Here is a 54,563-nt window from a genome sequence, read left to right on the forward strand (position 1 = left end):
ATGATCTCGCTGGAAAGATCGTCGAAGAAGATGCCCGCTTCCTGCTCATAGACATCGAGCGCGACACCGCCCAGCCGGCGCGCCTTGAGCGCCTCGATCAGCGCGGCACTGTCGATAAGCGCGCCGCGACTGGTATTGACCAGAACCAGATCGGGCCGCGCTGCCGCCAGGACGCGGCCATCGATCAGATGGCGGGTCTCGGGCGTGAGCGGGCAGTGCAAGGTGATAATATCCGCTTCGCGAAGCAGGTCCTCGCGCTCGACATAGCGCACGCCGATCGCGACGAGCGCTTCGTCAACGACAGGATCGCTGGCCAGGACCTCACACCCGAAGCCAGCCCGCAAGGCGCGAGCGACAAGCCCGCCAATCTGTCCCGTTCCCACGACGCCCGCGACACGTCCGTGCAGGTTACGGCCGACAAGGCCATCGAGCGCGAAATTGTTCTCACGAACCCGGGACCATGCGCGGTGGATCTTGCGATCGAGCGCCAGCAGGAGACCGATCGTGAATTCGGAAACCGCGTGCGGCGAGTAGGCCGGCACCCGCACGACGGCGAGACCGAGCGTCTCGGCCGCGACGAGATCGACATTGTTATAGCCTGCGCAGCGCAACGCGACGAGACCCACCCCAGCTTCGGCCAACACCTCGAGCACCTGCCGGTTGGCGATATCGTTCACGAAGATACAGGCGACGTCAAAACCGCGCGCGAGCCGCGCCGATGTGGGCGAGAGGGCAACGTCAAGGAAATCGAGATCGAACCCATAGGCCACGTTCGCCTGGGTCAGGAACTGCCGGTCGTACTTTCGCGTACCAAAGATCGCGATGCGCATGTCCGCCTCCGAGCGCGGACTCGTCCGCGAGAGCAATAAGGATGAGCGACCGCACTGCCGGCGGAAAGCCCTTCGCGCGCGCGTCGTTCAGATTTTACGCAATTTGTCGCGAAGGGCCGAACTCCGTTAATCACTTTGTGAAATGGGGAAGGTTCAAATTCCTTCGGTCTCAATTGGCGATGTTTCCCTTTCTCTTTTGCCTGCGCGATCAACATGACGCGCCCTTGGTCATCCTCGCGGCTATAGTCTGTCTCCTGACGGCGGCAGCAACCGTTCGCCTCTGTCGGCAGGCGGCCTGGACAGACACGGGTTCGCGCAGCTTGTGGCTGACGATGGCGGGGCTGACTGCCGGTCTTGGCATCTGGGCCACGCACTTCATCGCGATGCTGGGCTACGATCCCGGCATCGTCATGGGCTATCATGTCCAGCAGACCGTGGTCTCGCTCCTGGTCGTGCTGGCAGGCGCGACAGCGGGCCTCTTCATTGCGACACGCGCGCCGCACTGGCTCGGCGCGCTTCTTGCCGCTTCGGTTATGGGCGGGGGCGTCACGGCCATGCACTATCTTGGCATGGCGGCGCTCGAAATGCCTGCGCTCATTCGTTGGAAGGCCGATTATGTCGTGGCCTCGGCCGTGTTCGCAATCGTCCCGCTAGTCTGGGCGCTGCCCCTTGCGCTGCGCGGCAGATCGCTCGCCAAAGGCGCGGCGGCCGCAGGTCTGATCACCGCCGCCGTGGTCCTGCTACACTTTACGGGCATGACCGCGATCACGCTGATTCCGTCGCGAAGCGATTTCTCACCCCTCAGCATGATGTCTCCCCGCGCCATATCGCTCTGGATTTTTCTCGCGGTCTCCTGCACGATCGCTCTCACTGCGGCGGCGGCGATCACGAGCCGGCGGACGGGCATCAAATTGCGCCGACAGGAACGCGAGAATCAGCTTCGCGTCCAGGGCATGAAGGCCCAACTCGACCTGGCCCTTGAGAATATGCACCAGGGCCTTTGCCTATACGACGGCGACGGTCGGCTTTTGCTCTGGAACCAGCGTTTCCTGGATCTGTACGGGCTTGGGCGCGATGCGCTCCAATGCGGCATGACGGTGGGACAAGTGATCCGCACCGGCATTGCCAACCATCTTCCCGTTGCCGAGGTCGAGCAGCGCGCAGCAGAAATCGAGCGTAACCTCGCCCAGGCACTGAGCGCTTCAGGAGACGCGCCTGCTATCTCGGAATATCCCGGCGTCGTGGTGAGCGTACGTTCGCGCGCGCTTCCCGACGGCGGATGGGTGAGCACCTTTGACGATATTACCCAGCAGCGCCGTTCGGAAGAACGAATCCGGCACCTGGCGCTGCATGACGGCCTGACCGGCCTGCCCAACCGGCGCAGGTTCAACGATGTCGTCGACCGCGATCTCGACGTTGCGGCGCGGGCCGGTTCGCGCCTGGGACTGGTCGTTGTCGACCTCGACAATTTCAAGGATATCAACGACAGCCGCGGCCATTCAGCCGGTGACGAAGCATTGAAGATGGTCGCCGCAGCGCTCAAGGACGCGGTTCGCGAGAATGAACATGTCGCCCGGCTGGGTGGCGACGAATTCGCCGCGGCAATTCTGTACCGCGAAGACTATGAGCTTGCCGACTTTGTGACGCGCCTGAGCACTGGGCTGGCGGCGATCAATGCCGGCAATGCGCACGATCTGAGCGTCCATGCGAGCCTTGGCATCGCAACCTATCCGGCCGACAGCCAGGATCGCGAGCAGCTGTGCAATCATGCTGATCTGGCCATGTACCGGGCAAAAGGGACGGTAGGCGAACGGATCTGCTATTACGAAAAAGGTATGGACGAGCAGGCGCGCGAACGCCGGCAACTCGCGGCCGACCTTCGGGGCGCCGCGGCGCGCGGTGAGATGACGATCCTCTACCAGCCACAGCGTTCGCTCAGGGACGACAGGGTAAACGGCTATGAAGCTCTGCTGCGCTGGACCCACCCCAAGCGCGGCCTGGTCCCCCCTGACATCTTCATTCCTGTTGCCGAAGAAACCGGCGAGATCCTGGCGCTGGGCGAGTGGGTGCTGCGGCAAGCCTGTGAGGAGGCGGCCCGCTGGGATGACGGACTGACCGTGGCCATCAACCTCTCCGCCGTGCAGTTGAGCCAGGCGAGCCTGCCCGAGAGCGTGGCCCAGACGCTTCTGGAGACCGGACTCGCACCAAGGCGTCTCGAACTGGAGATCACTGAAACCGCGATCATCGCCGACAAGCCGCGCGCCTTGCATATTTTGCGTAAACTCAAGGCGATGGGGATCGCCATTGCCATCGACGATTTCGGCACCGGCTATTCCTCGCTCGACACGCTCAACTCGTTCCCCTTCGACAAGATCAAGATCGACAAATCATTCGTCATCGGGTCCGAAGAGCGGCCGCAGGCCAGAGCAATCATCAGGGCAGTGCTCGCGCTGGGCCACAGCCTTGGCGTCCCTGTGCTCGCTGAAGGGGTGGAGAACAGCGGGCACGTCGACCTGCTGGTGGCGGAAGGGTGCGACCAGGTCCAGGGCTACCTCTTTGGGCGCCCCGGCCATGCGCCCAGTCTTCTTTCCCGGGAGCAGGCCCGACTGGCCACCGGTTGATGCGCGGGTGCTTCGCGTAGCGACGCGGCAGCACCGGGCAAGCTATCATGTGAGGAAGCGCCGCAGGCAGAAACGGCAGCCCGTTGCGAAGCTGCCGTCCCATAGCGCGACCCGAGGCTACCCTGGAAATCTTATACCCTTCTGCCGATGTATCACCTCATTTCTCAGTTTGAAATGAGTGTTTTGATGTATAAAGCATCACCTCCCTCGATGCTTTCATCTTGGGGGTGGATGGCCTGCGTATGCGGATGACATCTCCTTCTTCCATCCTACATCACGTCCAAATCCAACTAGCAACTGGATAGAGCTCTTGAATTCATGGAAGAACAGCTTGCTCAGACATTCCTTCTGATCGCGGCTGCATTTGTGGCCGTTGCCATCCTGGGTTAGCGTCCGCGCTCGTGGTGTAATTTCTGGTGTAGATTGAGATGATCGCATGGGGTGGGGCATGCCCCACCCCATGCGATTTCGATCTCGGTGGCCACCGGGCTCATCGGTAAGGTGGAGTTACCACACTTCACACGCCCACCGAGGAGTTGATCCCGATGACCAACGACAGACTACCGCTTGCCGAGCTGATGGCGAAGACTGGAGATGGAGATTTCCTGCGCACGATCGCCGAGAGCGTATTACAGATCATCATGGAGGCCGACGTCGATGGCCTGGTCGGCGCTAGCCGACACGAGCGCTCCGGCGACCGGACGACCTGGCGGAACGGCTACCGCGACCGCAGCCTCGATACCCGGCTCGGCACGCTCAACCTGAGGATTCCCAAGCTACGGACCGGCGCCTACTTCCCTGGCTTCCTGGAACCCAGGAAGACCGTCGAGAAGGCGCTGGTCGCGGTGATCCAGGAGGCGTGGATCGCCGGCGTCAGCACCCGGCGTGTCGACGAGCTGGTGCAGGCCATGGGCATGACCGGCATCTCCAAATCCTCGGTGTCCAAGCTGTGCAAGGATATCGACGAACGTGTCCATGCCTTCCTTAAGCGGCCGCTCACCGGCGACTGGCCCTACCTCTGGCTCGATGCTACCTACCTCAAGGTGCGCGAGGGCGGGCGGATCGTCAGTGTCGCCGCGATAATAGCCGTTGCCGTCAACACCGAGGGCAAGCGCGAAATCGTTGGCCTTCACATTGGACCCTCCGAAGCCGAGCCATTCTGGTCGAGCTTCCTCAAGGACCTCGCACGCCGCGGACTGACCGGCGTGAAGCTGGTCATCTCCGATGCCCACGAGGGCCTCAAGGCAGCGATCACTCGCGTGCTCAGCGCCACCTGGCAGCGGTGCCGCGTCCACTTCATGCGCAATGCCCTGGCCTACGTGCCCAAGGGCCAGAACACCGTCGTCGCCGCTGCCATCCGCCAGGTCTTCCTCCAGCCCGACCATGCCGCCGCGACACAGGTCTGGCGCCAGGTCGCCGACCAGTTGCGTACCCGCTGGCCAAAGCTCGGCGCCTGCATGGACGATGCCGAGCACGACGTGCTGGCCTACATGACCTTCCCCGAGCAGCACCGCGTCAAATTACATTCCACCAATCCACTGGAACGCCTGAACAAGGAAGTGAAGCGCCGCGCCGATGTCGTCGGCATCTTCCCGAACGAGGATAGCATCATCCGCCTCGTCGGCGCCGTCCTGCTGGAGCAGAATGACGAATACCAGCTCCAGCACCGCTACATGCAGATCGAGGGCATGGCCGCCCTTGCTACACCAATGATCGAGGAGGCACAGCCGCTACAGATTACACCCAAGGCCGCCTGAAAATGCAGCCCGCTGGCCACACCCAATTCTACACCACATTGACGGACGCGACCCATCCTGGCGAGGCTGCGCTTGTCACCGGTCTTGGGCTATCTCGCCGCCGGCCTGCTCCTGGGCCCCCATGGCATGGGCGCAGTAACCGACAGCGAAGGCACCCATTTTTTCGGCGAGCTCGGCATCGCTCTCCTCATGTTCGTGATTGGCCTTGAATTTTCCGTGCCTCGGCTGCTGTCCAGCGGGGGCGCCATGATCGGGCTCGGGTTCGGAACCGTGGCAGGCGCAACACTGCTGGCGGGAGCTGCGAGCCATTTCGTCGTAGGATTGCCGCTTCTGCCTGCGGCCCTCCTGGGCGGCGCCATCGCCATGTCATCGACCGCCATCATCCAAAAGCATCTCGTCGACACCGACGCGGTATCGAGCCGCCACGGCGTGGCTGCGACCGGCATAGTCCTGTTTGAGGACCTGGTCGCTTTGATCCTGCTGTCGCTCATTGCTGCCCTCCCAGACGCGGCCAACGAGGTCGAGATGGAAAAGGTGCTGCTGCGCATGGGGGTCAGCTTCGTGGCATTGGCGGGCGTGGCTCTTCTGGCTCGGCGGACTCTGGGCCGTCTGCTCGGGTGGGTCGCGAGATCGGGCCCGGACGAGACTTTCCTGCTGGCCGTCCTGACGCTTGTGGTGGGCGCGTCGCTCGCAGCCGAAGAGATCGGACTGTCGCTTCCTATCGGCGCCTTTGTGGTCGGGATGATGGTCGGCGAAAGTGACTTCAGGCACCAGCTCGAAGAGGAAATCCGGCCATTTCGCGATCTGCTGCTGGGCATCTTCTTCGTGACGATCGGCATGTCGGTCGACTGGTCGCAGATCCTGGCCCAGCCGGCTGTCACCTTTCTCGTTCTGGCCGCGATCCTCGTCGTCAAGTTCCTGGTCGTCTTTGGGGTCACCCGTCTCTCGGGCCTTCCGGCAAGCAGCGCGGTCAAGACCGGCTTGCTTCTGGCGCATTCAGGTGAGCTTGGGCTACTCATCGTGGGCAGGTCGCTCGACAGCGCCCTTCTGTCGCCCGCGATCGGCCAGCCCGTCCTGGGCGCGATCGCAGCGAGCATGCTCGTCGGACCGATCCTGGCGCAGTGGAGCGACCGGGCCGGAGATCTCATGGTGCGGAGCCGGGATCCGCGCGGCGCTGAGATCGAAACAGCGGTGCGCACAACATCTCAGGAGCTCAAGGGTCACGTCGTGCTTGCCGGCTGCGGCCCCGTGGGCCGTCTGGTGGCGCTCACACTCGAGGCGAGCGAAATTCCATACCTGGCGATCGAGCGAAACGTGGAGCGCCTTCGCCGCGCCCAACAGGAAGGTCATAAAGCGGTTTTCGGCGACGCCAGCCGAGCGGGAATACTCAAGGCAGCCGGCGTCGATCGCGCCGCGGCCATCATCGTGCTTGTCAACAACTGGCATCGGTCGGTGCGCATCATTCGCGAAGCCAAGCGCCTGAACCCCGCAATCCAGGTGATCGCCAGCCTTCGCGACGATGCGCATCTGGGTGAGCTGGCGCAGGCGGGCGCGGCACATGTCTTTCCCGAAAACTATGCTGCGGGGCTTGGGCTCGGTGCCCAGGCCCTGATGACGCTCGGCATGACGGCGGACGATGCGACCGACAGGATCCGGGCCATGCGGGCGCAGCTCAGTCCGGACCTTCAAATCGTGCCGCGGTGAGTTGCCCACCCGACCAACCACCCCTCCAACTAAATCATTACGGCACCACCATAAAATGTGGAGATAGGCGCGCGGATGACTTATCTTGGATGTAGTGACAAACCAGTGAAGCAGGCTTCAGCCATGGTGCGATCTGAACTCGTGGCCCTCCTGGCCAAGGAAAACCCGGAACTCTCCGCGCAGGAGATTGAAAAGATCGTCGATCTCTTCTTCGAGGCGGTCGTCGACCAGCTAGCCGCTGGCGGGCGTGTCGAGCTGCGCGGGTTCGGTGCCTTTTCGACGCGGCTACACGAGGCTCGCACCGGGCGGAATCCGCGCAGCGGCGCGGCCGTGCCGGTCCCGGCCAAGCGATCCGTGCATTTCAAGCCAGGCAAGGCGATGCGAGAGCGGCTGATCGCCGCGGCGGCTGGCACGACCAAGGCAGCCCCCTCTCCCGCCGCAGCTTCCTCCACCGCGTCGGCCGAAGCGCGCGCGGCCTGAAATCCCTCTGGAGCGCCGCGGCCCTGCGACGCCCTTCGGTGTAAGGTTGCGCGCCTGTCAGCCGATTGCGCGATGTTCGGGGTCCGCCAGACGAAAGCAGGTAGCAAAACGGCCCTGGTCGGCGACGTTGACCCCTGCCTCTTCGAAACAGGCACGCCACCGCGCATGAACCTTGTCGGCCATGGCGATGACGATCGCGCGCGCGTCCTCGTCTCCCAGGTCGAACTGCGCGACCTGGGAGAGCGCGTTGGCAAGGCTGGCCTGGCGACCCTCGGCACCCACGCCCAGCACGAGCCGGCGATCCAGGCCCACCTGCGGCTTGGGAACGACGTCATAGAGCGGCGACAGCCGCCACCCCTTCCCGTCCCACAGGAAACCATGATTGCGCAGGTGATCGTCGTCATTGGTGACGAGGATGTTGAAGACCATGCGCCTGAAGAGTTCCTCAAGATCCCGCCGGACCGCGGTGCCGTGCTGGCGCAGCGTCGCCCCGAGATCGGCATAGGCATAGCGGCTGACCTCGCTCTCATGCGCGCCCAGCATCGTAAGCCCCGATGCGAAGGAGGCGCGCAGCATCCGGTTGCCGTCCAGCCTGCGATCGAAACGTTCGATCAGATAGATGTCGCGGCCGAGCAGTTGCTCGAAGCGAAGCGACGGAACGTCGAGCCCGCATTCAGCGGCGAGCCGCATGGTAGCTAGCTCGACCCGGCATTCGGGAAAGGTGTCGTTGCGTGCTGGAAACTTGGCGATCCAGGATTGGCCCTCGATCGTCGTCGCCGCCTTGGGACGCGCGCCGCCCAGCGACGAGCCGGCGGTCAGGAGGGGACGCAGATTTTCGCTGAGCTGGTCGACCTCCTGCGCTTCTTCGGCGGCGGCGGCCAGTTCTGCCAGGGTGAACTGTTCGCCGGGCGCGTCGGCTTCGCCCCAGGGCGCGAGGCGCCTTGGCGCGTCTAGCGTGGGACCGAACGCCAGCGCGCCGACGCGGTGGTCGCCCGAAGCAAGCAGGAGATCCGCCTCGCTTGGCGTTCGCTCGCCCATCGCCTTGTACATGAGATACTGACCCCACCCGTCGGGCGCGGCGTCGCGGATCCCATTGAAGACGGCAAAGCCTTCCTCGGTCCGGAATTCCTGGCGCGTGCCGGCTGGCGGCAGCGGCAGGGTCACAGGATCGATCGCGACGCGGTCGGGTCGCTCGAGATAGCGATTGCCGTATGCGAAGGTCGCGTAGCTGGCGCGCGGCTCGCTGTGGAGGCGCAAAAGGCCCGCGGGGACGGCAACGCCGTCCAGATAGACGAAGACGAAGGTTTCGATGTCGGCCATGGCTTAGAAATCCAGCGGATCGTCGCGCCGCGGCGTGTGGATGCTGTGCGGCAGGCGGCCTATTTCCTCGCTGGTCCCGACCCTGTCGGTCTCAGGGGCGACGAGCGATTCCAGGCGAGCCGTCATACCCAGCACGAAGAGAGCGCTCGCGAGCGCTGCGAGGCCTACGGTCGGATCGCCGGCCTCGAGACGCTGCAGCGTCTGCACCGACACCAGCATACGCTCGGCCATCAGTTTCTGCGGGATGCGTCGCCGCTTGCGTGCGGTGCGCAAGTCTTCGCCCAACTGGCGAATGGCACGCTGGCTTTGGGGCGGCAGACCGCTAGAGGCTCGAGAAGCGCGGGGCATGGAAAGTGCATGACATATCATGTGCAAATGAGCAATTAAAATGATATGTCATTCCTAATGGAACCAGTTCCTGCCCTGCCGTCCTGCTCAGGCGCGCAACGCGCGCGCAGCCGCATCGGTGATCGTGTAAACCGCTTCGCGCTGCGCACCGCGATTATGATGATCGACGCGAAAGCCCTGATAATGCCTGCGCACAAGACCGGCTCTTACGAGGTCCGAAACAGCGCGGCTGACATTGCAACGGCCCGAGCGCCGGATGCGCACTTTCACCTCCTCCTGGACCACACGGGCCGCCTCCTGCGGATCGTCAGGAAGTGCCTTTTGCGCCTCAAGGCCCGACCGCACCTCGTCGACGATGGCGAGACGGCGCGCATCGCGCTGCGCAATGGGGACAAGAGAGTCGCAGAGCCAATCGCGCAAGGGAATGCGCTCGCCATCCACCAGGACATAAGGACCTGCACTGCCGCTGTTCCGCCCCGCCGCCTTGGCGATCAGGTTGAGCACCATGAAGGCATAGCGCGGCCGCCGCGAAACATCGGCGATGCGCTCGATGAGGGCAGGCAAATTCAGGTCGTCGGACGGCGGCTGCCTGACCGGATCGACGGAGGCGAAGAGGTCGGGTTGCTGGAACATAAGATGAATCTATCACGCGCGCGCGCAATGTGAATCCCCAGCGGACAGCAACATCCAAGTTTTTCCACCCGTGACATTTTACCGAGCCGGAACCGCCAAGGGTCCCACTCAAGCGGGTTCGGTGATCCGTGCCAGATCAGCCCGAAGCCGCCAGACGACACCGGTCGGCTGATAGTCGATGACTCCCTTGCCGCCGAGATCGCTGGCAAGGCTGGCCATCAACCGGGTGCCGAACCCGCCGCGCTCGGGCGCGCATACGGTTGGTCCGCCTCGCTCCTCCCAACAGATCGTGAGGAATGACTTTCCCTGTTCCTCCTCGATGGTCCAGGTGAGGTCGACGTGCCCGCCCGGCACCGACAGCGCGCCATATTTCACCGCATTGGTGGAAAGCTCGTGCAGGGACATGGACAGAGCCAGCGAGGCCCGTGCCGATAGAAGAAGATCAGGCCCCGCAATCCGGATCGCGCCTGTGCGAGCGCCATGAAGCGCCGTTGTTCCTTCGGCAACAGCGCCGATCGGCGCCACCGTCCAGTCGGTGCGGGTGAGCAACTCGTAAGCGGCGCCCAGGGTCTGGAGGCGCTGCCCGATCGCGGTACTCGCCTCCTCCATCGAGGGCGCGCTGCGGAGCGACTGGTGGACGATGGCATTTACCACAGCGAGCGTATTCTTGACCCGGTGCTGGAGCTCGCCGGTCAGGAGCCGCCGATGCATCTCGGCATCCTTTTCCGCGGTGATGTCCCGCACCGTGCCGACGAACTTCTGTTCGCCGCCCAGACCTACGGCAAGCGCGCCCTTGGCGTGGATCCAGCGCTCACGGCCATCACGAGGATTGACCGTGCGATATTCGACGCTGACCGTGCCTGCGCCCCCAGGGGCCAGCGCCTCGGCGATAAGGGCAGCGACCCGCTCGCGATCCTCGGCATGAACCCGCGCGAGAAACGAGGTTTCATAGTCGAGCGCTTCGTCAGGTTCGTGGCCAAGCAACTCCCGGGTGCGCGCGTCCCATTTGAGCGAACGCAGCGCCGGGGTCGATTCCCAGGCGCCGAGTTCGCCTGCGTCGAGGGCAAGGCGGGTCCGCTCCTCGCTCGCAGCGAGCTGCGCGAGCGTTTCCTGCTGCTGGCTGAGCGACCTGCGCAATTCCAGCTGCGTCATGACCTGGCGCGCCAGCACTTCGAGGGTGAGCCGTTGAAAGGGCGTGATGCCCTCCGGGCGAGGCTGCCGATCAAGAACGCACAGCGTGCCGATGGGCAGACCGTCGGGTGTCTTGAGAAGCGCCCCGGCATAGAAGCGAAGTCCATCTTCGGCCGCCACCAGGGGATTGCAATCGACCCGCGGATCCAGCCGTGTGTCGGGGATCACCATCATGTCCTCCTCGAGCAGCGCATGCGCGCAGATCGAGACTTCCAGAGGGAGTTCGCGCGCGCCGATGCCGATTTCGGCCTTGAACCACTGCCGCGCGGCCGCGATAAGGTTGACCACGGCGATCGGCGCCCCAAGCGCCTCGGAGGCCAGACGGGCGATGTCGTCGAAGATCGGCTCGGTCGGCGTATCGAGAATGTCATAGCGGTCCAGCGCGGCAACGCGCTCGTCCTCGCTCCAATTTCGGCCGGACGTGCTAGGGACCCTGGAGATGTTCGTTTGTACCATCCCGACTGACTAGCAGCTTTAGGCGGTAAAGTGCGGCAATTCGCCGCCGCCAGAGCATTTCTGAGAGAGCCACAAAGCTTTATAGCCAACATCCGCGCACAACTCCCGTGCGTCGAGGCTTCCAGGGGATATTGCCTCGCCCGCTCCGCCTCACATCTGATACCATCCGTGACACTTTACCCCGACCTCTGGGTAAAGTGTCACACGCGACATCAGGATTGCAGGAAGACAGCACGCAGGCCCGCAGCCGACTGACCCCGAGAGGTGGCCCAGGGAGCCGCCTCACGCCGTCGATCGACCTGGCCATTCGGGAATCCCGAGGTCACGCAGCCTCTTTCTGATGGAATCGCTTGATCCTTGCGACCGAACCGTCACGATGCAGGATCCTTTGTAGCGGTGCGGGGAGCGACATATGGGCAGATGGACAGGCATCGGCGCACTCGCGGCAGTTGTATGGGCGCCGCCGCTCATGGCCCAATCGGCAGGCATGACCCGCGAACAGGCGAAAGCCCTCTATGGCGCGGGCGGCTTTCCCGTCGTCACCGACGCCGTCGGGCCGACGAACCGCTGCGGCAAACCGGCAAGGCCGCGCATTACCTTCGTCGATATGAACGGCGATGGACGCAAGGAAGCCCTCTTTATCGACAGCGGAGATTGCTACCAGCAGGAGAAGCGCTGGTATGCCGTCGCCACCCAGGGCCCGGATGGCCGCTGGCGCCGCATTCTTGAAGGCGAAGGATCGGTCGCTGCATCGGGTACGGCAGTCAACGGCTGGTTCGTTCTTAACGCGACGCGCGGCGGCGTGACGACGCGACTCGCTTATGATGGCAATGTTTACACGGACGCACGTACGGCTTCGGCGGCCGCCCGGCCAGGCCCATCTACAGCCCGGAATGCTACCCCGGGTCCGGCCCCAGCCGCCGCGCCCGCTGGCGATGCCGCGATCTTCCTTGCCGCCGGCTTCCGCATGAAAAAGGGCCGGTGGGAAAGTGGTTGCTATGACGACGGCGTCGACGGTGGACCCGGGGCCTACGAACCCGGCAGGATCGAGGAGCGGCGGGACCTCAATGGCGACGGCAAGCCCGAGGCTATCATCACAGAGGGCGGTACCTATTGTTACGGCAATACAGGCGCCGCCTTCTGGGTGATGAGCCAGCAGGCCGACGGCCGCTGGAAGCGCATTTATAATTCGGTCGGTATCGCCGATATTCGTCGCACCAAGGGCGCGGACGGTTGGCCGGATATCGGCATCGGCGGCCCCGGCCTTTGCATGCCGGTCGTGCGATGGAACGGCCGGGCCTATGTCGACCTGCGGGTCGAGGGCAAGGGATGCGCCCGTTAAGCCGACAGGGGGTTGCCGAAGCGATTGGCGCTCCGCGAGCCGGGCTCGATGCAAAGCCATAGCTGGATGATGATCCCAAAGGCCGCGATGGCCATGGTCAAAGGCGCGTCGGTCGCCAGCGGGTCGCCGCGCAGCGTCGCCCAGACCAATCCGACCGTATTGAACCCCGATAATCCGACGTCGTGGAAACGCTTGACCGTAATGGCGATCCCCACCCAGACCGCCAGCGCGCTAATGACGACGACCGCGACGTTGATGGCGGCGGCATAGCGTAGCGCGAGCAGCGGGTTGAAAGGCAGGAGATCGAACGCGATTGCCCAGCCTGTGGCCACCACCGCCATGAACGGAGCGCGGCCCACTCGACCTTTCGGAGATAGCAGGATTTCGCCAATGTCCATGCTTTGTCCTTTCTCAGTCGAGCGCCGGTGGATCGGTGAGGTTCACGCGCGTGTGAAGCTTTCCGCCCGGACGCCGATGCAGATCGATCCCGTTTGAGGTGGTGGCAGTGAAGGTCATGGGTTTGACGACGGTCTCGTAGGTGGTCGAAGGTCCGAAAAATCTTCCACGCCCATGCCATTTGTCGCCCTCGATGATCCGCATGCGGTAGGTGCCAGGCGGCACCGGGACCTCCGCATGATCGTCGCGACGGACATAGACCGAGATCACATGACGATCGCTCGCACGCTCGAAGAGCTGCACCACGGCGTTGGCGTCAGCCGTGCTCACCCGTAGCTTTGAGGTCGCGTCCTTGCGCTCGATGCCGCGAGCCACGGTTACGCTGCCCGTCGCGGGAAACGGCAGGGACGGTCCTGCATCGGGAAGCCAGCCGGAGCGTTTCGCCTCCCGGTAGGCGGGATAAAGAAACGTGACGGTCGACAGCAGCACGATCCATTTCTGCATGGGATGGACGACGAGGCGCGGTTCGGGCGGGAGCTGGCCACGCCGCCTGCGCGCGCGCATATAATCGCGATCCGCGAGACCCACAGCGGTCAATTCCAGCCATCGCGGCGGCCTTCGCCGCCATCGCGCAGCGTACGCCCATCGAGTGCGGAACGCCGGATTTCAAGCTCGACGCTCTCGCCCTTTCGCCGGGTACGGAAGTCGCTGGGGTCGATGTTATTGGCCTTCGCGAAATCCTCGGCCGCCTTTTCGCTGCCGAACTTGCCGGCATCGTCATAATCCCATCCAGACATATCCTCGTCTCCTTGGTCATCAGCGGCAGAGGGCCGCTCGGCTTACAAATCGAGGCCCAGGCTGCGTTCGGGCAGCGGGGGCAGCAGATCGGCTTGTTCGGGCTTGAGGCGCGGCGCGCTCAGATCATCAGACTTCGTCCTGGCTGCCGCCTGCCCTTCGGCCGGGGGCACCGGCGGCAAGCCATCGACTCCTTCGGCCGCTTTGGGACCAGGTCCGCCTTCGACAGGTCCCGGATCGAATGGGCCGGATGCCTGCGCCCTTCCCGGACCGTCGATTTCGAGCCGACCCAGGGTCTCGAGCGCGGAGGTCTTGTTTCCGGGGTTGTGGTCGAGTTGCCTCTCGAGCTTCGCCTTGTCGTCGACCACCATAGTGAGGTCGTCGCGCACGCGCGTGACGCCGACGTTGAAGAGGCGCTGGTTCGACAGGTTGCGCTCATGGCTATCCATGACCGTGATCGCCTTGTCGGTGGTGATCCCCTGCGCCATGTGCATGTTGAGCGCATAGGCCAGGTCCACCCGGCTCAGCATGGGATCGCCAGACGCGAGCACGAGCCGGTCCCTCCCCGCCGTCTCGACTGTCACGCTGTCGCGATCGACGGCGACAACCCGGGCGAGGGAGGCGTTCGTAAGCCCGCGCGACTTGTCGTTGGCCGTCCAGCGTATGCGGTCGCCGGCCCGCAGGTGGAGATCCTTCTTCTCGGTCAGCTGAAGCCGGTCGCGCGTTTCAGTTGGCGAGAGCTTCTGCGGATCGAAGCGGATCCGGCGGCGCCCCTCGGCAAGCTCGACCTTGCCGTTCGCGTGAACCGCAAGCACATCATAGCGCCCGGCGCGGAGCCCTACGTCCTGGCCGCCGCCCCGACCGACCTCGAGCGTCATGCCGGCGCGGTAGGTGGCCGCGTAGCGCAGTTCCTCGCGCGTCGTGTTGACCCGCTCATAGACCGTGAGGTGCACGCCTTCCCCTTCCAGCGAGCCTTCGGCGGCAAGACCCGCCTGGATCCTCTCATTGATCGCCGCACGTGCCTCGCGGCCCGAGGCAAAGACCGCGGTCGCCTGGCGCTCCGCGGGATCGAGCGCCAGCCAGAGATCGGCGGCATGTTCCGCGGGCTGGGAGGCTTCGATGACCTTGTCGCCCAGCACCCGCATCGCCTCGCTTGCCTTGCCGATATTGGCAAGCGCGGCGACGGTGCGCAGGACGTCGGTCCGCTGGCGGATATTCTCGTCCATGCGCGCCAGCGTGCCGCCCGCCGCCTGGATCATGGCGAAGGATTTGCCCGCATCGATCGAGGAGAGCTGCTGCCGGTCACCGACCAGCACGAGCTTGTCGACGCCAAGCGTCTCGACGATGGCGTGGAGCTTGAGCATATCGTTCGACGACACCATCGAGGTCTCGTCGACGACCAGCATCGATCCGGCATGTGCCGCCCGCGCCGCATCATAGCCCGGCCCCTGCGGTTCGGCGACATACCGTTCATGGGCAAGCACGAAGGAAGCGATGGTTTGCGCAGGGACGCCTGCGCCTTCGGCCAGGTCGGCGACCATTTTGTTCTGGAAGGCAAGGCCCGTAATGGCGCGTCCTTCCGCCTCCGCCACGCGGGCGACGGCCTGGAGCATCGTCGACTTGCCGGCGCCGGCGATGCCCTGGATCGAGACCGTGCGGTCGGCCGAGCCGAGGATCAAGGTGGCGGCGGCGAGCTGGCCCGTATTGAGGGGCTGCGTCGCTGCTGCCTGCAGGCGGCCCGGCGCCTCCGACGCGTCGATGATTGGGTTCGCCTGTCCGCGGCCCGCCTCTACCTGGGTCAGGATCTGGGTTTCCGTGGCTAGTGCCTGCCGGGTGGTGACGAAGTCAGCTGCGCGCTCCTGTCCCCTGAGCAGCGTGCCGCGCGCGACGAGTTGCTGGATCCGCTGTTCGATCCGATCGATCGTCACGTCCTTGAGGCCAAGGTCGAGCGCGGTCTTGGCAAGGCGATGGATGGGAAAGGCCGCCTCGCGTTCGCTATGAATACGGACTGCCGAGGCGACCGCGAGCTGGGCCCGCGCGATGGCGGGCGACTGGGTGACGCGGGCAAGGCCGCGATCGACCAGAGGATCCGCGGGCCGGACAAGGTCGCCGAGCTTTTCGCGCCCGGCGGCGATCGCCTCGGTCACCGCCTTGTAGCCGCGTTCGAGCGGTCCGAGCGCCCCATGGCGATCGGACCGCGCCAGGGCGCCCTCGACGAGGGCCTTTCCGTCAAATCCGAGCGACGCCGCCTTGTCGATCCATTCCTGTTTGAGGGCGTCGCGATCCTTGACATTGAGCTTGGGATCGCGGGTATTGGTGGTGATCTGGTCGCGGCCCTTGTGCGAGACGATGCCAAGCGCCGCCGCCTTTTCGAGGATCGCTTCGCGGCGCTGGCTGTAGGCATCAATCACCTTGCGCGGTACGCCGGCGATCTCGAAGGTGCCGTGCTTGCCGAGCGCCTCGATCCTGAAACCGAGCTGCTCGATGCCTTCGCGCAGATAGGCGTGGTAGATCGAGCCGATGACGGTGTTGTGGCTCCAGATCTTGTCCGCGTGGAGCGCTTGCCATTTGCCGTCGGGCAGACGGGTCAGGTTGGCGATCACTGCATGGATATGCCCCTGGGGATCGAGGGCACGGCTCGTGTCGTGCTGGAAGAGGGCATAGACGAGGTTGCCGGTCGCGACAGGGACGGTTCGCCCGCCGATATCCTTGCGACCTTCGGCGAGGTTTTTCTCGACCCAGGCCATCGTCTTCTGGACCGCCGCCATGTTGGCGGCGAGAATGCGCTTGTCGCCCGCCACATAGGCCAGGATCGAGGCTGACTTGGGCATGGAGAAGGTGAGGTCGAGGCCGGCCCGGCGGTTCTCTACTTGAGCCACCCCTTCTCCCGAAGGCAGGATGCCGTTGAGCATGCCCTCGAACGCATCCTTACCCACTTCTCCCGACAGCCCGAGCGCCCCCGCGCCCTCCCCGCCCCAGGCGCTGATCTCGGAGGATCCTTCGACGGTGTAATAGTCGTCCTTCGCGAAATAATTCGCGGCGCCCGAAGCCGAGCGGACCGAGGCGACCGACAGCATGTCAGATCCCCATGTCCATGCCGTCGTCCTCGCGCCCGAACGCCTGCCTTAGCTCGACCAGCGTCTGATCCTCGACCTGGGGCACTGGCGCAGGTTGACCCCGCCCGTCGCGATCGCGCGGCACGGTCTGAGGATCCCCGGTCGCAGCGCGCGCCGCCTGTGCCCTGTCCGCGGCGTGCGTGGGGGTTGCTGGCCGCTCGTCGCTCTCGGCCGCACGCTGCGCCCGGCGGGCCGCTTCATCATGCTCATCCTCGACCTCGGCCGACAGGATATTGGCGGCAAGTTCCTTGGCCAGATTGACGGGATCGGCAACCTCCCCGATCACCTGCGCGGCGCCATCGCGCCCGCCCGCTTCGCCCCCATCGCTCCCCTCGAACGCCTCCTCTCCGCGCCTTGATCGCACCGGCTGGAGATTGGGACGGGCGATGAAGCCCTGGGCGACCTGGGGGTAGTCTTTCCACTGGAGCTGGATGCGCGCCGCGGGGAAGCCATCAGGGAATTTCACGAAACCATGCATCGAGGGCAGGTTGGTGATGTCGTCCGCGATGACGAGCGGCTCGACCTGCTTGCGGGGCGTCAGCGTCGAGGCGTCGCGCGTGTTGTTGTAGCCGTAGCTATAGGCTTCATCCATCTGCCGTACTTCGCGGTTGCCGATGTAGCGCGCGCATTGCTCGGCGGTGTCGAGGTCGGCGGTTGCGAGCATCAGCTTGGAGCGCGCGAGCGAGGCGAGATTGCGGGCACCCTGCTCGCCATAGACCTCGATCAGTTTTTCGAAGCTGTGGATCCCCAGGATCATCGCGCCGCCGAACGCGCGGGCGGTCTGGAGACCGTTCTCGATCGCGGGCAGACGATGGAGTGCGCCGAGTTCGTCGAACATGAACCAGGTGCGCAGATCGCGGGTGCGCGGCATGGTCATGAGGCGGTTGATGGCGATGTCCATCCACAGCGTCAGCAGCGCCCGGTTCATCGCCAGATCGACATAGTTCGAGGTGATGAACAGGATCGCGCCGGGCTTCTTCTCGGTCGTGATCCAGTCGCGGATCGAGAAGCGTGGCCCCTCGTCGGGAAGGAAGCGCAGCACCTGCGCATTGGTATTGAAGACCGCGCGGATCGATTCCGCCATGCGTGCCGCTTCCGGCGCGGTGAGCGGGTCCGCGATCGTGTTGGCAAGGAAGCGGTGAACCCGCTTCAGGTCGGCCGTCATCAGGTTCTCGGAAAGCGCGAGATTGGTCGTCGCGCCGCGCTCCTGGAGCCGGATGCACATCTCGATGAAGAGGGTGCGCGCCGCGAGCGCCCAGAAGGGTTCGGCAGAGCCGCCGTCCGAGGGAATGAGCGCCGCCGCTGCGGCAGTGAATTCGCTATGCGTGGTGCAGTCGTTGAAGATCGACCAGGCCGGGCAGCGCGCGTCCATCGGGTTGAGGATCGTATCGCGCGCGGAATCGTAGAAGGCTTCGACATAGGCGCCGGTGAGATCGAAGATGACGGCCGTGTCCTCGCGGGCTCGCACCTGCGAAACCAGGCTCCTGAGTTCGGTCGTCTTGCCCGATCCGGTCGTACCGATGAGCATGGTATGCGACTGCTCGGTGCGATGCGGATAAGGGATGCCCGCAAGCGTATAGGGGTGATGGATGCCCGCCGCCTTGCGTGCACGAAACGGCATGTCGAGAATCTTGGCCGGGGCGAGGCCGGGCAGGCGATCCTGCGCCTCCTCTTCGAACTTCGCGTAATTGTGCTGGCTGATCTCGTTGAGAAGCACGTGGCGGGCGACCAGCATGGCTCCGCGCTCGTGGCGTTCCTGAAGGATCGTCTTGCCCCGCTGGCGCGAAAGATCGACGAACCAGAGTGCGACCGGGATGGTGATGAAGATGGATACGAAGAAGGCCGCCAGAAGGCCTTTCATCGCGATCTTCCAGGCCTGGATGACCTCGGCGATATAAGGCACCGCGGGCATCACCGTACGCATGACCTCGCCGCTCGGCAGGGTGACGTTGACGCGCTTGTTGGGGTTGAGGTCGACCCAGTTCCAGAGCGCGGCATAAATCTTCATGCAGATGAGCTGGAAGCCGTGCTCGTCGAGCTTGATCGACATGATCACGAACCAGGCGGCCGCGAAGAGGAAGAACCACATCAGGATGGGCATTTTCGCACCCGAGAACCACATCAGAAGTTCGTGGGTGAGAAGCTGCGAGCCGCGGGTAAAATTGCCCGAATTGCGCTGCACCCGTCCGCGCGCGCTGTGATGGGTCAAGGGGATGGCCCGGCCGTCTGTGCGGATATCGTTTTTACGCGCCATGATACTGCTCCAGGCGCTTGTCGGTTTCCGCGACGATGCGGTCGCGGAATTCGGGAAATTGCTCACGGATGATGATGTCGAGGGCGAGCTGCTGGAACTCGCCGATGCGCGCGAGACGAAGCTGGCTGGCAGTCAGGACCGAAGCCCCGCCAAGATAGGCATCGATGGCGCTGCGGATGACGTCGGACGGCCGACAGTGACGCGCATCGGCGACCGCGACGAGACGGTCGAACCGGTCTCGCGCCATGCGCAGCGAGACGATCTTCGAACTGTGGGACAAGCCAGCCTCCTAGCAGAGAGGCTGGTGGAGCTTGAGAGCGCGATGACGCTTATAGAGGAGAGTGCACCCCTTCGCAAGAATAGGCGCAGGCGGGAAGGCCGCTGTAAACAGCGATGACAGCTAAGATATTGAATTAGAGCCCATTATTACTTCGGCCGCGCGCGTCATACAGTGTAAACATCCGCCCCTCTGCCGTAACCCGTTGGATTTCGGGCTTATTTCCTGCAGCTTGCTGCGTAGGGTGTGCTAAAATCCTGAGAGCTCGCCCCGTTGCCCTGGGACGTTCGGGTCGTCGTCTATGAGGGGATGGAACCGGCCTCCGGCGGGTACTGCTCCGCCCTTTGTGGCGGAACTAGCTTGGGTCAGGCCGGCAGGTGCGGCGCTTTGAGGCGCCAGTGCGGCATAAAGCGGCGCGGTGGTACGAGCGGTGACACGTCGTCGATCCCGATCGGCCCTTTGGGCGTCCGCCTCAAATCCGCAGGCGAGGTTCTTTTGCTCCGACGCAAGAGGAACCCGCAGGCCCGCCTGCGTGAGGTCTCCGTCGCTTTGGCAGCGGGGGCGAAACGCCCCCGCCCCAGGCGAGGATCGTCACCCGAATGGGCGGAGACGAGGCGTTCGCATCGGCTCCGTGCGCTTGGCCGGGGACAGGCCCGCAGGGGTCGGCGGCGGCCTAGTGAATAGAGCCGTCATCGGGCTCGTCCCGATGCGCCCAGCAACCCCTTTCCTGTCTTCCGCCGGGCCTCTCCATCGCTTATAGGAGAGGCGCGTTCACAGCCCGATCAGCTTGAACGAAAGGCCTTCCTATGGCGAAATCCCTGGACGATGAACGCGCGGCCATTGCCGCAGACGAAGAGCGGCTGGCCGATCGCCGCAAGCGGCTCGCGGAACGCGAGCGCGATGCGGCGCTGGCGGCCCTCGACAAGGCGGGGCTGTTCAAGCTCCCGCTCGATAGGATCGAGGCCTTCGCCGCGCAGGTGAAGAAGCTCGGTTTCGAGGAAGTCACCAAGCGCCTCGCCGCCTGAAACGACCCTGCCGCGCCGACCGGCGCGGTACGGACGCGGGGGGCTCGATGCCCCCCGCGTCCGTCTGTCCCGAGCAGCAAAAAAGGAGAGGCCTTGCGGCCCCTCCCCTCGGTTTCAATATTCGTCCGACAGACCGCCCGGCACTGTGTGCACCACCCGGTCGACGAGCGTCATCGGCAGCGCGTCATAGTCGCCTTCGTCGATGCTGATGTAGCGGCCCTCGCTCTCCTGGATGACATGCTGGTCGAAGAAGCTGTGGAGCGCGCGGCGCTGTGCGCAGGCGACGGCGGCGAAGAAGGCGGCGTTGTCGGCGGCGGCGCTGGTCATCTGGGTCTGCATCGTCTTTCTCCTCTTGTCTTGAAGGACAGGGGAGTGGCCGTCGGCCGTCCGGGATCGGGTCAAGGACCGCCGGCATCGCCGGCGGCCGCGAAGCGGGCGACGAGGGTACCGATTTTGTCCTGGTTGCCGTGGAGCGAAGCGGAGCGGTGGCCAGGGCAAAATTGGGGGGACCGTCGATCCTTGAGGCGGTCCCGGACGGCTGACATCATGGGAGGTCTGTGAGAGATATTTTCCTCTCGTGGGGGCGCCCCGGCCGAGGCGAGCGGCCCGCGGACCGAAGGGTCCGCTTGGGGGTCGCGAGCGAGCCGGGCGAAACAGCGCGGAAATGGCCGGTGAAGCGGGAATCCGCAGCAACGGGCGGCGGTTCAGAGCGGGTTCATGGGCATCCCGTCAAGAAAAAGGCGACCCCTGCTAATGCAGGGATCGCCTCAAGTTTGGGTTGCTCGCAACAAAAGCCGCGAGTCCCTCGGGTCGCACCGTGTCTTTAGCATCAAAGGATGCAAGAATAGTTGGCGAATTGCGTCGGCTTTGGCAGCTATTTGCCTAAAGCATCAGGCGGGCGGGATCGCGACTTGCCGCCGCCGCGTCGAAGCCCCGCTGCCAGGCTTGATCTCTCGCGCTGCCCCGCCGGTAGCTGCTCCCGCCATGACCCATGACGAAGGCGCGCCAGCCGGCCTTTTCCGCTTCCCACAAGGCATCGACTGGCGCGGGGCCGAGCAACGTCAAAAGGTCGAGGCGCGGCGCGCGTTCGGGCTGCAAAGGACGTGCCCGGCGTGTCATCGTGCCCCGCCCTGCTCTGCCGATTCCGGCGCGCTCATACCGGCGCCGCCCGCGCCCTGCCCGCCGATTTCGAGCACAATGTCGCCGCTCATCGGCAGGCGGCGGGTGCGGATCTGTGCGCGCGTGAACTGCGCTTCTTCGAGGACCGCGATCACATCGGCGTCATAGTCGAAGAGCTTGGCGAGGGCGGCCAGGGCCAGCGTGTCGACGCGGGCGCTCAGCGTATAGTCGAGCGCGTGCTCGTCGCCCTCTTTCTGCCGCAGGAGGTCCAGACCCTGCCGGACCGCTTCGGCTTCGAGATAGGTGCGCAGGCGGGCATAGTGTCGCGCGGTGATGCGGGCCACGAGCGGGCGATATTGGATCGTGGACGCGGCGGCAGCAGTGCGAAACGGGATCGACATGGGAGCTCTCCTTGTCTGTTGGCTCGCGCCTTTCCACCCCTCTTTCCTTTGGGCTTTGCGGGCCGGTCTCCAGAGCCCTCCGATAGAGGTTTCAGGGTCGCCTTCGGCGCGGCGCGACGGGGTTCGATGCCCCGGCGCGCCGCCCTGCCAGACGAAAAGACGGAGGAGAGGCCCCGGCCTGAGCCGGAACCTCTCCGATGGGCTCACGCCCGCTTGGCCGTCCGCTGGTGGGCGAGATTGACGACGTGGAGCGGAACCCCCGCCTGGCGCAGCTTCTGGGCGAGGTTCATCTGGATGCCCGAGCCCTCGCAGATGACCGCTTCGACGGGCTTGAGGTTCACCAGCCGGTCGTTGCGGACGAAGGCGGCGCGGTTGCCCTGGCTGCGGTCCAGGCGGAACTGGATGACCTTGACGCCGCGAGCGGCGGCCCAGGCGTGGGCAATGGCATCGCAGCCCTTGGCCTGCGCGGTCGTGGCGAGGATCATCTCGGGGATACGCGTCTTGATGCGGTCGAGGCCCTTGTAGAGCAGGTCATGATCTTCCCAGACCTGGCCGCCAGAGAAGATGACCACCGGACCATCGGGCGCGAACTGTTCGCGGCGCGTCCGGGCGCGTCCTGCGAGATAATCGCGCGCGTCGATCATCGAGGCGCTGAGCGCGGAGGATGCCCGGCTGCCCTTGACAGGCGAGAAGGGCTTGCCGGTCTCGACCCGGTAGACTTCGGCGGCATGGTCGCGCATGCATTCCATCGCTTCGCGGCATCCCTGCAGCGTCTGGCAGAGCAGCTGCGTGTCCTCCAGTTCCGTCGCGTAGATTTCCGAGGGGTCGTAGTGGCGCGCGAGCTCCCCGAGCGCCTTGGCGGCGTCATCCTCGCGGCCCTCGATGCGCTTGGCCACGACATGGAAGCTGTTGGCAAAGCCCCACGCGAGATCGGCGGCATAGGCCTCCATCCTGGTGTCGCGCAGGACGTCGAACATCGTCTGCATCATCATGTCGACCGCGGCGCGGACCTGCTCCGGGTCGGGCATGTCGAGCGCTTCAGGCGCCTCGACGATGGAGAGCTTGGCCATCTCGCTATGCTCGATGAAGGCGGCTCCATAATTGCGGCTGGCGTCGTCATTGTCGCGGCTTGCGGCGATGAAGCTGGCGAGATCGGCGAAGTTGGTGAAGTTGGTCATGAGTGCCTCCGTGTGAGTGTCTCATCCGTTCGATGAGGCCCTCCTCCGGGCGTGCGGCGGTCAAGCTGGTCAGGGACGGCGACCGGTCTCCGGTCGCCGCCGCTTTGCGGGGAGTGGGGGAACCGATTTTGTCGGGGTCGGCACGGCACGCGGCGGCGCCGTCAAAATTGGGGGGACCGCTCATCCTTGACGAGCGCCGATCCCCGCACGCCACACTTGGACGACTAGAGAGAGATAAATAGAAAACTGGGGGATCCGGTTGGCACCCCGCAAGGTAATCGTCACCCGGCAGGGCGGAGACGCGGCGCAGGCGCGGCTCCGGGAGCGCCAGCGACTAGAGCGCCGGTCCCGGCCGGCGGCCGGGATGCGCCGCCCCCCTCCCTTTTACCGCGCCCCGCCGCGCCGGCGACGGGATATCCAACCCAGCTCGGACTATCGAGGATCGCCCTGCCCGCGAGATCGCTGGCGCGGGCCAGACCCGAGGGCTATTTTCGAGACCGGACGCCAGGGACTCGGGCGTCAAATGCGGGACACGAAGATCATGGTCAAAGGCAAGGGCAGCGAGCGCGCCGCGCGGGCGCTGTGCGAGGCGGAGGGCCTGGCTTGCGACATCCGCTTCGAGGGCGCGCCAATGTGGCAAAGCTTCCTGCCGCAGGTCCAGACCGTCCTTGCCGCGATCGCGGACCCGGGCGTGGCCCATGGCGAGGAATGGACGCGGATCATCGCCCATCCGCGGGCGCAGGCCGGGCCGCGCTGAGCGGCCGGCCCGGTATCCGACCTAGCCGCCGGGCCTGGCCGCGCGGTCGGTGTTGCGCTTGTCCGCGACATAGGCCTGGCCGTTGTCGCCCTTCATGATGTCGAAGAGGCCGGTCGCCTCGAAGAGCCGGGGGAAATTCTTGACCCCATAGTTGCGCGGATCGATCGGCGCCTGGCGCTTTACCGCGCTGCCGGCCGCCGCCATGTGCGCCCAGCCATCGTCGCGGGCCGCGGCCTCCACCGCGCCGCGCAGGGTGGTGATGAGCTTGCTGTCCTGCGCGAGCGACTTGGCGACCGGCGTCGTCGGCGCTTCTGGCGGAGCGGCAGGCGCGGCGGCAGTGGCAGGCCCATTGGCAGGCGCCGTCTTGCGGCGACCGCGTGGCTTGGGCTGCGCAGCGGCCGGAGCCTCGACCTCCGCTTCGGCAGGCGGGGTGCTGTCCTCGAGGCCGTCAAGGAAGAGGAAAGTGGTGCAGGCGTTGACGAAAGGCGTCGGCGTCTTGCGCTCGCCGAACCCGTAGACCTCATGGCCATTGGCCTTGAGCTGCATGATCAGCGGCGTGAAGTCGGCATCGCTCGACGCGATCGCAAAAGCGTCCAGGTCCTGTGTATAGAGCAGTTCCATCGCATCGATGACGAGCGCGATATCGGTGGCGTTCTTGCCGGTGGAATAGCTGAACTGCTGGATCGGACGGATCGCGAAATCGTGGAGCTTTCCGGTCCAGCCCTTGAGCGTCGTCGCCGCCCAGTTGCCATAGGCGCGGCGGATATTGGCAGTGCCATATTTGCTGAGCTCGGCGAGGATGGCGCCGATCTTGGCATGGCTCACATTGTCGGCATCGATGAGCAGCGCGATGCGGCGGCTGGGTGTGGCGGCGAGGGGCGTGTCGGGTTCCAAGAGCGGTCCTTTGCGCAAGAGTGCCGCAGGCGCGCGGGGGATGCGCACCTGCGGCCAGCGAAGGGCGGCGCATGGGCGCCGCCCGGCGCCTGTCAGAAGAAGTGGAGCCGGTCGGCGATGACCTCGGCGCCGTAGCGGGCGTTGCCGTCGCGGTCTTCCCAGCTCGAATAGTGCAGATAGCCCGAAATGGCGACGACGTCGCCCTTCTTGCGCGTGGCCGCCGCCTTGCCCTGGCCGTTGAAGCAGGTAACCTTGTGGAACTCGGTGGTCTTGGCCGTGTAGCCGGTCGCCTCGTCGATATAGGTCTTGCCGTCCTTGAGCTTGACCCGGTCGGTCGCGACGATGAGGGTGACGGGACCGTTGCCCGAGGGGGTCTGCGGATCCTTGGCGACGCGGCCGGTGAGATTGACTTCGTTCATGATGAGCCTCCTTGGGTTGCCGGCGTTCCTTCCCGCCGGTGACACCGATTGGCGGCGTGGGGCCGGGACTTGCACCGACGCGCGCAGCGCGGGAGGGGAACCTCTGAAAGGCGCTGGCGCGGGCCGCCGCGCAGCGGCAACACGGGCGCCTGGAACGGGGTTGCCGGGCCCGGTCCCCTCGCCGCAGGTGTCACGTCAACGGCGCGGAAGGGACGCTGGCAGCCCAGGCCGGCGGTGAACGGACAATCGTCAGGCCGCCCCCAGGATCGGCTCCCCTTGCGGCAATGGCCCTGGCACCCGGCGCGGCGGGCGAGGCTCATGCGCCGGCAGACCGGCCGGACGCGGGCGCAGGGCGAGCGACCAATGGCGCGCCGACGGGTTCCCTTGAGATACGATGCGGCCCCGGGGGCCCGGCGACCTTGCGCGAAGCAGGCGGCCCTCGCCCGCCCGGGCTATCGGCTTGGGCGGGAGCTCCGCATCGACGCCCGTGCGCGGTCAGGGTTGGACGATAGCCTCCGCCCAGGTGCCGAGCACAGCCTCATCGGCGGGGTTCTCGATGCGCACCTCGTCGAGCGTGACGGCGAGCAGGCACACCGGGCGCTGACCCGGCCCGGCGGCCTGGGTGCAGCGCAGGCTGCCGCCATCCGGAAGGCGGGCGACCCGGCCGATGAGCCGGATACGGAGCCCCTTCGGCCCGGGCGCTGCGTCCGGCGCCAAGCGCTTGACCAAGTCATAGGCCCGCCCGGCCCGCGCTGTATCGGTCCGTCCTGCCTCGCTGCGCCATTGCGCAAGGGCCAGCGTCTGCTCAGGCGGGAATAGGGGCGCAGATGCACCCTCGCTTGCAGCCGGCCCGGGAGGAACGGGCGGACAGGTTTCGGCGCTAGACCAGGGCCGCTCGATCCAGAAGCCCTCGAGCCGGGCGTGCCCGGCCGCTTCCCCCGCCCTGGCGTCGACGCCCGTATCCCCTTCGCCGCTCGTCCCGTCCCCGCCCTTATCCGGAGCAAGCCCCCAGTCGGCCAGCGACCAGCCGGCGGGCGCGACATGAACGCGCAGGGTCTGCTGCGCGGCATCATAGCGCCAGCGCAAGGGCGCGGCGCTGTCGGCAGCGGCAGGCCCGGCACAGCCGAAGGGGAGAACGAGCTCGAACCGCTTGCCCTGCAGGCCGATCGGCAGCGCCTGCCCCGATGCGGCGGCATCGGCCGCCTTGGCGGCGAGCGCGAGGAGGTCCGCGCGGCCCAGAATATGCGGCGGTTCAGGCGGAGCCGCCGGCGACGGCGGCGCGGACTGGATCGCGGGCGGCGGCGCGCTGTCTGGCCTGGGCGACGTGCCGCGCCCGAGCAGGAATCCCCCGCCCGCCAGCGCGAGCGCGGCCACGAGGCCGCCGGCAATGGCAAGACGGCTGGTCCTGAGATTGGGCTCGCGCATGTCCTGGTGATACCAAATTGCAAGGCCGGCTCCACCCCGCCCGGCCTGTTTCTTTTGGCCGGACGTTGACAGGGGCGGACCTGGGTTCGAGGCAGGGACGCGATGACGATCGATCAAATTCTCACCTTGCTCGTGCTGGTCGGCGTGGTCGGCGTGATGATCTGGGACCGGCTGCGTGCCGACGTCGTGGCGCTTGCGGGCGCGGCGATCCTCCTCATGACCGGGGTCGTGCGGCCGGTGGACGTACAGGGCGCTTTCGCCAGTCCCGCCATCATCGCCCTCGCCTCGCTGTTCGTCATTGCCTATGCGCTGGAGCTCTCAGGCCTGCTCGACCGGGCCATCGAACTCGGCGTCGGTCTCTGCCGGCGCCTGGGCGCCAAGGGCGTATGGCTGCTCCTGTCGATGATCGGCGGCCTCTCCTGTTTTCTCAATTCGACGCCGATCGTGGTGCTGGGCGCACCGGTGATCCGCGATATCGCACGCACCCTGGGACAGTCGCCCAAGCGCTATCTGATGCCGCTCTCGTACATCACCGTGCTCACCGGCTGCTGCACGCTGGTAGGCACTTCGACGAACCTTCTCGTCGACGACATGGCGAGCATAGCGGGGCAAGCGCGCTTCGGCATTTTCGAGATCACGCCCGTGGGCCTGCCGATCGCCCTGGTCGGCGGGCTCTATCTCTATTTCGTCAGCGGCCGGCTGCTGCGGGCGCATGAGGGCGACGAGCGGGACCGCGAGCCTGGGCCGCTCGAACCCATCCATATCGGCAATGCCCAGGTCGGCGACGCGACGCTGTTCGCGCAAAAGCGCCCCTTCCAACCGCTCAAGGCCGCGATGGCCTTTGCCATCTTTGCCGGCGCGATCGCGCTGGCGGCGTTCGGGGTCGCACCGATCGCGGCGACGGCGCTCAGCGGCGCGGTCCTTCTGATCCTGCTGCGCGTGATCAGCGCCGACGAGGCCTATGGCGGATTGCGTCCGGAAATCCTGATCCTCATAGCGGGCATGGTGGTGATTGGCATCGCTATGGAATCGAGCGGGCTGGCGGGCGAGGCCTCGGAGTTCCTGATTTCCAGCGTCCACGGGCTGAGCCCGCTCGTCGCGCTGATCGTCCTCTACTTCGCCACGATGGTGCTGACCGAGCTTCTGTCCAACGCGACCGTGGCGGTGCTCGTGACGCCTGTCGCCGTGGCGCTGGCCGACAGTCTCGGCGTCAGCCCACGGCCCTTTCTGGTCGGGGTCATGATGGCCGCGAGCGCCGCCTTCGCGACCCCCTTCGGCTACCAGACCAATGTCATCGTCTACCAGATGGCGGGCTATCGCTATATGGACTTCGTCCGGGTCGGCCTGCCGCTCAACCTCCTGACGGCGACCGTGGCGATCCTCGCGATCCAGGCCTTTTTTCCGTTCTGAGCCGGACTGGATCGGCTCTTTCCAGCCGAAACAAAGACAGGACCCGCTGCGCGGGGGAGCGCGGCGGATCCTGCCAGGGGCTTTCCGCGCCGGAGGCGCGGCGCGGAAAGGGAAGAGGATGGTTGCGGTCAGTCGGCGGTTTCGACCGCGCGCTGGCGACGGCCGCGGCGGCCCTGGGCGGGCGCCTGCGCGTCATCACCGCCAAAATCGTCGCCCGCGGTCGAGGCGCCCAGCCCTTCGGGCTCGCGCTGTCCGGCCTGGGAGGCGTCGTCGCCCGGCAGCGGCGGCAGGCCGTCATCGGCGGGCATCGCCATTTCGGCGGGGAGTTCGCGGCGGCGCGAGGGGCGCGACCAGACGACATTGTAGGAGCCGTCCTGCTGCTGGAACAGCGAGACATAGAGCGGCTGAGCGAAGCTCGGATCCTCGATCTTGCCGTTGTAGAAGATGAGGCCGCTTTCGCGCGAGGCGAGCTCGAACAGCGCGCCGACGCGGACCCAGGCGCGCGCAGCCGACAGCGCCATCACCTCGAATTTGGGCGCGTTGGGATTGGCCGAGTGGACCGGGCGGAGCGCGATGGTGAGCTCGACGGTCAGGGTGGAGACACGGCCGACGAGGTGGCCGGCGGCGTTCTTGGCGATGGAACCGATGTTCATGGGACTTCTCCTTGGAAAGCGTCCTCGAACCCCTTGTCCGGGACGCCAGTCCTCTCTCCCCCTCCTCTCCTCGGCCGCTGGGCCGAGCAGGCGCCGCCAGGCGCCCATCATCGCCAGCCCCTTTGGCGGGCGATGGCCCGATCAGATGAGCGGCGCGGGCATGGCCAGCCATTCGGGCTGGTCGTCGGTGATTGGGATGTCCAGGCGTGACGCCTCGGCCTCGGAGAAGATGCTTGCATCGGCGAGCCGCCCGAACCCGGCCTCGCGGTTCCAGAAGCTGAGCCCATGGGTCGCATGACGCGTGACCAGCACATAGCCGTCCGCGCCTTCCTCGATCGCGCGCCCGATCGCCCGGTCCAGGAGCGCGCTGCTATGGCCGAAGCTGACGCCCTGCTCGGTAATCGCAACATAGCCACCGCCAAATTGGCCGGGCACGAGGCGATCGCAATCGAGCGAGAATTCGAAACCGAACGGCAGGGCGGATTTGGCGGCGGCGAAGAGAAGGTGTCCGACGGCGTCGATGGCGAACTGCTCCCCGGCAAAGTGCAGGTGGACACGGCCCTCGCTGCGGGGCTCGCATCGGGACAGATCGCAGTCGAACGTCGGATAGGTGGGATCGACAAACAGAGCCGGGAACGTCTCGAACGGATCGTCGCCGCCCGGGGGAAAAGCCGTAGCAAAGGCCGGACCCAGGCCCGAATAGGCCGAAAGGCGCGCCGCCGGCTCGTCCCCGAGATCGCCGAGCAGATCGCTCGCTGCAAAGGCGCAGTCGATGAGCGCGGCCTCGGCGGGCGTGACTTCGATGAGGAAGCTCGCCTTGAGATAGTTGTTCGCCATGATCGTCTCCTTATGGTGAGAAAAGTGCAGGCCCGCTGGCCGCACGCGCAGTGCCGGGCTCGTCGCCCGGCTGAACAAAATGGGAGGAAGATCCTATGCAGGCGTGGATAGCCGCGCTCTCGACCTATTCCGCGACGCGCGAGACGATCCTCCAGCATCGATTTCTCGCCGATGTCGGCGGCGAGCTATGGCGCCGCGGCGAGTTCGATTTTTCGGTCTCGCACAGCGAGGTCGACAATAGCGGCTATGACCTCATCATCGAGGCGCGCGGCATAATGCGGCATGTCCAGCTCAAGGCGATGCATGGACAGGCCAGACGGCGCAGCTTCGACATTCAGACCCGGTTGGGCGCCAAGCCCAATGGCTGCGCCGTGCTGATCCGGCATGATGCGCGCAGCCTCGCGGTCGAGGCCTATCGCTGGTTCGGCGCACCGCCCGGCCAAGGCCTGCCACCGTTAGGGGAGAAGGTCACCCGCCATGCCAAGGGCAATGCGCTCGGCCATAAGGCGGACCGGCCGGCGCTGCGCGAGGTGCCACTCGCGCGCTTTGCGCCCGTCAGCGATATCGCGGCGCTGGTGGTTCTGATGTTTGGGCCCTGGCCCGAGGCGGGTTAGGCCGCGTTCGCGGCCTGGGGCGCGTGCCAGCGCGCGATGATCGCCTGCATCTCGTCGCCATAGCCGAGCGCATCGATATAGAGGGCGCCCGGATGCTGGGCGAGAAAGCCCACGATCGCCGCCATGTCGCGCGCCACGGCCGTGTCCAGCGCGAACAGGTCGGCGACCGGGAAGTCGCCCAGCTCGGGTCCGTTCCACCAGGCCATGAGAAAGCGGGCGACCCGCCGCGCCTGCCCGGTATCGGACAGGGCGAGGGGAACGAGCCGGTCGAGCGCGGCCAGCGCGCTGCTGCGGTCGGTGGGAATCGTTGTCATGATGATACTGTCTCATCAAAGCCCGGCCGGGCCAAGGGCTCTTGGGGAAAGGAGCGGCATCCCCCACGACGAGCGGCGGCACAACGAAGTCGGCCGCATCGAAATAGGCGAGCACGGCGTCGAAGCTTGCCAGGCGTTCGAGCGCCGCGCGGCCGATCACGACATAATCGTCTTCGTCGACCGGGTAGGAGATGGGTTCGTCTGGCCGATCTGGGCGCAGTCCTCATTCGCCGGCGCCGCGCCGATATCAAAGATGCTGAACATGAAATCCTCCGGGGGATTGGGGGGCCTGGCGTCTGACGGCAGACCCGCGCTGGGAGCGGATCTAGTCGATCGCGCCGAAGATTTTCGCGGCCTCGGGATGGTCGCCGGCATAGTCGCGCAGGCGGTGGTAGGCCTCGGCGAGATGATCGTCTTCGACCTCGAAGGAGAGGTGCGAAAAGGCGAAGAGCGTGGCGATGATGCCCGCAGCGTCGGCGGAGACGGTGCCCTCATAGCCGTTGCTGTTGCAGCAGATGCGATAGGCCGGTCGTCCGGCGGGGACGAGATAAAGCGGGTGCCCCGCCCGTTCCATGAACTGCCAGTAGCCGCCGCCATAATCGGCCGAGAGCCACTGCAGGAAGGAATAGACCAGCGTCTCGCCCTGGAAGAAATGACGGCGGCCAAAAAGTGCAGGGAGAAATGCGCCGCGCCGCGCGTCGGGTACGAGGGTTGCGGCGTTGCAGGGGGCATCGGCGATAGCGGGGAGAGTGTCTGTCATGGGGAACTCCGACAAAGGGACCGGCCCGGACGCTCCTTTTTGCGGCAGGACCATCATCACCGCTCCCCCTCCCCTTCACAGCGCCGCGCGAGCGGCGGCAGGACGACAGGGCCCGCTTCGCAGGCGTGCGAGGCGAACCCTGTCGGGGGCAGAGGCGATGGCGATCAGTCGGCGAAGGCAGGCGGGGCCGAGCTGGCGCCCAGCCCGTCGGGTTCGCTCTGTCCGGCCTGGGAGGCGTCGTTGCCCGGCAGCGGCGGCAGGCCATCATCGGCGGGCATCGCCATTTCGGCAGGGAGTTCGCGGCGGCGCGAGGGGCGCGACCAGACGACATTGTAGGAGCCGTCCTGCTGCTGGAACAGCGAGACGTAGAGCGGCTGGGCGAAGCTCGGATCCTCGATCTTGCCGTTGTAGAAGATGAGGCCGCTCTCGCGCGAGGCGAGCTCGAACAGCGCGCCGACACGGACCCAGGCGCGCGCAGCCGACAGCGCCATCACCTCGAACTTGGGCGCGTTGGGATTGGCCGAGTGGACCGGGCGGAGCGCAATGGTGAGCTCGACGGTCAGGGTGGAGACACGGCCGACCAGGTGGCCGGCGGCGTTCTTGGCGATGGAACCGATGTTCATGGGACTTCTCCTTGGAAAGCGTCCTCGAACCCCTTGTCCGGGACGCCAGTCCCTCACCCCCTCCTCTCCTCGGCCGCTGGGCCGAGCAGGCGCCGTCAGGCGCCCATCATCGCCAGCCACTTCGGCGGGCGATGGCGCGTTCGAACCGAACCGGAAAAGATGCGGCTCCATCCTGGGCGCCCCGACCGTCCTCGGCCTCGGAGCTCACGGCGCGCGCAGGTGACCCCGGCGGGGATGACCGCGTGGCGGGCCAGCGACAAGCTCGCGCACCGATCCGGGCGCGCGAGGCCGTCTCGGGGCTAGTGCGGCCTAGCGGCCCCGCGCGGCGAGCAGATTGGCGACGATCGCGGCATTGTAGGCGCGGTAGGCGCTCTGCACCATGGCCGTCCAGCGCGGCAGATCCACGACCACATTGGCCGCATCGTTCGGGTTCCATTCGCCATAGTCTCCTGCCGTCGACATCGAGGAGGCGCCTGCCGACCCGGTGAAGGCGCCATCCATGACGACGTCGCGCGAGAGGGTCATGGCGGTCGGGCCGGCTATGCCCACCGCCTGGCCGACCTGGATGTTGACCGGCGAGGGCATGCGGATCGCGAACTGGGTGTCGATGTCGACGCTGGCGCGGCGCGAACCGGCGAGCGTGCGGCTCGTGCGCGCATCGGCATCGGCGAAATCGATCGTGAGCGAGGGCGACACGAAGGCCGCGCCCAGGCTCAGCGCCGGCTTGCTCAGCTTGTTGCCCTTGCCAAGGGTCGCGAGCATGCCGAAGCCGCCGACCTTGCCCGCGCTCTGGTAAAGATCGGTGAGCGGCGCCGCGTCGGCGCCGACGCTGACATAGGCCTTCTTGACGCCCGATCCGATGACCATGCCGCCGTCGCGGTTCGCGTCGCGATTGCCCGGGAGCAGCGTGACGCCGGCGGTCCGGGTCACCTCTGCGATGGTCGCGTCATCGACGATGGGAATGCCCGCGGCGGTCAGCTGCGCCTTGAGATCGGCATGGGCCTCGTTGGCGAGGCGGCGCATCGTCGCTTCATCGACGCCGACCAGCGTGGCGCCCGCCCGGGCCTTGGTGCCGACGCTGGCATTGGCCGAGGCGCGCTGCCCGGTTACGAAATTGATCGCATAGGAGAGAACGGCGATCTTGTTGTCCTTGAGGCCATAGCTGTTCGGCTTCGAAAGCCTGACCTGCGGGGCACCCGCCTGATCCTGGGCTAGTGCCGGCGCGGCGGCCAGACATAGTGCGGCAGATACGAGCATCCATTTACGCATGAAGCGTCCCCTCCTGTTAAGACGAGGAGAGAATTTCTAAGAAAAACACCGCGCGTCAAGTCGCGGCGGCGCTCGCTCCATTCAGTGCTGCGAGCCGAACAGGATTCGCTTGACCTCGATCTGGTGCGCGCCGTCGCGCTGCCCGGCGGCTGCGTCCATGTCTGCGCGCAGACGTCTGGCCAGATCATCCGGTATAAGCGCATAGGGCGCGACAAGCGCGATGGCGGCCTCGGGATCGAGCAGTTCGCCCGGTTCGGTGCCGACCCACAGCAGGATTTCGCCATCCTCATCCCCCTCCTCATTATCGTCCCAGACGCTCTCGGCCTCGGGATCGTCGGCCTCGGGGGTATGCGAGAAGACCTGCGCGAAGAGGGTCTGGAGCGGGCGGTCGAAACCGACGACGGCGCGCAGCACCTCTGGGCACTCGGGGCGGGGCGGAAGCCTATGACGGCTCATGATTTTGTCCTCCTCGCAAGTTGCTTGAATGGTTGGCGCTGCGACATCGCCGCCATATCTTCCCAGGTTCAACCCCAAGAAGGAGACAGCCATGGGCAAAGCCACCGAAGGGCATATCGATATCGGCATCGACGAGAAGGACCGCGCGGCCATCGCCGAAGGTCTCTCCCGTCTCTTGGCCGACACCTATACGCTCTACCTCACCACCCACAATTTCCATTGGAACGTGACCGGCCCGATGTTCAACACGCTCCATGACATGTTCATGGTGCAATATACCGAGCTGTGGAACTCGGTCGATCTCATCGCCGAGCGCATTCGTTCGCTGGGACACAAGGCGCCGGGCTCCTACGCGCAGTTCAGCGAACTGGCATCGATCGACGATGCGCCCGCCGATCCGCCCAAGGCGCTCGACATGGTCGCCATCCTGGTGACGGGCCATGAGGCGGTGGCGCGCACCGCGCGCTCGATCTTCCCCCTGGCTGACAAGGCGAGCGACGAGCCCACCGCCGATCTTTTGACCCAGCGGCTGACCGTGCACGAAAAGACGGCCTGGATGCTACGCTCGCTGTTGCAGAACTAAGCGACTGACCGTTATCCGATAGGGTGCCCGGCCTCTGTGCGCCCTGTCGGACGAGGCGGCTCCTAATCTGCTCGGCCTGGGAAACTTAAACTGTCCCCGGGGGTTTGTCCGTCATACCTGCCCAGCGTCCGGCGTGGGCGGGTTCACCGACATGACCAGTGACAGGAGCTCCCATGCCCAGGAAACCCGCGACCGATACCGCTGTGATCGTTCCGGCCGACATCGCTCCGGGGAAGCCGGTGTCCGGGGAATCCCGGCAGAAGGCCTCGCCCGTGCCTCCCGACGCACAGCTGTCCGAAAGCTATGCTGAAAAACAGGGCGACGGCGGCGAGACCCATCAGGTCGCGGCCGACGGCGCGCCGGCGCTCACCACGAGCCAAGGGGTTCCGGTCGCCGACGATCAGAACAGCCTGAAGCAAGGCGCGCGCGGTCCGACGCTGCTCGAGGATTTTCATTTTCGCGAGAAGATCTTTCACTTCGACCATGAGCGGATCCCCGAGCGCGTGGTCCATGCCCGCGGCTATGGCGCGCACGGCTTTTTCGAGCTGACCGACAGCCTCGCCGACATCAGCCGGGCGGACATCTTCCAGCGCGTGGGCGAGCGCACGCCCGCCTTCGTTCGCTTCTCGACCGTGGCGGGCTCGAAGGGTTCGTTCGACCTGGCGCGTGACGTGCGCGGCTTCGCGGTCAAGCTCTATACCAAGGAAGGCAACTGGGATCTGGTCGGCAACAACATCCCGGTCTTCTTCATCCAGGATGCGATCAAGTTTCCCGACCTCGTCCATGCGGCAAAGCCCGAACCCGACCGCGCCTTCCCGCAGGCGCAGACCGCCCATGACAATTTCTGGGATTTCATCAGCCTGACCCCGAATCCATGCACATGATCATGTGGGCCATGTCGGACCGGGCGATCCCGCGTTCATTCCGCACGATGGAGGGCTTTGGCGTCCATACCTTCCGGCTTGTCAGCGCCGAGGGCAAGTCGACCTTCGTCAAGTTCCACTGGAAGCCCAAGCAGGGCCTGCAGTCGGTGCTGTGGAACGAGGCGGTCAAGATCAACGGCGCCGACCCGGACTTTCATCGCCGCGATCTGTGGGAAGCGATCAATGGCGGTGACTTTCCCGAATGGGAGCTCGGCGTCCAGCTGTTCGACCAGGCGTTCGCCGACCAGTTCGATTTCGACGTGCTCGACGCGACCAAGATCATTCCCGAAGAGATACTGCCCGTCCGGGTCGTGGGCCGTCTGGTGCTCGACCGGGTGGTCGACAATTTCTTCGCCGAGACCGAACAGGTTGCTTTCTGCACGCAGAATGTCGTGCCGGGTATCGACTTCACCAACGACCCGCTGCTCCAGGGGCGTAATTTCTCCTACCTCGATACTCAGCTCAAGCGCTTGGGCTCGCCCAATTTCACGCATATCCCGATCAACGCGCCCAAATGCCCCGTCGCCCATTTCCAGCAGGACGGTCATATGGCGATGACCAACCCCCGGGGGCGGGTCAATTATGAGCCCAACAGCTGGGGTGCGACGCTCGGCGGACCGCGCGAGGATACGGTCCGGGGGTTCCGAAGCTTCGCCGAGGAGGCGGATGGCGCCAAGCTGCGCATCCGCCCGGAAAGCTTTGCCGATCACTACAGCCAGGCCCGGCAATTCTATGTGAGCCAGGAGCCGATCGAGCAGAAGCATATCGCTGATGCCTTGGTTTTCGAGCTCAGCAAGGTCGAACGCCCGGACATTCGCGCCCGTGTCGTCTCGCACCTCATCAACATCGACGACGGCCTGGCCGGCACCGTCGCGGACGGCTTGGGCCTTCCCGAATTGCCCGCGCCCGCGCAGGCTGCGCAGCCGACCCGGAGCGATTTGCCGCCGTCGGACGCGCTCTCGATCGTGAAGAACGGACCGCCGAGCTTCAAGGGCCGCAAGCTTGGCATTCTCCTGAGCGACGGCGCCGATGCCGCGCTGTTTGGCGGCCTCGTCAAGGCGCTCGACAAGGTGGGCGCGGTCTATGACGTGATCGCCCCCAAGATCGGCGGCGTGACGCTTGATGATGGCACCAAGGTCGCGGCCAAGCAGAAGATCGACGGCGGACCTTCGGTGCTGTTCGACGCGGTGGCCATCGTCGTCTCGGCCGACGGCGCTGCGCTGCTTGCCGATGACGCGGCCACGCAGGACTTCGTGCGCGATGCCTTTGGCCATTGCAAATATATCGGCCTCACGCTCGATGCGCAGCCGATCTTTGCCAATGCCGGCATCCTCGAGAAGCTCGACGATGCCTGTATCGAGCTTGGCGCCGCCAAGGATGCGGTGGCCTTCGTCGACACGATCGCGGCGCTGCGCTTCTGGCCCCGCGAACTCAAGGTCGACATGGATGCCAAATGAGCCCGGCGATCTGCCGCCCCTGCCCTCGCCCGAGCGGCTGCGCGAACTGATGTTCGATGCGGCGCAGCTAGGACGGACCGACGTGCTGCCGGCCCTGCTGCATGCGGGCTGCGCGGTCGAGGCAAAGGATGAGCGGGGCTATACCCCGCTCATCCTGGCGGCCTATCATGGGCATGACGAGGCCGTGGCGCTGCTGCTCGATCACGGCGCCGATCCCGAGGCGGGTGATGCCGCGCGCGGCAATACCGCGCTGATGGGCGCGGCGTTCAAGGGCTTCACATCGGTCGCCCGGCTGCTTCTCGAGCGCGGGGCAGACGCCGAGACGACCAACAAGGCCGGCCAGACTGCCCTCATGCTCGCCGCGCTGTTCGACCGGCGAGAGATTGCCGATCTCCTGGTCGCGCAGGGCGCGGACCCCGAGCGGTGCGACGCCGCGGGCAACTCGGCGCTGTCGGTTGCGCGAGACCAGAACAACGCCGCCATGGGCGAGCATTTGCGCGGCGCTTGTCCTGCATCTCGGCCTGGGAGTTGGCGGGCAGAAAGCGCCATTCTCACATCGTAGGAGGGCGTGGGAGCGTGCAGGGGCGACCATGTCCGATGGTATTGGGCGCTGCATCGCCGTCATTGGCCGCCCTTATCGCGGTCTGCCCAACGCGGTCTGCTCAAGGAAGCGCTGGCTGATCTGGGGATGCGATGCGCGGTCGGCGACACGGGGCAGTAGGACGCGGAGAAAAGGGCGGCTGCTCTTGTCGGGCGGTGCCCAACGCCGCCGCAGGCGATAGGCGCGTTCGATGGCTGCGACGGCGTGGCCGGCCAGCGGACACTGGGCTTCGAGCGAAAGGGGCGCAGCGCCCACGAACGCGATGGTGACACCGGCGTCGCCGCGGCGCTCGAAACGAAGAGTACCTTGGGCGCAGACCGCAAGTCCTGCTTCAAAGTCGCGCGACCAGAGCCCGGGTGTTGTGTGCGAATCCATCCACACTTGTACCGCAAAATGACGAAAGGCTGGTTATGGCGACGGCGTTCAAAACCCTAGACATTGGTCGCATGGCGCTTGACCCCGCCAAGGCGTCGCGCGAGAGCGCGGGCGTCACGTGCTCGTCCGCCGGATCCGGTGCGCGACATGCCGGGCCGCGCCTTCGGCGCTGCTGATCGCTTTGCCGGCGGCGGCCGCCGCCTGGCGCGCGCCGGCCTGGCGCAAGAGGGTGCGCGCTTCGCGCAGGCGCTCGACAGCGTTGGCGATGGCCTGGCCCTGCTCGGGCGAGGCAGGCGTGATGGGACGCATGGTTGACCTCCTTGGTGGATAAGCTTGTGGTCAGAGCCGGCATAACCGGTGGGTATGCTGTGGGCGCGCGGTGCACATGTCGCGGGATGGCGCAGCGCAGCGCGGCTGCCTAGAGACGGCTGGTGGCCTGCCCCGCGGTGAAGTCGGCGAGCCATTGCTCCATGGTCGGTCTTTCGCTCACCGGCACGAGCGCGGCCGCGTCCTGGAAGCGCAGCAGCTCGGTGGGAGCGGTCCGCAGGATCTCGCCGATCTCGGCCTCGGGCAGCAGCTGCTCGGCACGGATAAAGTCGGTGATCCGCCCCGGACGGGTTCGGGTAGAGCGCCGCCAGAGCCCCTCGACCGTATGGAGACGGGGGGCAGCGCGCGCCTCGATGAGCACGATGAGGCGCAGGCACCAGGCCGGCAGGGCGCGGACCTCATCGGGCTTGATGGCGCCGCAGAAGAAGCAGGACGACTTGGGCGGGACCGGGAGGCCGGCTTGCGCAATCCGGGCCTCGCAGCGTGCGCGCGTCCAGCCCCAGTCGCGCAGCGGATAGCGGCACTCGAACAGCGGGTCGTCGATCCCGGCGGCATGGCGATAACGGCGTGCGTCGGCGGGCGAGGCGTCGTAGCCGATCAGGCGCACGACCTTCCGGCCTGCCGCCCAGGCGGCCTTGGCCGGCGGCCATTGCTTGAGGAAGGCCTCCTGGGGCGCGACCTTCCATTTGAGCGAGCAGCTGTGACGGCCCAGGCTAATGCTCGGCAGCGTCGCGTTCGCCAGCAGGTTGGTGAGGATCGTCGCATAGGGCGGATAGTGCTTGAAGCGCTTGGGCCGGTAAGCGACGACTTCATAGGGAATGCCCCGGGCCGCCATCCAGGCGGCCATCATCGTCTGATATTCATACGTTTCGGGCTTTTCGGCCCCAGGGTCGGCGGTGAGGACGAGATCGGGCGTTTCGCCGCGCGCATGCAGCTCGATAAGGAGCGCGGTGGAATCGACCCCGATGCCGTAGGCAAGGATGATGGGGGCCTGCGGATCGAGGGCGATCCTGTCGGGCACGCGGCAAGGTGCCGCGTCATTAGGCGCGCGGTGCATGAGGTGTCCTTTTGGGGGCCTGCCCGCAGGCGGGCGCTACTGACAAAAATGTGGACAGCCGCCCCGCGCGCGCGCAGCATCGTGCCGCGGGGGGAAACGAAAGATGCCGCTCAGGGCGCATATGATCGTCTACGCAGCGCCGCCCCATGACGCGGTGCGCACCGTGCAGTGCCAATGCGGATGGAAAGCGACGGCCGAACCCGACAGTCCCGCTGACTATCGCGCCACCATGGCGCATTGGCTCGCCCGGTGGCTGGGCCATGTCGACCCGCCGCCGGCCTGAGAGTCAGGCGAACAATCGGCCATCCGATGGGGTGGCGGGTGCCAGATTGAGATCCCGGCGGATCTTCCGGGCGAAGCGATCGGGCGCCATGAGGTCGCGGATCGAGGCATAATGGTTGCGCTCGCCGATATGGTCGCTTCGGCCGTGGACGCGCCGGTAGAGGATCTCGCGGTCCGGTCCCATGAGGCCAAGGCTAAGCTGGACCCAGATGTCCTCGCCGTGGAGCGTGATTTCGCCGGAGACGGCAACGCCGCCCTTGTTGGACCGGACATCGAAGCTGCCCTCGGCCAAACCCAGGGCCTCGGCGAGCCGCCGCACCGCGATCCGTCCCTCGCTATGGAAGAGGCGCTTGGCGGGCTCGTCATAGGCAACGCCGCGATAGGCGAGCGTCTTGAGCACAGGATGCCGCCGGATCTCAGCGATCGCGTCCAGGCATTCGCGGCGCAGGAGAGTGCTGGGCGGCCGGGCTTCGCACACTTGCGACAGGTGACGGATAAGGAGGATGACCGCAGGGTCGATCTCGGCGTCCTTGCCAGCGTTGCGGCAGTCGGTGATCGCGGCGCCGATCGCGTGCAATGTGGTGGTGACACTCGAGAGCGCGCTCGGGTCGAGGGCCTGCTGGTGGCGAAACGCAACATCGTAGCTCATGGGGAAAGTCTCCGAGGGGCCAAGCGATCCACGTCGCTCGTCCTCTCGGCCCCCTCCCCTTTTTCCGGCGCCTGGCGCTGGGCGGTCCTTGCAGACTGCGGACCTTTCCGGTGCGGCCACGGGAAAGAACCGCCGGATAGTCAGACGCCTCGGCAAGGTATAAAATTCCTCCGAAATGGAGAGGACTCAGGCGATGGGCATCGACATGATGGAATGCCTGCGTGGCGGCGTGTCGGACCTGCGCATCCCTGGACATCCTGAGCTTGGTGAGCGCGCGAACGAGATGGCGGGACCGGATGCGACCGGTATCTTCAGCGTCATAGGACCGTTTCAGGTCGATCTTTTCGCGCGGGCCGTCTGCGCCACCGCCGTTTCCCGTGGCAGTGTCGCGCCGCCCGAGGCGGCCGCAATCGAACTGCGCTACGTGCTAGCCCAGCCGGTCCGGTTCGACCGGCTGGTCGGAGCCGTACGCGACCGCCGGGACGCGCGGAACAGCCTGCCCGTGAAGGTGCAACGCCTGACGGTGGCTGGACTTCCCGCTCTCTATCAGGTCATCGAGGGGCGTCACCAGGCCTTCGTCGCGCGCGACGCGGGCGACAACACGATCGCGGCCCGGATCGACATGGACTATCGCTGCGATCCCTCCGCCTTCTGCCTGCATGGCGATACGCTGATGCGCGAGGCCGAGGGCGTACGGTGGCCGGTCTCGCCGCTTCGGCCTTGGGACCTGCCGATCGAAGCGGCGGGCGCGGCGGTGACGCCCGACCTCAACTATACGCTCCAGGCCCTGGGCGTGCGTAGCCTCCCGGTCAGCAGCGCGCTCAGCTACGACCTCAATCTCGCCAGGGCCGTTCATCGCGAACTCGCCAGTGCGGCCGACAAGGCCTGATCCAGGTCGATGCCGACCAGTTGACCATGCCAGATGTTCACGGTACGTTCCCACGCGAAGGGAGTTTCCGCCATGAGCATGTCCAATTTTCTCGACCGGTTCGATCTCGATATCACGCTACGGGATGCCGCGCTCGATCCCGACAATCGGCCGACGCGCCGGATGATCGCCAATGCGGCCATCGGCATGGATGCGCTCGATGCTTATTATGCCGTGCGCGAGATCCGCGAGGCGGTCCAGTGGATCCACGAGGGGCTGGCGCAAGGCAAACGGAAGCTCGCAAGCCTCCTGTCCAATCCGCAGGCCGACGACTTTCAGCGGACGATCTATTTCTGCTTGGCTGGTCGTGGCGTGGTCGAGATGCTCGACGACCTCGCCTGGTTGGAGGATCTGCTCGAGCGGCGCGGCCGGATCGCGGGCCAGATCCACCGTGAAAAGCGAACGATCCTCCCGCTGACCAACCCCTATGTCGCGGCGGAGCCCGATGGTCCCCTGGTGGAGAGTCGTGCCGATTTCGTCCAAGGTGCGTCCTGGTGGGCGGAGGCGGTCGTCAAATCCTGAGCTGCAGGGCTGTGCCGCGTCCGGCGCCGTGCTTGGTGATCGCCATCAAGCCTCAGGGTGCATCAGGTCTGCGGCCCATTGCTCGACCCATCCGGTCACAAGCGCATCATGATCGAGGTCTTAGGTCCGGTTAGATGTGTCCGATTAGGCGCACCGGATTGATCCTGAAGGGTTTTCAGCCGTGGTGGCTAACAGGACGTCTCGTTAGCGGCGTGCAGGCTATTCCTCGGTCTTGCTCAACCCTGCGGCCGGCATGACCGTCACCTTGCGCTGTGCTCTGAGTTGGCGGACGAGGTCGGCATTTCGCTCCTCCAACCGTTTGACGCGCGTCTCTGCGATCAACGCACGCCGCAGCAGTGAAGCATTCTCCGTGGCTAACGCCCGGACTCGCACTTCCCCATCCCCCTTTCCTCCACCTTCATCGGGTGCACCGTTCGGACATCGCATCGGAGACCGCTCAGCCTGGAGGTCGCGTAGATCGTCAAGCGCGGACCGGTGATTGGTGTACAGAGCATTACGGCCGATGCCGGCACGCCGGGCCAGTGCTGAGGCGGTGAGCTCCGCGGCAGGATCGGCGCGCAGCGCGGCGAGTGCCTCTTGCAGGCGCGCAGCGATCCGCTCGCGGCGCCGTCCCTGCGGCGTATCAGCCAGGGTTGCCATCGTCGGCCTGCGGATCGAGCTCGCAGATCACGCGCCGGCTCTCCTCGACGCGCATCATCGCCAGATTTCGGCTTTCGGGATCGAGATCGGGCCTTTCCAGAAGAGCGAGATTTCGCCGCAGACGGGCATCCCACACCGGTTTGTGATGCTGACTCACCGCGAAGTTCGCACAGGTGACGCATGTGCCCTGCGTGCGAAGAACAGGATTGGGCTCCTTGTCCGACCCGATGCAGGCCGAGGTTTCCCGTCGGTAGAGGCAGTACCCCCAGTCGCAGACCCCGAGCCTGACGTCCGTCTCGGCGAGAAGGCGGGTTATATACGCATCGAGATCGCCATCCTGCGTGCGGCCGCGGAACGGAGAGCGCGCAGCGAGCTCCCGACCCGCTTTGCCGGCAAGGCGAGGTGCGACCAACAGTTCTTCGAGCGCGGCGCGGGTTTCGCGGGCTGCCTGTGCATCGACCAGTTCCGAGAGTTCGAAGTCGGTGCCGACATAGGCGCGGTCGGTCATGGCACGGGTGACATGGCCGAGATGCTTGGCAAGTGCCGCGAGGCCGGTCCGGTCACGGCGGCCGACGAACCGCGCGAACGTCTTGCGCCCCTGATGCGTGGTCAGCTTCCAGCCCTCGCCTTCGATCGCGGGAAGACGCAGCGTCGCGCCGATGCCGTCGTTCAGGCGTATGTTCATCGCCGGTGCGGTGAGCGGCTCGATCGGCAACGCCGAGGATCGGATTGCGCTGCCCGGACGTGTTTGGATTTGCCAGAGGTACGGTCGGTCGGTGATCGCTCGCCACGGCGCGGAGAGGCGTTCGAGGATTTCGATCGCGCGCACCGCGGGCTGCGGCGCTACCCAGCGGTGCGGTATCCCGCTCCCCGGCGCATCCTTCCGGATCGTACCGTTCAGATAGCCGAACATTTCCTGCTGCTCACCCTGCACCATTTCGATGCAGCCGGCCTCGAGCGATAGTATCTCGGAAGCGCGCGGACCGACGAGGTAGGCGATGATGACGAAGCACGCCTCGTACAACCGGGCAACCATGCCATTGAAGGCGAGCATCGGCTGGATCGTCAGCGGCATGGCTTGCCCTGGGACGAGTTCGACCGGCGCCGCCGCGCGCAGGTATCTGCGGATGCGCCTCGAACGCGCGGGCTTGGCATTCCCCTTGGCACGTGCCGCATCGTGCAGCGCCTGTAGATCGTCCCTCATGCGAAGGATGATGTCGGCCGGTTCACCGATGAGGTGGAGTGCCCCCGCAACGAGCGGTATGGCGACCTCGTCAGGTGTGTACGGCCACCGCTCGACCGGTCGCCACCGGCCCAGCTCGTTGAGTGCCGGTGGCGCCGCCCCTGGCGTGTCAGGGAGCTTCTCGCGCTGCTGATAAAAGGCGCGTAGCAGCGTGCGATAGTTTCCGGCGGTCGATAGCGCCATCGTGGGATTGATGCGTGGCCGCTCGGCGAGATCGTCGAACAGGCGCCGGATGGCCTCGTCATCCAGCTCCGACCATCGGGTAATGCCTTGGCCCGCCATCCACTCCAGCACAACGCGCAGCAGGGTTCCCTGCGTCGCGAGCGAGCGCAACGATAGCGCCGGGCGACCAGGAGGCGGATCGCTATGCAATGACCACAGCAAGTGCTTGCTTGCATCGCGCAGCATCCGCCAGTGCAGTTCGCTGAACCGGCTTCCGTCGGGCAAGGTGAAGGACCAGTCGACCCGGAAGGTCGTGTCACGCTGGCCGACGACTCCCATCGCCATTTGCCAATGATCGTCGCCGAACAGCGAGTGCGGGGAGACGCGAACCGAAGCGTCCGGCAAAGCGAGAAGCGGGACGCTCATTCGAGGTCCGGGAGATCGGGCAACAAAGCAGCTTGGTGCTCCGCCTGCTCTCTCAGTCCGGCCGGGAACGCAGGAAGGAGATCATGCTCGAGCACATGCAGGCTCGGCCCATAGAACAACGCCCAGCGTACCGGATCGATCTGGTCCCGGGCAGCGAGGAGATGCCCGCGGGCCTGTAGCACGCGCGCGAACCGCTCGACGTCGAGCGGTACGATCAGCCCCGGACAGGCAAGACAGCCGCGTAGTCTCGGACAGAGACGCGGATTCCCGTCTCCCCCCTTTTCGACGGGCGCCAGGCAGCGATGGCCGAACAATGCCGTCACCGACCCATGCCGGGCGGGCTCTTTCCTGTCAGGCCCGCTGACCCATGCGACCATGAGCGTCTGCAGCCGCGCGATTGTTTCCTGCTCCAGTTTCCGCGCGGCAGATCCCTCGACATAGCGATCGGTCGTGACGAGGCTCGCGTGATTGAGGACCGCGCCCGCCGCGCGCAGATCGCCTCCGGACGCCACATAATGTTCGGTGGCGACGCTGCCGCGCAGCTGCGACGCCGTAAACTTCGGCACCAGCGGTTTCGGGCGCGCCGGATGGGCGGCATTCCAGCGTTCGATCCGGTGGTTGGTGCGACGGATGAATCGGTTGATGAACCCTGGGATGCTGTCGGGTGCAATGAGTCCGGCGGGATAATCATGCCGCCGCCAATAGGCCGCGGACGGGTAGCGGATCAGGAACAGGCTCTCGCGTTCATCGGGCGGCGCATGCGCGATCAGCGGTTCGGTCATTTCCAGCAGCATCTCGATCAGGCGGGGCGCTGACCGCGGTCTACGCGGATCGAAGGAGCGGCGTTGCATCTTCGGGTTTCGACCAGTCCGCCGTTTCAGCCATTCCACCATGACTCGATTGTCATCGAGCGGATGGGGCACCAGGCAGTCGCGCCGGATCGCGCGAAGCGGCTGGGGATTGGCCGCGAGCTGGATCGCCAGGGCAACATAGAACGGCGCCATGGTGTGCGATGTCAGGTGGTAATGCTGGGCGATCGCCTCCTGGCGTCCATAGTGCTCAAGCGAGTTCGGGTTGATGCCAGCGGCGCGTATTGCCTCGCCGCTCGGAGCGATGCCGCCGCCGATCCGGTGGAGTTTCCACACCCAGCGCGCGAGCGCCTGCCCTGGGCCATTCCCCTCGGGCGGCAGCGGCGCCGCGATGATCTCCTGGCCGCGTCGGAATCGCGCCCACGCCATGTCGATCTCGTCATAGGCGGCCGCCAGGATCGTTTTCATCTCGGTCGCGGTGAGGCGGACCTTGGCCTCGGGTGACCATCCCACGCTGGGGAACGGGCTGTACGGGATGGCGAGCGCACTTCCGAACAGATCGGGATAGGCCTGCTCGACGCGCTCCAGCAGCGGCTTCAAGGCCGCAATACGCTGGGCCATGGTGGCGCGGCTGAGCTGGCGGCCGCTCGCCGGGGTCGCCAGCGCATCGATATAGCGCCGGATCGTGCCGGCGTTGACATCGCGGGCGCAGGCTACCCCTTCGGTGCGGAGAAAGCGACCGAAGCGCCGAAGCACGCGCCACCGTCCCCGCCTCGTCGTGGCGGAAGAGCCCGCATCGTGAACGCGAAACGCCTCGACAAAAACGCGGGAGACATCATTCGGCATATCGAGCGCGCGGGGATCGAACGTCTGAACGATTTGGCCCCATTCGTCGCGGAAGATGATTTGCCGGTCGTCTTGCTGCTCCACGGCGGGCGGGCGCTCGATCACGATCCGGCGATCGATACGATTCTCAGTCGGCATCGGCGATGACCTCACCGTAGAGCCAGTCCAGGCTTTCGCTGATGTCCGGCTCATAGAGTTCGACGCACCGAAGATAGATGGCGGTTGTCGTGATCGAGGCATGGCCCAGCAGAACCTGCACGATCTTCAACGGATTCAGCGCTGGATTGGTACGCGCCTGGATCTGAAGGCGGGTGAGCATCACCATCGCGAAGGTGTGGCGGAGCCAATGCAGCGTGCCCGGCAACCCGGCTGCTGCGAACCCCTCTGAGAGCAGTGCCGTCATGCGCTTGCGCGTGAGCGGATGGCCCAGGCTATTCAGGAAGAGGTTGGGAGATGCTCTATAGCGACCGTCAGATTTGCGCGCGCGCCCCACGATGCGCACCCGCTCCTCGCCGACATACCAATGGGTGCGATCGAGCAGGCGCACCGGCGGATAGACCGTCCGGGGTCGGTCGCCCTTGGTGATGCTGAGCGGCACGCCCACCAATGGCGTCTCTTCCGGGTGAAGTGACCAGCTGTCGGGAATCTGCTCGACGGCAAGGGCGCAAAGTTCCTTGCGTCGAAGGCCGGCACACAACGCCCATTCGGCCGCAAGCCGTGCGGTCGGCGCGAGCTGCGCGAAGAGTCTTGCCAACTCGTCCGCGCGCATCGGCCGTGGAAGCTGCTCAGGAACCGAGATCGTCAGATCGCCGGTCGGATAGCGCCCGAAGCGCGGAACGGGAGTAGGTCTGACACCGTGCCGCGCTTGGAGCGGACGCGGGAACACGCGATGCGTGATGAAGCCATGGTCAAGGGCCCAGGCGTAGAAACGATAGACGGTCGCGATCCGGGCATTGATCGTCGAACGAGCGAACGGGCGACCGGTATGCTGGCTCGGCCCTTCGAGCATTCGCGCCCGATACGCGGCGAGCACAGGCTCATCGGCCGCATCCCAGTCGATGCCCGACTGCTCGAGCGCGTCGAACCATTCGTAGAGATGCTCACCGTAGGTTCGAACGGTTTCCGAAGCCTGCGGGCGACCATGAGCTTGGGCGTGCTCGAGCAGATAGGCGAACGTGGGCTCGATGATCGCCATCCCGGCGTCGAACAGGATTGGGAAGCCGACCGGAATGCCCGCCTCGCCTGCACCTGCCCGAATGATCGTCACCACGATGTCGGATCCCCTCGCCTTGGGGTTCCTGAGGACAATACAGGCATCGGGTAATGGACCGGGCATGCTTTCGGCGAAGCGATGCGCTTTCGGGACGCATCGCTTCGCCGGACCGTTTGAAGTGACTCAGCCAGATGCAATCGCCACCGGGCGAAGCACCGTCCGGTGGCGATCGTCTTGCGCGACTATCGCTTTGGCTGCTTTTGGATGCCCACTTTCAATGCCGGTCGAGCGTCAACACTGTCTCGCCGAGCTTTCGGAGGCGACGCGGAAGATCTGCCGCGATCTGGCGTTGCTGGTGCGGTTGCGCCTTCTTCCAGACACGGCACTCCTCCTTTGTCCGGCCGCACGCGCGGCACCATCCTGTGCGGCCGTCGAAGGCGCAGATGTCGACACAGGGGGACTTCATGCGGGCTGCATATCGATGGTGAGGTGACGCAGTTCATGCACGGGACCGAGACGACGCTCGACGGTCGCGCGATCGACGTTGGGTCCGGCGATCACGGAGACGATGCCGGCATGGGCGTCTGGGCCGATGCGCCAGACATGAAGATCGGCAATGCGGGCGTCGCCCGGGGTCTCGATCAATTCGCGGATCTCGTCGGCGACATGATCGTCGGTACGATCCAGCAGCATCCATGCCGTGTCGCGCATCAGCGAGACCGACCAACGGGCGATGACGATCGCACCGACAATTCCCATCACCGGGTCCAGCCATACCCAACCGAGATACCGGCCGGCCAGCAAGGCGGTGATGGCGAGTACCGATGTCAGGGCATCGGCGAGCACGTGAACATAGGCAGCGCGCAGATTATTGTCCTGGTCGCGGCCGCCGTCATGGTCGTGGTGATGGTCGCCGTGGCCATGGCCATGGCCATGACCGTGATCATGCGAGTGGCTGCCTGCGAGCAGAGCGGCGCTCGCCAGATTGACGCCCAGTCCGGCGATCGCGATGATCGTCGCTTCGCCGAAAGCCACGGTGACGGGCTGGAGCATCCGTAACATCGACTCCACGCCGATGCCGATCGCGATCACCGCCAGGACCAAGGCAGAGGCAAAGCCGGCAAGCTCACCGACCTTGCCGGTGCCGAAGCTGAAACGACGATCGGACGCATGCCGTCTCGCATAAGCGTAGGCCAGAGCTGCAACGCCCAGCGCGCCGGCATGGGTCGCCATATGGAAACCGTCCGCCAGCAGCGCCATCGAGCCGGTCCAGTAGCCGGCGAATACCTCGGCGACCATCATCACCGCGGTCAGCAGCACGACCCATAAGGTGCGGCGCGCATTCGCATCGTGCGAGGCACCCAGGAAAAAATGGTCGTGCGAGAACCGCTCGATTTCAGGAAGGCTTGCCACGGAACGTCCTATTTGGAGTAACGGCGGATGACCTCCTTGAGCTCTTCGGCTGCCTGCGTGCGCGCCTCTTCCCTCAGACCCGGCGCGGCTACATGCTCGTCGAGGTGCTCGACGATGATTTCGTCCATCAGACCATTGATCGCCCCGCGCACCGCGGCAACGAGCTGCAGAATCTCGCTGCAGCTCGCGTCGCTTTCGAGCGCGCGTTCAACCGCGCCGATCTGCCCGCCGATGCGCCGAACGCGCGCAATCAGTTGCGACGATGATTTGTTGAGATGAGCCATACTATACTCCCCTATGGTATAGCGGTGAGCAGGACAAGGGTCCCGTACTGGCCCTTTCCGAACGGCGTTGACGCGAACGGCGCATGAGAGGGGCTGCGTCGACTCCCAAATATCCAATGCGATTTCCACCTCGGCGCAGTCTGTGGTTGACAGTCAGGGGCTCAAGCGCATTATCGCCGCATGGGGATCGCGATCACCCCATGAGGCGACAGGCTGAAGTATCGCGTCCTGCTTAAAACCCAAGGACGCATCATGCCTGCGCTAAACACGATTCCCGTAGATAAGCTCGTTCGCCTGATCGGTACGCCCAAGGCGCCGACAATCATTGATGTGCGCACCGACGACGACTTCGCGGCGGAGCCACGCTTCATCCCGGGCGCAGTTCGTCGGCCATGGGCGGACGTCGCCGGCTGGGCTGCCGAATATCGGGGCAAATCGATCGTCGTAGCCTGCGCGCAGGGCCACAAGCTGAGCCAGGGCGCCGCTGCCTGGCTGCGCCAGGAAGGCGCCGACGCAGACGCCCTCGACGGAGGCGTCCGCGCGTGGATCGACGCTGGTCATCCCCTCATCCCCGAAGCGGTGCTGCCGGCCCGCAATCCGCAAGGCAGGACCGTCTGGGTCACGCGCGCCCGACCCAAGGTCGATCGTATCGCCTGCCCTTGGCTGATCCGGCGGTTCGTCGATCCCAACGCCATGTTCCTGTTCGTAGCACCCGGCGAGGTGGTCGGCGTCGCCGAACGATTCGGCGGCGCGCCCTTCGATATCGAGGGCGATGGCATCACCTGGAGCCATGATGGCGAGCGCTGTACGTTCGACGTCATGCTCGAGGGTTTCGGCCTCTCCGAGGTGCAGCCGCTTGCCCATCTGGCCCTGATCGTCCGCGGGGCCGACACCGGCCGACCGGAGATCGTGCCGGAGGCAGCAGGGCTCGTGGCGATGTCGCTCGGCCTGTCGCGCATGTATGCCGATGACCTGGAGCAGCTTGAGGCCGGGATGCTCCTTTACGATGCCTTCTATCGCTGGTGCCGCGATGCGACCGGCGAGACTCATGATTGGGTATCCCATCAGCCCAAGGGCGCACGCACGAAGCCGGTGACGGCATGAGCACCGTCCCGATGGAAGTGGGCGCCGCGTCAGCGCCGCGGCCTGCTCCGATCGCGCCAGTCTCGCTTGGCGAGGCTTTCTGGGTCTGGCTCAGGATCGCTGCTCTCTCGTTCGGTGGCCCGGCCGGGCAGATCGCGGTGATGCACCGCATCCTCGTCGACGAGAAGCGCTGGATCGGCGAGCATCGGTTCCTGCACGCCCTCAACTATTGCATGCTGCTGCCCGGCCCCGAAGCGCAGCAGCTCGCCACCTATATCGGCTGGCTAATGCATAAGACACGCGGCGGAATCGTCGCGGGCGCACTGTTCGTCCTGCCCGGCGCGATCTCGATCATGGCCTTGAGCTGGATTTATGCGCTCTACGGACGTGTCGGCATTGTCTCGGCCTTGTTCTTCGGGCTGAAGTGCGCGGTGCTCGCGGTCGTGCTGCAAGCGGTGGTGCGGATCGGCAGCCGGGCGCTCAAGAACACTATCATGCGTGGCTTGGCGGCGGCGGCGTTCATCTTCATTTTCTTCCTCGGCGTGCCCTTCCCGGTCATCGTGCTCGCCGCCGGGCTGATCGGCTATTTCGGCGGCCGCGCTGGCATTTCGGCATTCCAGGTCGGTGGCGGACACGGGGCCACCAAGGGCGCGATCGTCGAGGACGCCGACACCTTGCTCGGCGAGGAACTGCCCGATCATGCCAACCCGACGCTCGGGCAGTCGCTCCGCCAGGCGCTTGTCTGGCTTGTGCTGTGGCTTGCGCCCGTGGCAGCCTTGCTGCTGCTTCTCGGCGGCACCAACGTCTTCACACAGATCGCGACCTTCTTCTCGACCATGGCGGTGGTGACGTTCGGCGGCGCCTATGCAGTGCTGGCTTATGTCGCACAGCAGGCCGTCGAGAACTATCACTGGCTGCAGCCAAGAGAGATGCTCGACGGGCTCGGCATGGCCGAGACCACGCCGGGACCGCTCATCATGGTGCTGCAGTTCGTTGGATTCATGGGCGCCTATCGCCATCCCGGTATGCTGTCGCCGCTGCTCGCGGGGACTTTGGGCGGGCTGCTCGCCACTTGGGTGACGTTCATTCCCTGCTTCCTGTGGATATTCCTCGGTGCGCCGTTCATCGAGCGGATGCGCGGCAACAAGGCGCTGTCGGGCGCGCTGTCGGCAATCACAGCTGCGGTCGTCGGCGTAGTGCTTAACCTCGCCATCTGGTTTGCGATCCACACGATCTTTCGCGCTGTGCTGCCGTTCCACGCCGGGCCGATCCGTTTCGACATGCCGGTAATGGCCAGCATCGACCTGTGGGCGCTCGCCATCTCGGTCGCGGCGATCATCGCCATGTTTCGCCTGAAGATCGGCATCTTCACAACGCTCGGCGGCGCCTCGGCAGCCGGCGTAGCCCTCTATTTCGCCGGCATCCTCGCATGACCGGACAGTCCCACATTTCAACCAACCTTCGACCGGAGAAGACGATGAGCGACCCGATGATCGACCGCCGCAACCTTCTCGCTGCTGGCGCCATGATGACGGTGGGTGCTGCGGCGCTCGCATCGACCGACGCTGTCGCGCAAACACCTGCCGGGGCGGTTGCGCCGGCAGGGCGCGCCTTCGCGCCGCAACCGGTGGCGCTGCCGTTCGATCCAAAGACGATCACCGGCTTGTCCGAGCGGCTGCTCGTCAGTCATCACGACAACAATTATGTCGGCGCAGTGAAGCGGCTCGGTGCCATCACGACCCAGTTCGCCAGTCTCGATGCAGCCAAAGCGCCGGGCTTCACGATCAACGGACTGAAGCGCGAGGAGTTGATCGCCTGGAATTCGATGATCCTGCACGAACTCTATTTCGCCGGGCTCGGTGCGGCTTCGCAGCCTGGCCGACCGCTCGCGCAAGCAATCGAGCGGGATTTCGGGAGCCATGATCGCTGGGGGGCCGAGTTCGCCGGCATGGGCAAGGCGCTGGGCGGCGGTTCCGGCTGGGTGCTGCTGCAATGGAGCCACCGCGACAACCGCCTGACCAACCAATGGGCGGCCGATCACACGGCGACGCTCGCTGGTGCTACGCCAATCCTCGCCCTCGACATGTACGAACATGCCTATGCGATGGATTTCGGGGCAAAGGCTGGGGACTATGTCGATACCTTCATGCGCTCGATTGCGTGGGCCAATGCGGACCGACTGGCCGCAAGACTTGTGACAAGCTGACATGGCCATCTTCAAGCGCCACCGGGCGCCTCGTTTTCGGCGCACCGCCCCGGTCGCCGTATCGGGACTGCTCGCCCTTGCCGGTCCGGCATATGCGCAGCACACCCCGACCTCGACGGCTGTCGAAGGGCTCGATGTCAGCGGATCGATGCGCCTGCGCTACGAGACGGTTGATGGACAGGTTCGCCCGGGGTTCAACCCGAGCGACGAACTCATCGACCTGCGCACGATTGTCACCGCGACCTACAAGGCGGGGCCGTTCCGCATCGGCGGCGAAGTCTATGATAGCCGGTCCTGGCTCGCCAACACGCGCACGCCGATCTCGACCAACGAAGTCAACGCACTCGACCTGGTTCAGGCCTGGGTCGGCGCCGATATCGAGCACCCATTCGGCCCGGGCACATCACTCGGTCTTCGGGCTGGCCGGATGCAAATCGACCTTGGCTCGCGTCGGCTGGTCGCGGCCGATGACTATCGCAACACCACCAACGGCTTCACCGGCCTGCGTGCGGACCTTGGCCTCAAGACCCTCAAGGCGACATTGATCTACGTTCTGCCGCAGCAGCGCCGCCCTGATGACCAGACTGCCATTCTCGATAACAAAATAGGCTTCGATCATGAGGGATTCGACCAGGTGCTTTGGGGCGGCATCGTGTCGCGTCCGAAAACGCTCGGCGCGGCAACGGTCGAACTGGGCTTCTTTCATCTCGGCGAACACGACACGGCCGGTCGTCCGACGCGCGACCGATCGCTCAACACTTTCGACGCGCGCGTGATCCGCGATCCAAAGGCCGGCATCATCGACTATGAGCTTGAGGGCATCTATCAATCAGGCCGGATCAGCACGACCATCGCGGCCGGCGCGCCACGCGTCCCGGTCAGCGCCTGGTTCGTCCACGCCGACTTCGGCTATACATTGCCGGGCGTCTGGAAGCCGCATGTCTCGGCCGAGTTCGATTATGCTTCGGGTGATCGCGCGGGCGGCACGTACACGCGGTTCGACAGCCTGTTCGGGATGCGCCGCGCCGATCTCGGGCCGGTCGGCCTGTACAATGTGGTGGCGCGCACCAATGTCTTGACGCCGGGGCTACGCGTCGAGGCAACGCCGAACAAGCGGCTCGACCTGATGCTCAGCTACCGGCTACTCTGGCTTGCCCAGGCGACCGACAGCTTCTCGGGCACAGGGGTCCGTGACGCATCGGCGCGCGCGGGCAGCTTCGCCGGCCAGCAGCTCGACGCCCGTGTTCGGGCCTGGATCGTCCCGCAAAGGCTGCGGTTTGAAGTGGACGGCGTATGGTTGGCAAAAGGGCGCTTCCTCACCGATGCGCCCAACGCACCGCCAACGGGGGACAGCAAATATCTCTCGCTCAACCTGACCGCCAGCCTGTGAGACAAAGGACGAAAGGGATCGAGCATGCTCGTATGGCGAAAAGCCCTTCAGTTCGTCGGTATCGTATCGGCGCTCTCGCTCGCGCCCGGTTGCAGCGCAGCCCCGCGCATGGTCGCCGCAACCGACCCATCGTCACCGCTGAAACTCGAGCGAGCCATTTCATTGCCCGACGTCGCCGGGCGGATCGACCATCTTGCGCTCGATGTGGCTCATGGCCGGCTATTCGTCGCGGAATATGGCAACGGCACGGTCGATGAAATCGATCTGGCCAGTGGTCGCCGGCTCGGCCGGATCGTCGGACTGCACGAACCGCAGGGTGTCGCCTATCTCGATCGCCTTGACGAGATCGTCGTCGCTTGCGGTGATGGATCCATCCATTTATATACCGCAGCCGATCGCCATGAAGTGGCGAAACTCGACCTCGGCGACGATGCTGACAATGTCCGGATCGACAGTCGCAATGGGCATGTCATTATCGGCTATGGCGGTGGCGGTCTGGCGATCATCGATCCCGCGAAACACGCAATTCTGAGCCGGGTATCGCTCGCCGGCCACCCCGAGGAATTCCGGCTGCGGGCCTCCCGTGCCTGGATCAACATCCCCGATCGTGGAGCGATCGTGGTGGCTGACGTCGATTCAGGCGCTGTCCTTTCGTCATGGCCGACGGGATGCACCGCCTGAACTTTCCGCTGGCGGTCGAACCGTCCGGTCGCGAGGTGGTCGTTGGCTACCGATTACCCGCTGCGCTTCAGCGCCGAGATGCCGTTACGGGAGCCGTCATCGATACGCTGCCCGCCTGCGGCGACGCCGACGATCTCTTCCTCGATGGCGACCGTCAATATCTCGTCTGCGGTGCTGGCCACATCGACGTTTCGATGCACTCACAGCCTGGGGGAACGGGCCTGCGAGTTATTACCGCGCCGGGCGCTCGAACGGGCCTGTTTTCACCTGAGCTCGCGAAGCTGTTCGTGGCGGTGCCTGCCAGAGGCAGGCCTGCGGCGATCTGGGTACTGGATACGGCAATCGCGCGTCATTGAGCGGGACCACAGGTTTCGATGACGTAGTAATTGGCCAAGGATTTCGATGCACCGCGTAGAGAGGGATCAGGCCGACCACCGCCAGCTCTTTGGGTTAGCGCGGCGGTCGGCCTGATCCCTCTCAATGGACGCCGCTAAAAGGGCAATCTGATCCGCAGGACCTAAGAGGTCGCCGCTTTCGATGAGCGCGCGCAGATCCTCCCGCGCTTGGGCGATCGCCTCCTGCCAGGGATCGAACCGCAGCGGCGACGCTATCGCTGGCGCCGCGATCGGCAGGGAGCGGGCAGGCTGGCGTAACCGCGCCAGCTGCTGCTCGACCCACCGCTCCATCTCGTCGGCGACGAGGTCATCCGACTTCCGACACCCATGCGCCCGCGCCTTACTACGCGCTGCGATGCCATAGGCCTGGCTGT

The 54,563-nt window shown here is 65.6% G+C and carries 56 protein-coding genes and 2 pseudogenes (2 of these 58 cut by a window edge); 22 read left to right on the top strand and 36 right to left on the bottom strand.

Annotated features, from left to right (window positions below):
• Positions 1-830, bottom strand: partial view of a 2-hydroxyacid dehydrogenase gene (locus tag CJD35_RS18860; RefSeq protein WP_048938230.1) — the 5' portion only. The gene continues 190 nt to the left of window position 1, outside the view; only the first 830 of its 1,020 coding nucleotides appear in the window; the start codon lies at positions 828-830; its stop codon lies off the left edge, out of view.
• Between the two features lie 41 nt (positions 831-871).
• Between CJD35_RS18860 and CJD35_RS18865 the strand changes: the two genes are divergently transcribed.
• The 4 genes and pseudogenes from CJD35_RS18865 to CJD35_RS18880 form a co-directional block, all read left to right on the top strand.
• Positions 872-3,451 (top strand): bifunctional diguanylate cyclase/phosphodiesterase, encoded by a 2,580-nt coding sequence (locus CJD35_RS18865; protein WP_337442147.1) that lies wholly within the window; start codon positions 872-874, stop codon positions 3,449-3,451.
• Positions 3,452-3,996: 545 nt separating this feature from the next.
• Positions 3,997-5,208: an IS256 family transposase gene (locus tag CJD35_RS18870; protein WP_095686774.1), complete on the top strand. Its 1,212-nt coding sequence runs from the start codon at positions 3,997-3,999 to the stop codon at positions 5,206-5,208.
• 84 nt (positions 5,209-5,292) lie between these two features.
• Positions 5,293-6,912, top strand: a complete 1,620-nt coding sequence (locus CJD35_RS18875) for a cation:proton antiporter domain-containing protein (protein ID WP_244917317.1) — start codon at positions 5,293-5,295, stop codon at positions 6,910-6,912.
• 123 nt (positions 6,913-7,035) lie between these two features.
• Positions 7,036-7,305 (top strand): annotated as a pseudogene (locus tag CJD35_RS18880) (HU family DNA-binding protein); the annotation flags it as partial.
• Between the two features lie 144 nt (positions 7,306-7,449).
• Here the strand turns inward: CJD35_RS18880 and CJD35_RS18885 are convergent.
• The 4 genes from CJD35_RS18885 to CJD35_RS18900 all read right to left on the bottom strand — a co-directional run bounded on the left by CJD35_RS18885 (position 7,450) and on the right by CJD35_RS18900 (position 11,340).
• Complete coding sequence (locus CJD35_RS18885) at positions 7,450-8,712, bottom strand: type II toxin-antitoxin system HipA family toxin (RefSeq protein WP_048938233.1); 1,263 nt, start codon at positions 8,710-8,712, stop codon at positions 7,450-7,452.
• 3 nt (positions 8,713-8,715) lie between these two features.
• The gene (locus tag CJD35_RS18890) at positions 8,716-8,985 is read right to left on the bottom strand and encodes a helix-turn-helix domain-containing protein (protein ID WP_233423694.1); all 270 of its coding nucleotides are present in this window, start codon (positions 8,983-8,985) and stop codon (positions 8,716-8,718) included.
• Positions 8,986-9,147: 162 nt separating this feature from the next.
• Positions 9,148-9,693 (bottom strand): hypothetical protein, encoded by a 546-nt coding sequence (locus CJD35_RS18895; RefSeq protein ID WP_048938234.1) that lies wholly within the window; start codon positions 9,691-9,693, stop codon positions 9,148-9,150.
• A 108-nt stretch (positions 9,694-9,801) separates the two neighbouring features.
• The gene (locus tag CJD35_RS18900) at positions 9,802-11,340 is read right to left on the bottom strand and encodes a sensor histidine kinase (protein ID WP_095687424.1); all 1,539 of its coding nucleotides are present in this window, start codon (positions 11,338-11,340) and stop codon (positions 9,802-9,804) included.
• Between the two features lie 412 nt (positions 11,341-11,752).
• Between CJD35_RS18900 and CJD35_RS18905 the strand changes: the two genes are divergently transcribed.
• Positions 11,753-12,682 (top strand): FG-GAP repeat domain-containing protein, encoded by a 930-nt coding sequence (locus CJD35_RS18905; protein ID WP_095687425.1) that lies wholly within the window; start codon positions 11,753-11,755, stop codon positions 12,680-12,682.
• Here the strand turns inward: CJD35_RS18905 and CJD35_RS18910 are convergent.
• The 6 genes from CJD35_RS18910 to CJD35_RS18935 form a co-directional block, all read right to left on the bottom strand.
• The gene (locus tag CJD35_RS18910) at positions 12,679-13,080 is read right to left on the bottom strand and encodes a DUF805 domain-containing protein (protein WP_095687426.1); all 402 of its coding nucleotides are present in this window, start codon (positions 13,078-13,080) and stop codon (positions 12,679-12,681) included. The two genes, CJD35_RS18905 and CJD35_RS18910, sit on opposite strands and share 4 nt — an antisense overlap.
• Before the next feature lie 13 nt (positions 13,081-13,093).
• A complete protein-coding gene (locus CJD35_RS18915) occupies positions 13,094-13,582 on the bottom strand; it encodes a hypothetical protein (protein ID WP_244917318.1) in 489 nt (162 codons plus the stop codon).
• A gap of 89 nt (positions 13,583-13,671) precedes the next feature.
• A complete protein-coding gene (locus tag CJD35_RS18920) occupies positions 13,672-13,875 on the bottom strand; it encodes a hypothetical protein (protein ID WP_048938238.1) in 204 nt (67 codons plus the stop codon).
• A 42-nt stretch (positions 13,876-13,917) separates the two neighbouring features.
• The gene (gene mobF, locus CJD35_RS18925) at positions 13,918-16,950 is read right to left on the bottom strand and encodes a MobF family relaxase (protein ID WP_095687427.1); all 3,033 of its coding nucleotides are present in this window, start codon (positions 16,948-16,950) and stop codon (positions 13,918-13,920) included.
• Between the two features lies 1 nt (position 16,951).
• Complete coding sequence (locus CJD35_RS18930) at positions 16,952-19,243, bottom strand: type IV secretion system DNA-binding domain-containing protein (protein ID WP_095687428.1); 2,292 nt, start codon at positions 19,241-19,243, stop codon at positions 16,952-16,954.
• Complete coding sequence (locus tag CJD35_RS18935) at positions 19,233-19,523, bottom strand: hypothetical protein (RefSeq protein ID WP_008829877.1); 291 nt, start codon at positions 19,521-19,523, stop codon at positions 19,233-19,235. The genes CJD35_RS18930 and CJD35_RS18935 overlap by 11 nt, the downstream gene beginning before the upstream one ends.
• 803 nt (positions 19,524-20,326) lie before the next feature.
• Between CJD35_RS18935 and CJD35_RS18940 the strand changes: the two genes are divergently transcribed.
• Positions 20,327-20,545 (top strand): hypothetical protein, encoded by a 219-nt coding sequence (locus CJD35_RS18940; protein ID WP_008829876.1) that lies wholly within the window; start codon positions 20,327-20,329, stop codon positions 20,543-20,545.
• A gap of 114 nt (positions 20,546-20,659) precedes the next feature.
• Here CJD35_RS18940 and CJD35_RS18945 read toward each other — a convergent pair whose 3' ends face one another.
• The 4 genes from CJD35_RS18945 to CJD35_RS18960 form a co-directional block, all read right to left on the bottom strand.
• Positions 20,660-20,884, bottom strand: coding sequence for a hypothetical protein (locus CJD35_RS18945; RefSeq protein WP_011950492.1), 225 nt, complete (start codon positions 20,882-20,884; stop codon positions 20,660-20,662).
• Between the two features lie 543 nt (positions 20,885-21,427).
• Positions 21,428-21,664, bottom strand: coding sequence for a hypothetical protein (locus CJD35_RS18950; RefSeq protein WP_235682170.1), 237 nt, complete (start codon positions 21,662-21,664; stop codon positions 21,428-21,430).
• Positions 21,661-22,065 (bottom strand): hypothetical protein, encoded by a 405-nt coding sequence (locus CJD35_RS18955; RefSeq protein ID WP_095687429.1) that lies wholly within the window; start codon positions 22,063-22,065, stop codon positions 21,661-21,663. Before CJD35_RS18955 ends, CJD35_RS18950 begins: the two co-directional genes overlap by 4 nt.
• A 203-nt stretch (positions 22,066-22,268) precedes the next feature.
• Positions 22,269-23,243 carry a DUF2493 domain-containing protein gene (locus CJD35_RS18960; RefSeq protein ID WP_095687430.1) on the bottom strand — a complete coding sequence of 325 codons (975 nt, stop codon included), beginning with the start codon at positions 23,241-23,243 and terminating at the stop codon, positions 22,269-22,271.
• Positions 23,244-23,766: 523 nt separating this feature from the next.
• Between CJD35_RS18960 and CJD35_RS18965 the strand changes: the two genes are divergently transcribed.
• A complete protein-coding gene (locus CJD35_RS18965; protein ID WP_244917319.1) occupies positions 23,767-24,000 on the top strand; it encodes a hypothetical protein in 234 nt (77 codons plus the stop codon).
• A gap of 21 nt (positions 24,001-24,021) precedes the next feature.
• Here CJD35_RS18965 and CJD35_RS18970 read toward each other — a convergent pair whose 3' ends face one another.
• From CJD35_RS18970 to CJD35_RS18980, 3 genes are all read right to left on the bottom strand, one after another.
• Entirely contained in the window at positions 24,022-24,894 is an 873-nt protein-coding gene (locus CJD35_RS18970; RefSeq protein WP_095687503.1) for an NYN domain-containing protein, read from the bottom strand.
• Positions 24,895-24,986: 92 nt separating this feature from the next.
• On the bottom strand, positions 24,987-25,313 hold the full coding sequence (locus CJD35_RS18975; RefSeq protein ID WP_008829869.1) for a single-stranded DNA-binding protein: 327 nt from the start codon (positions 25,311-25,313) through the stop codon (positions 24,987-24,989).
• Positions 25,314-25,808: 495 nt separating this feature from the next.
• Positions 25,809-26,738 carry a hypothetical protein gene (locus CJD35_RS18980; RefSeq protein WP_095687431.1) on the bottom strand — a complete coding sequence of 310 codons (930 nt, stop codon included), beginning with the start codon at positions 26,736-26,738 and terminating at the stop codon, positions 25,809-25,811.
• 102 nt (positions 26,739-26,840) lie between these two features.
• Between CJD35_RS18980 and CJD35_RS18985 the strand changes: the two genes are divergently transcribed.
• Positions 26,841-28,148 (top strand): SLC13 family permease, encoded by a 1,308-nt coding sequence (locus CJD35_RS18985; RefSeq protein ID WP_095687432.1) that lies wholly within the window; start codon positions 26,841-26,843, stop codon positions 28,146-28,148.
• Between the two features lie 128 nt (positions 28,149-28,276).
• Here CJD35_RS18985 and CJD35_RS18990 read toward each other — a convergent pair whose 3' ends face one another.
• Positions 28,277-28,801: a DUF736 domain-containing protein gene (locus CJD35_RS18990; protein WP_095687433.1), complete on the bottom strand. Its 525-nt coding sequence runs from the start codon at positions 28,799-28,801 to the stop codon at positions 28,277-28,279.
• Positions 28,802-28,942: 141 nt separating this feature from the next.
• On the bottom strand, positions 28,943-29,638 hold the full coding sequence (locus tag CJD35_RS18995) for a hypothetical protein (RefSeq protein ID WP_095687434.1): 696 nt from the start codon (positions 29,636-29,638) through the stop codon (positions 28,943-28,945).
• Between the two features lie 95 nt (positions 29,639-29,733).
• Here CJD35_RS18995 and CJD35_RS19000 point away from each other — a divergent pair, with 95 nt between their 5' ends.
• Complete coding sequence (locus CJD35_RS19000) at positions 29,734-30,252, top strand: hypothetical protein (RefSeq protein ID WP_095687435.1); 519 nt, start codon at positions 29,734-29,736, stop codon at positions 30,250-30,252.
• Here CJD35_RS19000 and CJD35_RS19005 read toward each other — a convergent pair.
• The 5 genes from CJD35_RS19005 to CJD35_RS19030 form a co-directional block, all read right to left on the bottom strand.
• Complete coding sequence (locus tag CJD35_RS19005) at positions 30,249-30,566, bottom strand: DUF7673 family protein (protein WP_095687436.1); 318 nt, start codon at positions 30,564-30,566, stop codon at positions 30,249-30,251. The two genes, CJD35_RS19000 and CJD35_RS19005, sit on opposite strands and share 4 nt — an antisense overlap.
• 325 nt (positions 30,567-30,891) lie before the next feature.
• Positions 30,892-31,326 carry an antirestriction protein gene (locus CJD35_RS19015; protein ID WP_048938254.1) on the bottom strand — a complete coding sequence of 145 codons (435 nt, stop codon included), beginning with the start codon at positions 31,324-31,326 and terminating at the stop codon, positions 30,892-30,894.
• Positions 31,327-31,490: 164 nt separating this feature from the next.
• A complete protein-coding gene (locus CJD35_RS19020) occupies positions 31,491-31,949 on the bottom strand; it encodes a DUF736 domain-containing protein (RefSeq protein WP_095687437.1) in 459 nt (152 codons plus the stop codon).
• Between the two features lie 309 nt (positions 31,950-32,258).
• On the bottom strand, positions 32,259-33,218 hold the full coding sequence (locus tag CJD35_RS19025; protein ID WP_095687438.1) for a hypothetical protein: 960 nt from the start codon (positions 33,216-33,218) through the stop codon (positions 32,259-32,261).
• Between the two features lie 81 nt (positions 33,219-33,299).
• Positions 33,300-33,674 carry a hypothetical protein gene (locus tag CJD35_RS19030; RefSeq protein WP_095687439.1) on the bottom strand — a complete coding sequence of 125 codons (375 nt, stop codon included), beginning with the start codon at positions 33,672-33,674 and terminating at the stop codon, positions 33,300-33,302.
• Positions 33,675-33,765: 91 nt separating this feature from the next.
• Here CJD35_RS19030 and CJD35_RS19035 point away from each other — a divergent pair, with 91 nt between their 5' ends.
• From CJD35_RS19035 to CJD35_RS19045, 4 genes and pseudogenes are all read left to right on the top strand, one after another.
• A complete protein-coding gene (locus CJD35_RS19035; protein WP_048938256.1) occupies positions 33,766-34,257 on the top strand; it encodes a Dps family protein in 492 nt (163 codons plus the stop codon).
• A 173-nt stretch (positions 34,258-34,430) separates the two neighbouring features.
• A pseudogene (gene katE, locus CJD35_RS23180) lies at positions 34,431-35,719 on the top strand (catalase); the annotation flags it as partial.
• Positions 35,720-35,734: 15 nt separating this feature from the next.
• Positions 35,735-36,637: a catalase-related domain-containing protein gene (locus CJD35_RS23185; RefSeq protein ID WP_244917349.1), complete on the top strand. Its 903-nt coding sequence runs from the start codon at positions 35,735-35,737 to the stop codon at positions 36,635-36,637.
• The gene (locus CJD35_RS19045; protein WP_048938258.1) at positions 36,627-37,199 is read left to right on the top strand and encodes an ankyrin repeat domain-containing protein; all 573 of its coding nucleotides are present in this window, start codon (positions 36,627-36,629) and stop codon (positions 37,197-37,199) included. Before CJD35_RS23185 ends, CJD35_RS19045 begins: the two co-directional genes overlap by 11 nt.
• A gap of 528 nt (positions 37,200-37,727) precedes the next feature.
• On the opposite strand, the gene CJD35_RS19055 is transcribed toward CJD35_RS19045, so the two are convergent.
• Positions 37,728-37,922 carry a hypothetical protein gene (locus CJD35_RS19055; RefSeq protein WP_036529763.1) on the bottom strand — a complete coding sequence of 65 codons (195 nt, stop codon included), beginning with the start codon at positions 37,920-37,922 and terminating at the stop codon, positions 37,728-37,730.
• A 109-nt stretch (positions 37,923-38,031) separates the two neighbouring features.
• On the bottom strand, positions 38,032-38,997 hold the full coding sequence (locus CJD35_RS19060) for a hypothetical protein (protein WP_095687441.1): 966 nt from the start codon (positions 38,995-38,997) through the stop codon (positions 38,032-38,034).
• Positions 38,998-39,100: 103 nt separating this feature from the next.
• On the opposite strand from CJD35_RS19060, the gene CJD35_RS19065 reads away from it, so the two are divergent.
• Positions 39,101-39,280: a hypothetical protein gene (locus tag CJD35_RS19065; RefSeq protein WP_095687442.1), complete on the top strand. Its 180-nt coding sequence runs from the start codon at positions 39,101-39,103 to the stop codon at positions 39,278-39,280.
• 3 nt (positions 39,281-39,283) lie between these two features.
• On the opposite strand, the gene CJD35_RS19070 is transcribed toward CJD35_RS19065, so the two are convergent.
• Positions 39,284-39,928: a hypothetical protein gene (locus CJD35_RS19070; protein WP_095687443.1), complete on the bottom strand. Its 645-nt coding sequence runs from the start codon at positions 39,926-39,928 to the stop codon at positions 39,284-39,286.
• Positions 39,929-40,103: 175 nt separating this feature from the next.
• On the opposite strand from CJD35_RS19070, the gene CJD35_RS19075 reads away from it, so the two are divergent.
• Both CJD35_RS19075 and CJD35_RS19080 read left to right on the top strand, forming a co-directional pair.
• Positions 40,104-40,817 (top strand): hypothetical protein, encoded by a 714-nt coding sequence (locus CJD35_RS19075; RefSeq protein ID WP_095687444.1) that lies wholly within the window; start codon positions 40,104-40,106, stop codon positions 40,815-40,817.
• A gap of 72 nt (positions 40,818-40,889) precedes the next feature.
• Positions 40,890-41,378: a hypothetical protein gene (locus CJD35_RS19080; protein ID WP_095687445.1), complete on the top strand. Its 489-nt coding sequence runs from the start codon at positions 40,890-40,892 to the stop codon at positions 41,376-41,378.
• Positions 41,379-41,597: 219 nt separating this feature from the next.
• Here CJD35_RS19080 and CJD35_RS19085 read toward each other — a convergent pair whose 3' ends face one another.
• The 7 genes from CJD35_RS19085 to CJD35_RS19115 form a co-directional block, all read right to left on the bottom strand.
• Positions 41,598-42,038 (bottom strand): hypothetical protein, encoded by a 441-nt coding sequence (locus tag CJD35_RS19085; RefSeq protein ID WP_095687446.1) that lies wholly within the window; start codon positions 42,036-42,038, stop codon positions 41,598-41,600.
• Positions 42,022-43,869: an integrase gene (locus CJD35_RS19090; RefSeq protein ID WP_244917320.1), complete on the bottom strand. Its 1,848-nt coding sequence runs from the start codon at positions 43,867-43,869 to the stop codon at positions 42,022-42,024. Before CJD35_RS19090 ends, CJD35_RS19085 begins: the two co-directional genes overlap by 17 nt.
• Positions 43,866-45,662: a site-specific integrase gene (locus tag CJD35_RS19095; RefSeq protein WP_095687447.1), complete on the bottom strand. Its 1,797-nt coding sequence runs from the start codon at positions 45,660-45,662 to the stop codon at positions 43,866-43,868. Before CJD35_RS19095 ends, CJD35_RS19090 begins: the two co-directional genes overlap by 4 nt.
• Complete coding sequence (locus CJD35_RS19100; RefSeq protein ID WP_095687448.1) at positions 45,652-46,794, bottom strand: tyrosine-type recombinase/integrase; 1,143 nt, start codon at positions 46,792-46,794, stop codon at positions 45,652-45,654. Before CJD35_RS19100 ends, CJD35_RS19095 begins: the two co-directional genes overlap by 11 nt.
• 217 nt (positions 46,795-47,011) lie before the next feature.
• The gene (locus CJD35_RS19105) at positions 47,012-47,203 is read right to left on the bottom strand and encodes a DUF1289 domain-containing protein (RefSeq protein WP_095687449.1); all 192 of its coding nucleotides are present in this window, start codon (positions 47,201-47,203) and stop codon (positions 47,012-47,014) included.
• Positions 47,200-48,150, bottom strand: coding sequence for a CDF family Co(II)/Ni(II) efflux transporter DmeF (gene dmeF, locus CJD35_RS19110; protein WP_095687450.1), 951 nt, complete (start codon positions 48,148-48,150; stop codon positions 47,200-47,202). Before dmeF ends, CJD35_RS19105 begins: the two co-directional genes overlap by 4 nt.
• An 8-nt stretch (positions 48,151-48,158) precedes the next feature.
• The gene (locus CJD35_RS19115; RefSeq protein ID WP_095687451.1) at positions 48,159-48,434 is read right to left on the bottom strand and encodes a metal/formaldehyde-sensitive transcriptional repressor; all 276 of its coding nucleotides are present in this window, start codon (positions 48,432-48,434) and stop codon (positions 48,159-48,161) included.
• Between the two features lie 252 nt (positions 48,435-48,686).
• Between CJD35_RS19115 and CJD35_RS19120 the strand changes: the two genes are divergently transcribed.
• Genes CJD35_RS19120 through CJD35_RS23195 form a run of 6 tightly spaced genes read left to right on the top strand, consistent with a single transcriptional unit; the run spans position 48,687 to position 54,150 of the window.
• Entirely contained in the window at positions 48,687-49,538 is an 852-nt protein-coding gene (locus CJD35_RS19120) for a chromate resistance protein ChrB domain-containing protein (RefSeq protein WP_095687452.1), read from the top strand.
• Positions 49,535-50,950, top strand: a complete 1,416-nt coding sequence (chrA, locus tag CJD35_RS19125) for a chromate efflux transporter (RefSeq protein ID WP_420876376.1) — start codon at positions 49,535-49,537, stop codon at positions 50,948-50,950. The genes CJD35_RS19120 and chrA overlap by 4 nt, the downstream gene beginning before the upstream one ends.
• A gap of 44 nt (positions 50,951-50,994) precedes the next feature.
• Positions 50,995-51,723 carry a superoxide dismutase gene (locus tag CJD35_RS19130; protein WP_095687453.1) on the top strand — a complete coding sequence of 243 codons (729 nt, stop codon included), beginning with the start codon at positions 50,995-50,997 and terminating at the stop codon, positions 51,721-51,723.
• A 1-nt stretch (position 51,724) separates the two neighbouring features.
• Positions 51,725-53,113, top strand: coding sequence for an alginate export family protein (locus tag CJD35_RS19135; protein WP_095687454.1), 1,389 nt, complete (start codon positions 51,725-51,727; stop codon positions 53,111-53,113).
• A 24-nt stretch (positions 53,114-53,137) separates the two neighbouring features.
• A complete protein-coding gene (locus CJD35_RS23190; RefSeq protein ID WP_244917321.1) occupies positions 53,138-53,794 on the top strand; it encodes a YncE family protein in 657 nt (218 codons plus the stop codon).
• A complete protein-coding gene (locus CJD35_RS23195) occupies positions 53,770-54,150 on the top strand; it encodes a hypothetical protein (RefSeq protein ID WP_244917322.1) in 381 nt (126 codons plus the stop codon). The genes CJD35_RS23190 and CJD35_RS23195 overlap by 25 nt, the downstream gene beginning before the upstream one ends.
• 66 nt (positions 54,151-54,216) lie before the next feature.
• Here CJD35_RS23195 and CJD35_RS19145 read toward each other — a convergent pair whose 3' ends face one another.
• A protein-coding gene (locus CJD35_RS19145; protein WP_095687455.1) for a deazapurine DNA modification protein DpdA family protein crosses the window boundary here: on the bottom strand, positions 54,217-54,563 show its 3' portion. Its footprint extends 712 nt past the window's final position; only the last 347 of its 1,059 coding nucleotides appear in the window; the start codon falls outside the window, past its right edge — the gene reads right to left on this strand; it ends in the stop codon at positions 54,217-54,219.

The sequence above is a fragment of the Sphingobium xenophagum genome (assembly GCF_002288285.1).
Classification (GTDB): Bacteria; Pseudomonadota; Alphaproteobacteria; order Sphingomonadales; family Sphingomonadaceae; genus Sphingobium; species Sphingobium xenophagum.

Excerpts from the sequence above, each read along its gene's own strand:
- CJD35_RS19055 (WP_036529763.1), bottom strand. The coding sequence starts at position 37,922 with ATGCGTCCCATCACGCCTGCCTCGCCCGAGCAGGGCCAGGCCATCGCC.
- CJD35_RS19025 (WP_095687438.1), bottom strand. The coding sequence starts at position 33,218 with ATGCGTAAATGGATGCTCGTATCTGCCGCACTATGTCTGGCCGCCGCG.
- CJD35_RS23195 (WP_244917322.1), top strand. The coding sequence starts at position 53,770 with ATGGCCGACGGGATGCACCGCCTGAACTTTCCGCTGGCGGTCGAACCG.
- CJD35_RS18945 (WP_011950492.1), bottom strand. The coding sequence starts at position 20,884 with ATGCAGACCCAGATGACCAGCGCCGCCGCCGACAACGCCGCCTTCTTC.
- CJD35_RS19115 (WP_095687451.1), bottom strand. The coding sequence starts at position 48,434 with ATGGCTCATCTCAACAAATCATCGTCGCAACTGATTGCGCGCGTTCGG.
- CJD35_RS18990 (WP_095687433.1), bottom strand. The coding sequence starts at position 28,801 with ATGAACATCGGTTCCATCGCCAAGAACGCCGCCGGCCACCTCGTCGGC.
- CJD35_RS19015 (WP_048938254.1), bottom strand. The coding sequence starts at position 31,326 with ATGACAGACACTCTCCCCGCTATCGCCGATGCCCCCTGCAACGCCGCA.
- CJD35_RS18920 (WP_048938238.1), bottom strand. The coding sequence starts at position 13,875 with ATGTCTGGATGGGATTATGACGATGCCGGCAAGTTCGGCAGCGAAAAG.
- CJD35_RS19000 (WP_095687435.1), top strand. The coding sequence starts at position 29,734 with ATGCAGGCGTGGATAGCCGCGCTCTCGACCTATTCCGCGACGCGCGAG.
- CJD35_RS18915 (WP_244917318.1), bottom strand. The coding sequence starts at position 13,582 with ATGCAGAAATGGATCGTGCTGCTGTCGACCGTCACGTTTCTTTATCCC.
- CJD35_RS19005 (WP_095687436.1), bottom strand. The coding sequence starts at position 30,566 with ATGACAACGATTCCCACCGACCGCAGCAGCGCGCTGGCCGCGCTCGAC.
- CJD35_RS18950 (WP_235682170.1), bottom strand. The coding sequence starts at position 21,664 with ATGACACGCCGGGCACGTCCTTTGCAGCCCGAACGCGCGCCGCGCCTC.
- CJD35_RS19135 (WP_095687454.1), top strand. The coding sequence starts at position 51,725 with ATGGCCATCTTCAAGCGCCACCGGGCGCCTCGTTTTCGGCGCACCGCC.
- CJD35_RS18985 (WP_095687432.1), top strand. The coding sequence starts at position 26,841 with ATGACGATCGATCAAATTCTCACCTTGCTCGTGCTGGTCGGCGTGGTC.
- CJD35_RS18940 (WP_008829876.1), top strand. The coding sequence starts at position 20,327 with ATGGCGAAATCCCTGGACGATGAACGCGCGGCCATTGCCGCAGACGAA.
- CJD35_RS19080 (WP_095687445.1), top strand. The coding sequence starts at position 40,890 with ATGAGCATGTCCAATTTTCTCGACCGGTTCGATCTCGATATCACGCTA.
- CJD35_RS19035 (WP_048938256.1), top strand. The coding sequence starts at position 33,766 with ATGGGCAAAGCCACCGAAGGGCATATCGATATCGGCATCGACGAGAAG.
- CJD35_RS18980 (WP_095687431.1), bottom strand. The coding sequence starts at position 26,738 with ATGCGCGAGCCCAATCTCAGGACCAGCCGTCTTGCCATTGCCGGCGGC.
- CJD35_RS19130 (WP_095687453.1), top strand. The coding sequence starts at position 50,995 with ATGAGCGACCCGATGATCGACCGCCGCAACCTTCTCGCTGCTGGCGCC.
- CJD35_RS19120 (WP_095687452.1), top strand. The coding sequence starts at position 48,687 with ATGCCTGCGCTAAACACGATTCCCGTAGATAAGCTCGTTCGCCTGATC.
- CJD35_RS23185 (WP_244917349.1), top strand. The coding sequence starts at position 35,735 with ATGACCAACCCCCGGGGGCGGGTCAATTATGAGCCCAACAGCTGGGGT.
- CJD35_RS19075 (WP_095687444.1), top strand. The coding sequence starts at position 40,104 with ATGGAGAGGACTCAGGCGATGGGCATCGACATGATGGAATGCCTGCGT.
- CJD35_RS19095 (WP_095687447.1), bottom strand. The coding sequence starts at position 45,662 with ATGCCGACTGAGAATCGTATCGATCGCCGGATCGTGATCGAGCGCCCG.
- CJD35_RS18895 (WP_048938234.1), bottom strand. The coding sequence starts at position 9,693 with ATGTTCCAGCAACCCGACCTCTTCGCCTCCGTCGATCCGGTCAGGCAG.
- CJD35_RS19085 (WP_095687446.1), bottom strand. The coding sequence starts at position 42,038 with ATGGCAACCCTGGCTGATACGCCGCAGGGACGGCGCCGCGAGCGGATC.
- CJD35_RS18995 (WP_095687434.1), bottom strand. The coding sequence starts at position 29,638 with ATGGCGAACAACTATCTCAAGGCGAGCTTCCTCATCGAAGTCACGCCC.
- CJD35_RS18975 (WP_008829869.1), bottom strand. The coding sequence starts at position 25,313 with ATGAACGAAGTCAATCTCACCGGCCGCGTCGCCAAGGATCCGCAGACC.
- CJD35_RS18955 (WP_095687429.1), bottom strand. The coding sequence starts at position 22,065 with ATGTCGATCCCGTTTCGCACTGCTGCCGCCGCGTCCACGATCCAATAT.
- CJD35_RS18870 (WP_095686774.1), top strand. The coding sequence starts at position 3,997 with ATGACCAACGACAGACTACCGCTTGCCGAGCTGATGGCGAAGACTGGA.
- CJD35_RS18965 (WP_244917319.1), top strand. The coding sequence starts at position 23,767 with ATGCGGGACACGAAGATCATGGTCAAAGGCAAGGGCAGCGAGCGCGCC.
- CJD35_RS23190 (WP_244917321.1), top strand. The coding sequence starts at position 53,138 with ATGCTCGTATGGCGAAAAGCCCTTCAGTTCGTCGGTATCGTATCGGCG.
- CJD35_RS18900 (WP_095687424.1), bottom strand. The coding sequence starts at position 11,340 with ATGGTACAAACGAACATCTCCAGGGTCCCTAGCACGTCCGGCCGAAAT.
- mobF (WP_095687427.1), bottom strand. The coding sequence starts at position 16,950 with ATGCTGTCGGTCGCCTCGGTCCGCTCGGCTTCGGGCGCCGCGAATTAT.
- CJD35_RS18960 (WP_095687430.1), bottom strand. The coding sequence starts at position 23,243 with ATGACCAACTTCACCAACTTCGCCGATCTCGCCAGCTTCATCGCCGCA.
- CJD35_RS18865 (WP_337442147.1), top strand. The coding sequence starts at position 872 with ATGAGCGACCGCACTGCCGGCGGAAAGCCCTTCGCGCGCGCGTCGTTC.
- CJD35_RS18910 (WP_095687426.1), bottom strand. The coding sequence starts at position 13,080 with ATGGACATTGGCGAAATCCTGCTATCTCCGAAAGGTCGAGTGGGCCGC.
- CJD35_RS19030 (WP_095687439.1), bottom strand. The coding sequence starts at position 33,674 with ATGAGCCGTCATAGGCTTCCGCCCCGCCCCGAGTGCCCAGAGGTGCTG.
- CJD35_RS19105 (WP_095687449.1), bottom strand. The coding sequence starts at position 47,203 with ATGAAGTCCCCCTGTGTCGACATCTGCGCCTTCGACGGCCGCACAGGA.
- CJD35_RS19020 (WP_095687437.1), bottom strand. The coding sequence starts at position 31,949 with ATGAACATCGGTTCCATCGCCAAGAACGCCGCCGGCCACCTGGTCGGC.
- CJD35_RS19090 (WP_244917320.1), bottom strand. The coding sequence starts at position 43,869 with ATGAGCGTCCCGCTTCTCGCTTTGCCGGACGCTTCGGTTCGCGTCTCC.
- CJD35_RS18885 (WP_048938233.1), bottom strand. The coding sequence starts at position 8,712 with ATGGCCGACATCGAAACCTTCGTCTTCGTCTATCTGGACGGCGTTGCC.
- CJD35_RS19045 (WP_048938258.1), top strand. The coding sequence starts at position 36,627 with ATGCCAAATGAGCCCGGCGATCTGCCGCCCCTGCCCTCGCCCGAGCGG.
- chrA (WP_420876376.1), top strand. The coding sequence starts at position 49,535 with ATGAGCACCGTCCCGATGGAAGTGGGCGCCGCGTCAGCGCCGCGGCCT.
- CJD35_RS19070 (WP_095687443.1), bottom strand. The coding sequence starts at position 39,928 with ATGAGCTACGATGTTGCGTTTCGCCACCAGCAGGCCCTCGACCCGAGC.
- CJD35_RS19060 (WP_095687441.1), bottom strand. The coding sequence starts at position 38,997 with ATGCACCGCGCGCCTAATGACGCGGCACCTTGCCGCGTGCCCGACAGG.
- CJD35_RS18930 (WP_095687428.1), bottom strand. The coding sequence starts at position 19,243 with ATGGCGCGTAAAAACGATATCCGCACAGACGGCCGGGCCATCCCCTTG.
- CJD35_RS19065 (WP_095687442.1), top strand. The coding sequence starts at position 39,101 with ATGCCGCTCAGGGCGCATATGATCGTCTACGCAGCGCCGCCCCATGAC.
- CJD35_RS18905 (WP_095687425.1), top strand. The coding sequence starts at position 11,753 with ATGGGCAGATGGACAGGCATCGGCGCACTCGCGGCAGTTGTATGGGCG.